This window comes from Roseibium marinum, assembly GCF_002906165.1.
Lineage (GTDB): Bacteria > Pseudomonadota > Alphaproteobacteria > Rhizobiales > Stappiaceae > Roseibium > Roseibium marinum.
Genome location: NZ_PPCN01000013.1, coordinates 115,344 through 173,014, shown reverse-complemented (window position 1 = coordinate 173,014; position 57,671 = coordinate 115,344). Strand labels below are relative to the sequence as shown.

General features: G+C 61.9%; 53 protein-coding genes (2 of these 53 cut by a window edge). 26 read left to right on the top strand and 27 right to left on the bottom strand.

The features are described 5' to 3' along the window. From CLV41_RS23585 to CLV41_RS23570, 4 genes are all read left to right on the top strand, one after another. Positions 1-179 carry the 3' end of a transglutaminase family protein gene (locus tag CLV41_RS23585; RefSeq protein WP_103224930.1) on the top strand. 3,154 nt of this gene lie to the left of the window's left edge, so only the last 179 of its 3,333 coding nucleotides appear in the window; the start codon falls outside the window, past its left edge; the stop codon is at positions 177-179. Between the two features lie 38 nt (positions 180-217). After that, positions 218-2,623, top strand: a complete 2,406-nt coding sequence (locus tag CLV41_RS23580) for a circularly permuted type 2 ATP-grasp protein (protein WP_103224929.1) — start codon at positions 218-220, stop codon at positions 2,621-2,623. Positions 2,624-2,699: 76 nt separating this feature from the next. Then, entirely contained in the window at positions 2,700-3,575 is an 876-nt protein-coding gene (locus CLV41_RS23575; RefSeq protein ID WP_103224928.1) for a transglutaminase family protein, read from the top strand. A 93-nt stretch (positions 3,576-3,668) separates the two neighbouring features. Continuing rightward, positions 3,669-5,108 carry a serine protease gene (locus CLV41_RS23570; protein WP_103224927.1) on the top strand — a complete coding sequence of 480 codons (1,440 nt, stop codon included), beginning with the start codon at positions 3,669-3,671 and terminating at the stop codon, positions 5,106-5,108. 284 nt (positions 5,109-5,392) lie between these two features. Here CLV41_RS23570 and CLV41_RS23565 read toward each other — a convergent pair whose 3' ends face one another. The 9 genes from CLV41_RS23565 to CLV41_RS23525 form a co-directional block, all read right to left on the bottom strand. After that, positions 5,393-7,183, bottom strand: coding sequence for a methyl-accepting chemotaxis protein (locus tag CLV41_RS23565; protein WP_103224926.1), 1,791 nt, complete (start codon positions 7,181-7,183; stop codon positions 5,393-5,395). A gap of 628 nt (positions 7,184-7,811) precedes the next feature. Next, positions 7,812-8,873, bottom strand: coding sequence for an ABC transporter ATP-binding protein (locus CLV41_RS23560; RefSeq protein WP_103224925.1), 1,062 nt, complete (start codon positions 8,871-8,873; stop codon positions 7,812-7,814). Between the two features lie 18 nt (positions 8,874-8,891). Beyond that, positions 8,892-10,193, bottom strand: coding sequence for an MGH1-like glycoside hydrolase domain-containing protein (locus tag CLV41_RS23555; protein WP_103224924.1), 1,302 nt, complete (start codon positions 10,191-10,193; stop codon positions 8,892-8,894). A gap of 36 nt (positions 10,194-10,229) precedes the next feature. Then, the gene (locus tag CLV41_RS23550) at positions 10,230-11,462 is read right to left on the bottom strand and encodes a carbohydrate ABC transporter permease (RefSeq protein WP_103224923.1); all 1,233 of its coding nucleotides are present in this window, start codon (positions 11,460-11,462) and stop codon (positions 10,230-10,232) included. After that, positions 11,459-12,763: a carbohydrate ABC transporter permease gene (locus CLV41_RS23545; protein ID WP_170107300.1), complete on the bottom strand. Its 1,305-nt coding sequence runs from the start codon at positions 12,761-12,763 to the stop codon at positions 11,459-11,461. The genes CLV41_RS23550 and CLV41_RS23545 overlap by 4 nt, the downstream gene beginning before the upstream one ends. Before the next feature lie 290 nt (positions 12,764-13,053). Next, the gene (locus tag CLV41_RS23540; RefSeq protein ID WP_103224921.1) at positions 13,054-14,403 is read right to left on the bottom strand and encodes an ABC transporter substrate-binding protein; all 1,350 of its coding nucleotides are present in this window, start codon (positions 14,401-14,403) and stop codon (positions 13,054-13,056) included. A gap of 1 nt (position 14,404) precedes the next feature. Then, on the bottom strand, positions 14,405-15,511 hold the full coding sequence (locus CLV41_RS23535) for a LacI family DNA-binding transcriptional regulator (RefSeq protein WP_103224920.1): 1,107 nt from the start codon (positions 15,509-15,511) through the stop codon (positions 14,405-14,407). Positions 15,512-15,907: 396 nt separating this feature from the next. Then, a complete protein-coding gene (locus CLV41_RS23530) occupies positions 15,908-17,089 on the bottom strand; it encodes a GAK system CofD-like protein (protein ID WP_103224947.1) in 1,182 nt (393 codons plus the stop codon). A gap of 116 nt (positions 17,090-17,205) precedes the next feature. Then, complete coding sequence (locus CLV41_RS23525; RefSeq protein ID WP_103224919.1) at positions 17,206-18,462, bottom strand: glycerate kinase type-2 family protein; 1,257 nt, start codon at positions 18,460-18,462, stop codon at positions 17,206-17,208. Positions 18,463-18,667: 205 nt separating this feature from the next. Here CLV41_RS23525 and CLV41_RS23520 point away from each other — a divergent pair, with 205 nt between their 5' ends. After that, a complete protein-coding gene (locus CLV41_RS23520; protein ID WP_103224918.1) occupies positions 18,668-19,057 on the top strand; it encodes a DUF427 domain-containing protein in 390 nt (129 codons plus the stop codon). A gap of 41 nt (positions 19,058-19,098) precedes the next feature. Here the strand turns inward: CLV41_RS23520 and CLV41_RS23515 are convergent, their stop codons facing one another. From CLV41_RS23515 to CLV41_RS23485, 7 genes are all read right to left on the bottom strand, one after another. Beyond that, positions 19,099-19,536, bottom strand: coding sequence for an SRPBCC family protein (locus tag CLV41_RS23515; RefSeq protein ID WP_103224917.1), 438 nt, complete (start codon positions 19,534-19,536; stop codon positions 19,099-19,101). Beyond that, entirely contained in the window at positions 19,529-19,864 is a 336-nt protein-coding gene (locus CLV41_RS23510; RefSeq protein WP_208987698.1) for an ArsR/SmtB family transcription factor, read from the bottom strand. Before CLV41_RS23510 ends, CLV41_RS23515 begins: the two co-directional genes overlap by 8 nt. A 98-nt stretch (positions 19,865-19,962) precedes the next feature. Then, entirely contained in the window at positions 19,963-20,334 is a 372-nt protein-coding gene (locus CLV41_RS23505; protein WP_103224915.1) for a hotdog family protein, read from the bottom strand. After that, positions 20,331-20,720, bottom strand: coding sequence for a MaoC family dehydratase (locus tag CLV41_RS23500; RefSeq protein ID WP_103224914.1), 390 nt, complete (start codon positions 20,718-20,720; stop codon positions 20,331-20,333). The genes CLV41_RS23505 and CLV41_RS23500 overlap by 4 nt, the downstream gene beginning before the upstream one ends. Positions 20,721-20,723: 3 nt before the next feature. Beyond that, a complete protein-coding gene (locus tag CLV41_RS23495; RefSeq protein ID WP_103224913.1) occupies positions 20,724-22,265 on the bottom strand; it encodes an AMP-binding protein in 1,542 nt (513 codons plus the stop codon). A 48-nt stretch (positions 22,266-22,313) separates the two neighbouring features. Further along, positions 22,314-23,087 (bottom strand): enoyl-CoA hydratase/isomerase family protein, encoded by a 774-nt coding sequence (locus CLV41_RS23490; RefSeq protein WP_103224912.1) that lies wholly within the window; start codon positions 23,085-23,087, stop codon positions 22,314-22,316. Between the two features lie 9 nt (positions 23,088-23,096). Then, complete coding sequence (locus CLV41_RS23485) at positions 23,097-23,723, bottom strand: TetR/AcrR family transcriptional regulator (RefSeq protein ID WP_235867230.1); 627 nt, start codon at positions 23,721-23,723, stop codon at positions 23,097-23,099. Positions 23,724-24,065: 342 nt separating this feature from the next. On the opposite strand from CLV41_RS23485, the gene hemA reads away from it, so the two are divergent. The 9 genes from hemA to CLV41_RS23445 all read left to right on the top strand — a co-directional run bounded on the left by hemA (position 24,066) and on the right by CLV41_RS23445 (position 31,781). Beyond that, positions 24,066-25,283 carry a 5-aminolevulinate synthase gene (gene hemA, locus CLV41_RS23480; RefSeq protein ID WP_103224910.1) on the top strand — a complete coding sequence of 406 codons (1,218 nt, stop codon included), beginning with the start codon at positions 24,066-24,068 and terminating at the stop codon, positions 25,281-25,283. Between the two features lie 250 nt (positions 25,284-25,533). Further along, positions 25,534-26,268: a DUF1194 domain-containing protein gene (locus tag CLV41_RS23475; RefSeq protein WP_103224909.1), complete on the top strand. Its 735-nt coding sequence runs from the start codon at positions 25,534-25,536 to the stop codon at positions 26,266-26,268. A 105-nt stretch (positions 26,269-26,373) separates the two neighbouring features. Further along, positions 26,374-27,627, top strand: a complete 1,254-nt coding sequence (locus tag CLV41_RS23470) for a cation:proton antiporter domain-containing protein (RefSeq protein WP_103224908.1) — start codon at positions 26,374-26,376, stop codon at positions 27,625-27,627. 47 nt (positions 27,628-27,674) lie between these two features. Further along, positions 27,675-29,285 (top strand): glutamate synthase-related protein, encoded by a 1,611-nt coding sequence (locus CLV41_RS23465; RefSeq protein WP_103224907.1) that lies wholly within the window; start codon positions 27,675-27,677, stop codon positions 29,283-29,285. A gap of 28 nt (positions 29,286-29,313) precedes the next feature. Continuing rightward, a complete protein-coding gene (locus tag CLV41_RS23460; protein ID WP_103224906.1) occupies positions 29,314-29,550 on the top strand; it encodes a hypothetical protein in 237 nt (78 codons plus the stop codon). Then, a complete protein-coding gene (locus CLV41_RS27875) occupies positions 29,547-29,717 on the top strand; it encodes a hypothetical protein (protein ID WP_170107299.1) in 171 nt (56 codons plus the stop codon). The genes CLV41_RS23460 and CLV41_RS27875 overlap by 4 nt, the downstream gene beginning before the upstream one ends. Next, the gene (locus tag CLV41_RS23455) at positions 29,714-30,781 is read left to right on the top strand and encodes a Rieske 2Fe-2S domain-containing protein (RefSeq protein WP_103224905.1); all 1,068 of its coding nucleotides are present in this window, start codon (positions 29,714-29,716) and stop codon (positions 30,779-30,781) included. The genes CLV41_RS27875 and CLV41_RS23455 overlap by 4 nt, the downstream gene beginning before the upstream one ends. Then, positions 30,778-31,539: a hypothetical protein gene (locus CLV41_RS23450; protein ID WP_103224904.1), complete on the top strand. Its 762-nt coding sequence runs from the start codon at positions 30,778-30,780 to the stop codon at positions 31,537-31,539. Before CLV41_RS23455 ends, CLV41_RS23450 begins: the two co-directional genes overlap by 4 nt. Next, positions 31,536-31,781, top strand: coding sequence for a hypothetical protein (locus CLV41_RS23445; protein ID WP_103224903.1), 246 nt, complete (start codon positions 31,536-31,538; stop codon positions 31,779-31,781). Before CLV41_RS23450 ends, CLV41_RS23445 begins: the two co-directional genes overlap by 4 nt. 28 nt (positions 31,782-31,809) lie before the next feature. Here CLV41_RS23445 and CLV41_RS23440 read toward each other — a convergent pair whose 3' ends face one another. From CLV41_RS23440 to CLV41_RS23405, 8 genes are all read right to left on the bottom strand, one after another. Beyond that, positions 31,810-32,604, bottom strand: a complete 795-nt coding sequence (locus CLV41_RS23440) for an alpha/beta fold hydrolase (protein ID WP_208987697.1) — start codon at positions 32,602-32,604, stop codon at positions 31,810-31,812. Then, the gene (locus CLV41_RS23435; RefSeq protein ID WP_103224901.1) at positions 32,601-33,662 is read right to left on the bottom strand and encodes a branched-chain amino acid ABC transporter permease; all 1,062 of its coding nucleotides are present in this window, start codon (positions 33,660-33,662) and stop codon (positions 32,601-32,603) included. The genes CLV41_RS23440 and CLV41_RS23435 overlap by 4 nt, the downstream gene beginning before the upstream one ends. A gap of 7 nt (positions 33,663-33,669) precedes the next feature. After that, a complete protein-coding gene (locus CLV41_RS23430) occupies positions 33,670-34,698 on the bottom strand; it encodes a branched-chain amino acid ABC transporter permease (protein ID WP_103224900.1) in 1,029 nt (342 codons plus the stop codon). Further along, entirely contained in the window at positions 34,695-35,420 is a 726-nt protein-coding gene (locus CLV41_RS23425) for an ABC transporter ATP-binding protein (protein ID WP_103224899.1), read from the bottom strand. Before CLV41_RS23425 ends, CLV41_RS23430 begins: the two co-directional genes overlap by 4 nt. Beyond that, positions 35,420-36,220, bottom strand: a complete 801-nt coding sequence (locus tag CLV41_RS23420) for an ABC transporter ATP-binding protein (RefSeq protein WP_103224946.1) — start codon at positions 36,218-36,220, stop codon at positions 35,420-35,422. Before CLV41_RS23420 ends, CLV41_RS23425 begins: the two co-directional genes overlap by 1 nt. Positions 36,221-37,052: 832 nt before the next feature. After that, positions 37,053-38,249, bottom strand: coding sequence for a substrate-binding domain-containing protein (locus CLV41_RS23415; RefSeq protein WP_103224898.1), 1,197 nt, complete (start codon positions 38,247-38,249; stop codon positions 37,053-37,055). 690 nt (positions 38,250-38,939) lie between these two features. Next, positions 38,940-40,001, bottom strand: coding sequence for an ABC transporter ATP-binding protein (locus CLV41_RS23410; RefSeq protein WP_103224897.1), 1,062 nt, complete (start codon positions 39,999-40,001; stop codon positions 38,940-38,942). A gap of 25 nt (positions 40,002-40,026) precedes the next feature. Then, the gene (locus CLV41_RS23405; RefSeq protein ID WP_208987695.1) at positions 40,027-40,839 is read right to left on the bottom strand and encodes an IclR family transcriptional regulator; all 813 of its coding nucleotides are present in this window, start codon (positions 40,837-40,839) and stop codon (positions 40,027-40,029) included. A gap of 118 nt (positions 40,840-40,957) precedes the next feature. Between CLV41_RS23405 and CLV41_RS23400 the strand changes: the two genes are divergently transcribed. From CLV41_RS23400 to CLV41_RS23360, 9 genes are all read left to right on the top strand, one after another. Beyond that, a complete protein-coding gene (locus CLV41_RS23400; RefSeq protein ID WP_103224895.1) occupies positions 40,958-42,217 on the top strand; it encodes an ABC transporter substrate-binding protein in 1,260 nt (419 codons plus the stop codon). 88 nt (positions 42,218-42,305) lie between these two features. Further along, positions 42,306-43,223 (top strand): carbohydrate ABC transporter permease, encoded by a 918-nt coding sequence (locus CLV41_RS23395; protein WP_103224894.1) that lies wholly within the window; start codon positions 42,306-42,308, stop codon positions 43,221-43,223. Between the two features lies 1 nt (position 43,224). Beyond that, positions 43,225-44,073, top strand: a complete 849-nt coding sequence (locus tag CLV41_RS23390; protein ID WP_103224893.1) for a carbohydrate ABC transporter permease — start codon at positions 43,225-43,227, stop codon at positions 44,071-44,073. A gap of 54 nt (positions 44,074-44,127) precedes the next feature. After that, positions 44,128-46,206: an alpha-galactosidase gene (locus CLV41_RS23385; protein WP_103224892.1), complete on the top strand. Its 2,079-nt coding sequence runs from the start codon at positions 44,128-44,130 to the stop codon at positions 46,204-46,206. Positions 46,207-46,258: 52 nt separating this feature from the next. Then, positions 46,259-47,023: an SDR family NAD(P)-dependent oxidoreductase gene (locus CLV41_RS23380; RefSeq protein WP_103224891.1), complete on the top strand. Its 765-nt coding sequence runs from the start codon at positions 46,259-46,261 to the stop codon at positions 47,021-47,023. A gap of 23 nt (positions 47,024-47,046) precedes the next feature. Further along, the gene (locus tag CLV41_RS23375; RefSeq protein WP_103224890.1) at positions 47,047-47,955 is read left to right on the top strand and encodes a 2-dehydro-3-deoxygalactonokinase; all 909 of its coding nucleotides are present in this window, start codon (positions 47,047-47,049) and stop codon (positions 47,953-47,955) included. Beyond that, positions 47,952-48,566: a 2-dehydro-3-deoxy-6-phosphogalactonate aldolase gene (locus CLV41_RS23370; protein WP_103224889.1), complete on the top strand. Its 615-nt coding sequence runs from the start codon at positions 47,952-47,954 to the stop codon at positions 48,564-48,566. The genes CLV41_RS23375 and CLV41_RS23370 overlap by 4 nt, the downstream gene beginning before the upstream one ends. A 4-nt stretch (positions 48,567-48,570) precedes the next feature. Further along, positions 48,571-49,410, top strand: coding sequence for an SMP-30/gluconolactonase/LRE family protein (locus tag CLV41_RS23365; protein ID WP_103224888.1), 840 nt, complete (start codon positions 48,571-48,573; stop codon positions 49,408-49,410). A 44-nt stretch (positions 49,411-49,454) separates the two neighbouring features. Next, positions 49,455-51,380, top strand: coding sequence for a beta-galactosidase (locus CLV41_RS23360; RefSeq protein WP_103224887.1), 1,926 nt, complete (start codon positions 49,455-49,457; stop codon positions 51,378-51,380). A gap of 81 nt (positions 51,381-51,461) precedes the next feature. Here CLV41_RS23360 and CLV41_RS23355 read toward each other — a convergent pair whose 3' ends face one another. The 3 genes from CLV41_RS23355 to iolG form a co-directional block, all read right to left on the bottom strand. Then, positions 51,462-52,136 (bottom strand): DsbA family oxidoreductase, encoded by a 675-nt coding sequence (locus tag CLV41_RS23355; protein ID WP_103224886.1) that lies wholly within the window; start codon positions 52,134-52,136, stop codon positions 51,462-51,464. 123 nt (positions 52,137-52,259) lie between these two features. Then, the gene (locus CLV41_RS23350) at positions 52,260-53,384 is read right to left on the bottom strand and encodes a Gfo/Idh/MocA family protein (protein WP_103224945.1); all 1,125 of its coding nucleotides are present in this window, start codon (positions 53,382-53,384) and stop codon (positions 52,260-52,262) included. A 310-nt stretch (positions 53,385-53,694) separates the two neighbouring features. Then, complete coding sequence (gene iolG / locus CLV41_RS23345; protein WP_103224944.1) at positions 53,695-54,693, bottom strand: inositol 2-dehydrogenase; 999 nt, start codon at positions 54,691-54,693, stop codon at positions 53,695-53,697. A gap of 116 nt (positions 54,694-54,809) precedes the next feature. On the opposite strand from iolG, the gene CLV41_RS23340 reads away from it, so the two are divergent. From CLV41_RS23340 to CLV41_RS23330, 3 genes are all read left to right on the top strand, one after another. After that, the gene (locus CLV41_RS23340) at positions 54,810-55,652 is read left to right on the top strand and encodes a MurR/RpiR family transcriptional regulator (RefSeq protein WP_103224885.1); all 843 of its coding nucleotides are present in this window, start codon (positions 54,810-54,812) and stop codon (positions 55,650-55,652) included. 142 nt (positions 55,653-55,794) lie between these two features. Beyond that, the gene (locus tag CLV41_RS23335; RefSeq protein ID WP_103224884.1) at positions 55,795-56,736 is read left to right on the top strand and encodes a sugar ABC transporter substrate-binding protein; all 942 of its coding nucleotides are present in this window, start codon (positions 55,795-55,797) and stop codon (positions 56,734-56,736) included. Positions 56,737-56,963: 227 nt separating this feature from the next. Further along, on the top strand, positions 56,964-57,671 hold the 5' portion of the coding sequence (locus CLV41_RS23330) for an ABC transporter permease (protein WP_103224943.1). Its footprint extends 420 nt past the window's final position; 708 of the gene's 1,128 nt are visible here — the first part of the coding sequence; it begins with the start codon at positions 56,964-56,966; its stop codon lies beyond the right edge, outside the window.

Below are 57,671 nucleotides of genomic sequence, written 5' to 3'. Positions count from 1 at the left end.
CCCATCCGGGCGGGCGCAGCTATGACACCTTTCCGGTCAACGGCAACGAGGCCGAGGCACGGCGGCTGGCGCGCTTCGAACCGCACGGCCACACGCCCGGCCTGTATACGCCGGAAGAGGAACACCCTCATCCGGAGTTTCCGTTGACCTTGGACCTGCGTCGGCCGCACTATGTCTGACGGTCAGGTGGCCGGTGGTCTTCGGGAGGACGTGATGCATGAGTTTGGACGAAGCGGCTATATCGGGTGATGTCGGGCGGGGATTGCTGAAATCCTACCGCCCGTATCCTGGCGTTTCGGACGAACTCCTCGATCCGGCCGGCCGGGTGCGGCCGGTCTGGCGCCCCTTTATCGATCACCTGTCCTCCCTGACACCGGAAGAAATCGGCAACCGCTTCGCGCGGGGCAACCAGTATCTCAACGATGCCGGTGTCTATTTCCGCCATTACGGCCAGAACGACGCGAACGAACGGGAATGGCCCCTGAGCCACATTCCGGTGATCATCAGCGAAGACGACTGGAAGGTCATCAGCGACGGTCTCATCCAGCGTGCCGGTCTTCTGGAACAGCTTGTGGCGGATCTTTACGGCCCCAACAAGCTGGTGAGCGAAGGTTACCTGCCCGCAAGCCTGATCGCCAGGAGCCCGGAATGGCAGCGGCCTCTCGTCGGCGTCACGCCGAAGTCAGGCAGCTTCCTGCATTTTCTGGCCTTTGAGATCGGACGGGGTCCAGACGGCACCTGGTGGGTCCTGTCGGACCGGGCACAGGCCCCTTCCGGAGCGGGCTTTGCCCTTGAAAACAGGGTCGCCACCGGCCGCGTCTTCAATGAATATTTCGCCAGGGCGAATGTCTACCGCCTCGCCGGTTTCTTTCGCCGCTTTCGCGACCATCTGGTCGAGCTGCGCGGCGAAACGGACAGCCGGGTTTCGATTCTGACGCCCGGCCCGATGAACGATACCTATTTCGAGCATGCCTATATCGCCCGCTATCTCGGCTTCATGCTGCTGGAGGGCGAGGACCTGACAGTGGAAAACGGACGGCTGATGGTGCGCACCGTCGCCGGCCTGAAACCGGTCAGCGTCCTGTGGCGCCGGCTGGACGCGGCCTGGTCCGATCCGCTGGAACTGGAGGAGGCGTCGCGTATTGGCACCGCCGGCCTGGTTCAGGCCGTGCGAGACGGCTCCGTCACCATGGTCAACGCGCTGGGAACCGGCATCCTGGAAACCCGGGCCCTGCTTGCCTTTCTTCCCCGTATCAGCAAGCGGCTTCTGGGAGAACGCCTCAAATTGCCGAATGTCGCCACGTGGTGGTGCGGCGACCCCACCCCGCGGGACTATGTGAAAAAACATGCGGAAAGGATGATGTTCAGCCCGGCGCTCTCGACGGCGCTTCCTTTCTCTTCGGCGCAGACGGATTTCATCGGGCGCGACTTCGAAAAATTTCACAAGGGCATTCTTGAAACCTGGATTGATAGCAAGAGCAGCGATCTTGTCGGTCAGGAAGCCGTGACCCTGTCGACCACGCCGGCCTACCACGAGGGCGGGCTTGTGCCGCGGCCGATGAGCCTGCGCGTCTTCCTGGCCCGTACGGCGAACGGCTGGGAGGTCATGGCCGGAGGGTTCGCCCGCATCGGCCGGACGGAAGATGCGAGCGCCATCGCGATGCAGGAAGGGGGATCGGCGGCGGACGTGTGGATCGTCGGCGGCCAGAAACCCGTCAAGGACTCACTGCTTCACCAGATGGAGTCGCCGTATTTCAAATCCCAGGCGGGCACCCTGCCCGCCCGCGCCGCCGACAACCTCTTCTGGCTGGGCCGCTATGTGGAACGCGCCGAGGGCGCTGTCCGCCTGCTGCGCGCCTACCATGCCCGTCTTCTGGAGACCGCCGACCCGGAGGCTCCTCTGGTCGCCATGACCGCGGACTATCTGGAGGACACCGGCGTTGCGCCGGATGAACCTGTTCCGCAAAGCCTTTGCGACATGCTGCAATCGGCGGTCACCAGCGCGGGCAAGGTCCGGGACCGGTTTTCGGTCGATGGCTGGCTGGCCCTGAACGATCTTGCCCAGACCGCCAACGGCGCGAGACTGGCGCTGCGCGAAAACGCCGACGTGCCGCGCGCCATGGGGCTGCTGCTGCGCAAGATCACCGGCTTTTCAGGATTGGTGCACGAAAACATGTACCGCTTCACCGGTTGGCGGTTCCTGAGCCTCGGCCGGGCCCTTGAACGGGCACACGCGATGGCGGACCTGCTGTCCGTCTTCACAAGCCCCGAAGCTCCGGAAGGCTCTCTGGAGCTGCTGCTGGAAGTCGGCGACAGCGCCATGTCCATGAGCCGTCGTTACGCGGTTTCGCTCAGCCAGGCGACGGTTCTCGACCTCCTGGCGATGGATACGAAAAACCCGCGCGCTGTGCTCTATCAGCTTACGGAAATGAAGGAGCACATCGGCGTCCTGCCGGGGGCGACGGAATTCGGCCATCTTTCGCACCTCGCCCGCTCGATCCTGCAGATACACACCGGTCTGGCGATCGCAACGCCGGAAACCCTGACCCCGGAAATGCTGGCGGATCTGAGGGACCGGATCGCACATCTCTCAGGTGAACTGACCGATACCTATGTCCGCTAGAGCGTGTCTCATGAATATGGATCCATATTCATGAGACACGCTCTAATTCTCCGCGACCACGCAGTGCGAGGCAGCCTTGCTCTACGACATAACTCTTGAAGTCACGCATGACTACGCCAGCCCGGCCAATTCCGGGCGCCACGCCCTGCGCCTGATGCCGGCAACGATCCCGCACGAGCAGACACTGCTTGCCGGAGAACTTTCTTTCCTGCCCGCGCCCTCGGAACGGCGGGAAAGAACGGATTTTTTCGGCAATGCCGTCACGGATATCGCCTACCGGAAGCCGCACAGCGACCTAAGCTTCAAATTGATCGCGCGGATCGACCGGACCGCGACCCCCGAGGCGTTCGACATCTCGCCGTCGTTGAAATCCCTTGCAAGGGAACTCGCCGGCATCCAGTCGCTCAGACCGGAGGAACCGGTGCATTTTCTCGTCGCCTCGCCGCGGCTGCCGCTCGATCCGGCATTCGCCGTTTATGCGCAGGAACGTGTGAATGCGGATATGAGCGCCATATCGGCCGTCGAGACAATCGGCAAGGCCCTTCACCAGGACATGCGTTTCGACGCGGACGCGACAACCGTGGACACCCCCGCCCTGGAAGCGTTCGAGCGCCGGCACGGTGTCTGCCAGGACTTCTCTCACATCATGATCGCCTGCCTCAGGAGCATCGGCGTTCCGGCCGGTTACGTCAGCGGCTTCCTGAGGACCAGCCCCCCCAAAGGCCAGCCGCGCCTGGAAGGCGCCGACGCCATGCATGCCTGGGTGCGGGCGTGGTGCGGCATTGAAATCGGCTGGATCGAGTATGATCCGACGAACGCGCTTCGTGTCGGCCAGGACCACATAGTCGTTGCCAGGGGCCGCGACTATGGCGACGCCGCCCCAGTCAAGGGCGTGCTGCGCACCGCCGGCGGCCAGACGACCGATCACAAGGTCGATGTCGTCCCCCGCTGACCTGCCTTCCAGCGCGGCAATCCTTGTCCTGTTCCGAAGCGACAACTTTTGATAGAATGCCGGCACGTTCTGAGGGTGGCCGGAGCAGGTGTGATGCGTTCAGTTGTCTATGCTTTCATTTTTCTCGTTATATCCGTCAGCACGAGCGTTGCCGACTACAACCGGTCCAAAGACTGGTTTTACGATCTGGAATGGCCCGAGCGTATCCGCGTCCAGCATCTTCTGGTTTTCACCGGAGATTATGTCGCCATCGTCGATGGCGCCTTTGGCAAGCATACCTACAACGCCCTGACCTCGTTTCAAAAGCATCGGGACTTCCAACAGGACGGCGTGCTCGCCAGCAACCAGATGCAGGTCCTGGAGCGCGACGGTCTCGATCTTGTCAATCGTCTCGGCTTCGAGATCCGCAAGGATGCGGCGGCCGGCCTGTCGCTCGGCATCCCGGTCAAGCTGTTCGAGCCGCCTTCTCCGACACGCCGGGGCAGCCGCTGGCGCGCCTACGACGGCAGCATTGAGCTGGAGACTCTCGCGGTCCCGCACGACGAGACGGCCTACGGGGACCTGTTCAAACGGCTGTCGAAATCACGGCAGGGACGCACCATCGACTACAAGAAACTGCGCAACGACTTTTTCGTCGTCTCCGGCGAGCAGGATGGCCGCGACTTCTATCTTCGGGTGATGAAGACTTCCGGCGACAGCCGCGGTTTTTCCCTCGCCTGGGAAAGCAAACACGCGGTTTTCATGGACAGGGTCGCCGTCGCCATGTCCAACAGCCTCGATTATTACGACGGCGGGACGGACGCACCGCTGGAGACCGTGACCTCCACCCCCGGCCTGCAGCCCCAATCGCTTGAGGAAAACGGCAACCTCCCGGCCGCATCCGGCCCGGATGTGACCACGCAAGAACCGGCGGAACTGTCTACCGGATCCGGGTATTTCGTCACCGCGCAGGGCCATATCGGTACCAATGCCCATGTCGCCGGGAATTGCGCGAGCCTGGAAGTGCCCGGGCACGGCCCGGCAAGGCTTGTGCGCGCCGATCCCGTCAATGACCTTGCGGTCATCCAGCTCGCCGGCGCGCACGCGGAAAGTTTCGCGCGGTTTCGGGCAAACCAGCCGATCGCCCGGGGTGAACAGGTCTTCGTGCTCGGTTACCCCTTCGCGCAGATCTTCGACAGCAATCTGAACTTCACCCTCGGCACCGTCTCCTCGCTGGCCGGCGTGAAGGGGGATATACGCCACTTCATGATCTCGGCACCGGTGCAGCCCGGAAATTCCGGCGGTCCGGTTCTCGACCGCACCGGCGCGCTGATCGGCACGGTCGTTTCCCGCCTCGACAAGATCAAGACCCTTCAGCTGGCGGGCGATTTTCCTGAAAACATCAATTTCGCCATCCGGGGCCAGCTGATGTCCACTTTCATGGAAAGCCTGGGCCTGGCGCCGTCCTACAACACCATCACAAGCATCAAGACCCCGACCCGCATCGACGAGGAAGCCGCCAGATACACGGTGCAGATCCTCTGCAGGAATTAATACATAGCGTAATTCCGGCGGCCACTCTCCCGCTTCAGCCCCTTGGGGCGTTCGTTGCGACCCCGCATCATAGGCTTGGGAGAGTGGCCGCCGGAATTACGCTATGTATAAGGTCTGTGGGTGATTTGGTGGCCTGCCAGGCGCGGTTGAGCGGAAAACCGTTCGGCTCTGGCGTTCCCCCCTCCGGCGAGCGGCAAGCAAGCGCAACGCCGCAGGCGGGCAAAATCGTCCGCCTCCGTACCCGGCCTGGAGGGTACGGAAGCGGTCAAGTCCCTGTCGAAGCTTCAGGCAGCCTGCAGCTTGGCAAGAAAGCCATCCACCTCGATCTTCAGCCTCGAGGCCTGACCGGACAATTCGCCGGCCGCCATGGTCACCTGGCTGGCCGCCACACCCGTTTCCTGCGAGGCCTGGGTGACGCTGGCTATGTTTTCGGAAACCGCCTGCGTACCGGCAGCCGCTTCCGTTACATTCTGGGCTATTTCCCTGGTCGCGGTGTCCTGCTGGCTCATCGCCGCCGCGATTTCGACTGAAGTTTCGTTTATCCGGGAGATGATGTTGCCGATCTCTCCTATCGACATCACAGACGCCTGGGTCTGTTCCTGAATTTCCTTGATCAGGCTGGAAATATTGTCTGTCGCCTTGGCCGTTTCACTGGCCAGCGCCTTGACCTCGCTGGCAACCACCGCGAACCCTTTGCCTGCCTCGCCGGCTCTGGCGGACTCGATCGTGGCGTTCAGGGCCAGAAGGTTGGTCTGCTCGGCGATGTCGGAGATCATTGAGATCACTTCACCGATCTTTTCAGCGGTTCCCGCGAGCTGTTCCATCTGTCCGCCGGTCTTTGCGACCTCTTCAACCGCTTGCTTGGAGATTGTCGAAGCCTGCGACACACGGGAATTGATCTCGCCGATGGAACTGGAGAGTTCCTCGGTCGCGGACGACACCGTCGCGACGTTGGTAGTGGCTTGTTCCGTTGCCGCGGCAACCGAGGTCGCCTGGCTGCTGGTTTCTTCCGCGATGCTGGACATGGACTGCGCCGTTGACTGCAACTCGGTGGAGGCGGATGAGACGGTCTCGACGATCGAGCCGATGCTGGACACAAACTGACTGGAGGCCTCTGCGAGGTTCTTCTGCCGTTCTTCTTCGATCCGGCGTTTTTCCCGCTGCTCTTCTTCAAGCTGCCTGGAGCGCACCATGGACTCGCGGAACGTCTGGTAAGCCGATGCGACAGCACCGATTTCATCCCGGGCGTAGACCCTGACCTCCGCCGTAAAGTCGCCCGTGGTCAGGGCATTGATACCTCTGACGACTTCGCCCAGAGGCCTGGTAATCGCCCGGCGGATCAGAAATCCCGCGAATCCGAGGGAGACCGCGAATATAAGCACCGAGATCACCAGAATGGACAGCAATGCGAACTGTTCCGCTTCAAGCGCGGACCGCGCCGCCGAGAGCGTGAACGTTTCAAGTTCCTGCACCAGGGCCTCAAACTCGTGGTTGAGGTTGTCCTCTTCCGCCTTGATGGCCGGCTCCAGTTCCATCGCCTTTTGCAACTGTCCGGCCTCGACCAGCTTGAACGCCTGCGATGCGTGTTCGTCAAAGCTCTTGTGCTCGTCGGCAATCGTCTCGAAGGCACGATGCACCTTCTGGAATTTGGTCTTCATTTCCGCGGAGCGGGCGATATCGCTGGAGTGCTTGGCAAGGTTTCGCGCGTTCTGAATTTCATGATCGACCTTCTCGGCGTATTCCATGAAGACATCTCGCGCCCGGTTGAACTCCGCGCTTGATTCACTGTGCAGTTCCATCATCGCGCCGGCCCGGAGCGCTCTTTCGAGACTGATCGATTGCTCGAGCTGGTGAATAGTGATCTCGCTGACCGCATTCGTCAGCGGAATATCCTCGTTCGCAATCCCATCGATAAGAGAACCAATTTTGTTCAACTGCCACAAACCGATCACTGCCACCAGGATCAGCCCGACGAGGCAGGTTCCAACGACCGCCATGATCTTGGTTCCGATGTTCACGGTGCGTTTCGATTTGGTCTCGCCGCTAAATTCATGTCCCTCGGTCACTTGCATCATTCCCTCCAGAAAAATAATTCAAAAAAAACACAACACGGCAATTCAGCTATGCGCCCGGGCACTGCCGTTCGAGCGGTGCCAGTTGCATGGCGGAACCTGAATTGCGGGTGAAGCGTGCCCCCGGCGAATGCGGCCGGTTCAATTTCTCCTCAGGACTCCGGCCTATCGCAAGGACGAGGAAAGCCCCCATAGTGTGAAAGTAAAATTAATAGAAAATGCAAGTAATAGTAGATTAAAAGAGGATTATGACGGCGAATGAAACCATTAAGAGAATATTGCAATCTTTAGTCACATTTGACAACCGGGAAGAGGGTCTACTTCGCTTTTTTGAGCCTTCTTTTCTTTCCCGGCGAACGATTTTTCCGATATTTTTGACAGTTTTCCAACTCGCTTCCGCATTCGTTATAGGTAATTATACCAATACAATGTGACCCAACGAAACATAAGACGAATCAAATATTCATGCTCACGACACAAGAAAACGAATGAATTTCCGGATTTCAAACGGCCGTCTACTATTCCAGAACCGCTTTCTTTCTGGCCCGGCAACACGTTGAGCATCCCGCAAAATGAGGCTCCCGCCCGTTCAGCATGGAGGACAGTGCTCGACAGGCAGCAGAGCGGATACTCAGCGTATCGCCTGGTCGTCGGCGTCGAAGAAATGCATGCGCGTCTCGTCGAATTTTAACCCGATGCGGGAACCTTCCTCGACGGTTTCGCTGCCGCTGATCCGCACCAGCACCGTCTCCAGACCGTCCAGCGCCACATAGAGGAACGTATCGGACCCCAGATATTCGGTGACCTCGACGGTGCCGGTGCAATGATGCCCCTCGTCGGGGCCGGTGACGCTGATATGTTCCGGGCGGACCCCCAGCCGGACCGGCTTTCGCGCCACGCCGGCATGCGGATACCGTCCGCCTCCGTGTCCCTGCAGCGAGAACCGGTCCCCTTCGATGGAACAGGGCAGCACATTCATCTTGGGCGAGCCGATGAACTGGGCGACGAACAGATTGTCCGGACGCTCGTACAGCTCTCGCGGGGAACCGGCCTGCTCGATCCGGCCGGCCTGCAGCACCACGATCTTGTCGGCCAGCGTCATGGCTTCCACCTGATCATGGGTCACATAGATCATGGTCGTGCCGAGGCTCTTGTGCAGGCGCGCGATCTCGAGGCGCATTTCCACGCGCAACGCGGCGTCCAGGTTCGACAGCGGTTCGTCGAACAGAAACGCACCCGGCTCGCGCACGATCGCCCGCCCGATGGCGACCCGCTGGCGCTGCCCGCCGGAGAGCGCCTTCGGCCGCCGGTCCATGTATTCGTCGAGTTTCAGGACATCGGCGGCCGCGTTCACTTTCCGGGCAATCTCCTCCTTCGGAACCCCGGCGGTCTTCAGCCCGAAGCCGACATTGTCGCGCACCGACATATGCGGATAGAGCGCATAGGACTGGAAGACCATGGACAGCCCGCGGCCCGACGGAGGCAGGGCGGTTACATCCTTGCCGTCGATGTCGATTGTGCCGCGGCTGGTTTCCTCAAGACCCGAGATCAGCCGGAGCAGGGTCGACTTTCCGCAACCCGACGGGCCGACGAAAATGACGAACTCACCATCCTCGACCTGAAGATCGATCCCCTTGATGACCTGCAGCGTGCCAAACCATTTTTCGACCTTGTTGAGCTGGATCGCACCCATGAAACTATCCCCCGGCGTTTATGCTGCGTGTTCAGCGTGTGTGGGCGATGCCCAGGAAAGCCAGATGGCGGAGGTCCAGGAAAACGTACCGCCACCGGCGGCCGCGCCCGTCTCCGGGCTGAAATATTCCGCAAATCCGCCGGTCTCGATCAGGTCTGCCGTATCCGCCCGCAGACGCTCGGCGCGTGTTGTGTCGCCTGCCTCGGCAAAACCGCGCGCGATCATGTAGTTGATCATCGCCCAGACCGGCCCGCGCCAATATCGCAGCGGCTCGTAACTGGCATGATCCGGGTCGTAAGACGGCATCAGGTAACGCACTTTCGATGCAATCCTGTCAAAATGCGCCTGCAGGGACGCCATCGTCGTCTCGTCCCGAATTCCCGCATAGAGCGCCAGGAACGAGGCGCTCGATATGCCGTCGGTCAGTTTTCCGGATCGCTCGTCAAACGCCACATGCGCCTTCAGTCCCTCGTGCCAGAGCGTTTTCGCCCCGGCTTCCATCTTCGCGATCCAACCCCGGATTTCCTCAGCCTCGGCGTCCCTTCCAAGCCGTTCGGCCAGCGAGAGGAGATCCCGGTTGGCACGCAGGAAGATGAAGGTGACGCCCGGATCGGCGACGAAGAACGGACAGGTCCTGGCAACTTCCGCCGGATCCCAATCCACCGCGCGGCAGGCGGCCATGATGCTCAGGTAGCGGTCATAGTCCGCCTTCTGCGGGCGCATCGACGGATCGACATGGGAGGTATCCTTGCGCTCGTACGGCCCGATGTCCGCGATCTCGACCGCCCGCAGGGCCTCATCCCAGTCCGGAAGGTTGTCCCGTCCCGATTCCCATGGATGGATCACGGCGATAACACCCAGGTCGTCGGGATCCCGGTAGGCGAGAAACCAGCGGTGCCACTGCATGAGTTTGGGAAACAATGCCCCCGCCCGGTAGAGCGCCCGGTCATGAGCCAGTCCGGTCACATCGGTATCGACAAGTTCCCGGATCACCGTTGCGGCGACCGGGGGCTGGGAATGGCCTGAACTGGGGATAGGTCCGCCGTTCGTGCCCCAGACGGACGGGCCCGGGAAGTAGCTTGGGTCGTCCTTGCGAAACAGGATATGCGGCACCATTCCGTCGCGCCACTGGCCCTCGAACAGCATCTCGATTTCCCGCCAGGCCCGGTCCTGGTCGAAAGTGGCGAAGCCGAGCGCGACGAACACCGAATCCCAGTTCCACTGGTAGGGATACAGCCCCTTGGTCGGCACTGTATAACCGCCCTGGTCGTTCTCGATCAGGATGGATTTCGCTTTTTGGTCTAAATCCGAATTGGACACAGGTAACTCCCATGGGCCTCTTGCGAGCCCTTTTGATTATCCCTTGACGCTGCCGGCCGTCAGGCCCTGCACAAGGAAGCGTTCGAACCACAGAAAGATGACGAGGACGGGCACCGTGGCGATCACCGCGCCGGCCATCAGGTGCTGACGTGGCACCTCGGAGGAATTAAGAGATACGACCCCCCGCGACAGAGTGAAGATGTCCGGATCGTCCAGGAACATGAAGGCGAACAGGAATTCGTTCCACGCGATCATGAAGACGTAGAGAGACACCGAGGCGAGTGCCGGAAGCGACAGCGGCAGCGTGATCTTCAGGATAACCCCGATGCGGCTGAGCCCGTCCATCAGGCCCGCCTCCTCCAGTTCCGCCGGCAGCCCGCGGAAATAGCCCTGCAGCATGTAAAGCGCGACGGGAATCGTGGTCGCCGGATAGACGATCAGCAGGCCGGTCAAGGTGTTGCGCAGACCGAGTTGCGAGAAGACGGCGTAGAGCGGGATCACAAGGACGATCGCCGGAACCATGTAGATCAGCAGGACGGAGCGGGCCAGCAGCGCCTGACCGGGGAACCTCAGCCGGGAGACCGCGTAGGCGCCGGGCACGGAAAGCAGCAGGGTCAGCACGACAGTTGCCACGGAGACAAAGGCGGACACCATCAGGTAGCGGCCGAAATTGAACTGGGTGAACAGTTCCACATAGGACCGCGTCAGGCCGCTCAGCCCTTGCGAGAAATCGATCGACAGATCGAGCGGATTGGCCAGAAGCGCCTGCTGGCTTTTCAGCGATGTCATCACCATCACATAGAAAGGCAGCGCCACGATGATGGTGAAGACGACGAAGCCGATGCCCTTGGCGATGCGGATATAGATCACTTCCCGCTCATAGCGGCTCATCGGCCCGAAACGGGCATCGCGCAGGCAGAGCCTGATAGCCGCCGTCACACCGGCGACGAAAACGATCAGCGCCAGACCCTGCCAGACAGGGACAACGGAGAGCGGCAGGGTAAAAGGTGCAGCAAAGCTGGCTATCATCAGCACGAGAAACACCACGACCGCGCTATAGGCCCATGCCGGTGCGCCGCCCGCGCCCGCCGCGGAACACCGCCAGACGAACACAAGCGCACCGAGCAGCCCGGCAAGGCCCGCGGCCGTCGCCTGCGGCAGCGCGACTTCACCGGTAATCAAGGTCAGCGTGACGCCGATAACCACCATCGCCATGACGCCCCAGAGGAGGCCGGTAACGGCGGTCAAAAGTATGCTGGCGGGTCTCATAGCCCTTCCTCCTTCGGCGAGAAGCGGATGAACAGGGTGGCGAAGGTGACCAGCACCACGAAGACAACCACCGCGACCGCGGCCCCGGCACCGAGATTGGAGAGGGCAAAGCCCTGTTCATAGACATCCACCGTCAGCGTTCGCGTGCCCGCGTTGCCGCCCGTGAGAAGGAAAATGTCGTCGAACTTGTTGAAGGTCCAGATGAACCGCAGCAGGAACAGCACCGACAGAATGCCCATGAGCTGCGGCAGGGACAGGTACCAGAACTGCTGCAGGGGCGTCGCACCGTCCATTTCCGCCGCTTCGTACATGTCCGTGTTGATCGACTGCATACGCGCCAGAATGAACAGGAAGGACAGGGGGAAATACCGCCAGGCCTCGAAGGCGATCACCGTCGTCAGCGCCAGCGGAAATTCAAACGGAATGCCGAAGACGGAAAACTCTATCGCCCGCTGGCCGAAGAAATTGATCGGGTCCGATACGACGCCCATCTTGGTCAGCAGCGCGTTCAGCGTGCCGGAGAACGGATCGAACAGCACGACCCAGGTGAACGCGACCGCGATCACGGGAGACACATAGGGGAACAGGAAGAGGCCGCGCAGAAAGCCCCGGCCCGGAAATGCGGTGTGCAGCAGTTGCGCCGCGAACAGGCCAAGGACGAGCGCGCCGCCGGTGCCGAAGATCGTATAATAGAATGTCACCCGCAGCACCGACCAGAATTCATCCGCGCTGAAGATCCTGGAAAAGTTTTCGAAGGTGAATTCGAAATTGGTGAGCACGTTGTTGGCGTCACCGGTGACCACCGGTTCGCTCGCCCGCTCCGGGCGGTTGGCGGCGAGAAACACGTCCGAGACGGTTCCTTCAAGTCCAAGCCGGTCGCGCCAGCCCGGTTCCACGGTTCCGATCGTGCAGGACAGCGCACTGCCGGTCAGCTCGCAGCCTTGCGGCAGCCCGGTGACTGTGAACCCCGCGGGGACCTCGTCCTTCAGAACCACATCGCGGATCTCTTCGTCCCGCGAGGAATTGCGCAGCCGGTATTCCAGCGTCGCGCTGTCGCCGGCCGCTTCCGGGTCTCCCCGAAGGCGTTCGTTGACGAGAACGGCGGGCGGGCGCAGATCGCCGAGCTGAACGGGTTTCACGCTGATCCAGAAATTGGCCAGCAGGGGTCCGGCGACGATCACCAGGATGATGATGAAGGTCGGCGCCAGCATCAGATAGGCCAGCCACATCTCGCGGCGCTGCATCGGCCCGATGCCTTTCGGCGGACCTTCGGAAACAGGCTGTCTGGTTTGTGCGCTCATTGGTTTGGCTCTGCTTTTCATGCCTTCGCCGCCGATGGGGCCACGGTCGGGCGTACTCTGTCCCGTCCGCCCGCGTCTGTGTCAGGCTGGGGCCGGGGATGGACCGGGCATTCTCCAGTCTTCTGGAACGCCCGGCCTGCTCTCGGAGGAAATGTTCATGCCGCTACTTCAGGCAAGGCAGGCGCGTCGGGTGGATAGGACCGGTTTTCTTCCCCCCATAAAGGGAAGAAGAAAACCGCTGCAGACCCTCGGTCAGTAACGCACCCCGCCTTGCGAGCGGGCAATTCCCCTTACTGGATCTTTGCCAGTTCCTCGTTCAGCTTCGTCACGGTAGCGGCCGCATCGCGCTCGTCGTCGATGTATTCACGCACCAGACGGTTGATCACCTGGCTGTTGATCATCTTGGAGGCAAGCGACAGCTGACCTTCCTTGACGCCCCAGCGGCTGGCGGTATCCAGACCGGAAACGATGGTCTTGATAGTGTCGGCGTCATAGAGATCCGTCAGCGCCGCCTTGCGGTCGACGCCGACCGGCAGCTCGGCCCAGCCATCGACGAATGCGGTGGCGTTGTCCTTGTTGCCGCGGCGGATCGGGAACTTGCCTTCCGGAGCGATCGACAAGGTCGAGAGGTAGCCTTCATCCATCGAGAATTCGACGAACTGCATGGCTGCTTCCGTGTCCGCATCGTTGGTGATGCCGAAATAGCGGATGTCCGCCCAGGCAGCGCCATCGGCATTGGACGGTCCGCTCAGCGTTGTCACGACGCCGGTCTTGGAGGCAAGCTCGGAGGAAGTCGGATCGTCGGTGATGGTCGGCGGGGCGCTGTCGCGCAGACCGGCCAGTTCGTCCAGAATGAACGGCGACCAGATGATCATCGCCGCCTTGCCGGCAAAATAAAGCTCGCGGGACTGTTTCCAGTAGAGATCCCCCGGAGGCGAAGCCTTCGAGATGGCCTTGTAGAAGTCCAGCGCCTCGATGGTTTTCTTCTCGTCGAGCGGCTTGAAGCCGTTTGCATCGACCGGGCTCACTCCGTTGGCCAGCAGCACATGCTCCAGCACCTGGCTCATGAAGTTCTCGTCGATCTTGGTCGCGGAAACGAAAGCGAACATTTCCGGCGGATTGTGCAGCTTTTCGACGGCGGCCAGAATGTTTTCGTAGCTGTCCGGCGCGGCAAGACCGTTTTCCTCGAAGAGGTCCTTGCGGTAGATCACCATCTGCGTCCAGCCATCGACCGGAACGGAGGCGACACCTCCGTCAACCGCCGCCATGGCGGCAGCCCCCGGCGCGAAAGTGCTAGCGCCCAGGTTTTCGAAAACTTCCGTCGCCGCTTCCGTGTCCAGGATCCCGGCTTCCGCCCAGGGCAGTGCGTATTGAAGGGTGTGATAGATCACATCCGGCAGATCGCCCGCGGCAAAAGCCGCCGTTGCCCGTGTGCCAAGGTCGGATTCGCTCACCGGAATGACGTTCACCTCAATGCCCGTCTTTTCCTTGAATGCTGCGGCCAATTCCTCTTGCTTGGCCAGCCGCTCCGGTTGCTCTTCCGTTGTCCAGAATCGCAATGTGTCCGCCTGTGCCACAGTCAGACCGAGCGCAAGCGCACCTGCGATGGTCGTGGCCAGGAATGTCGTCCTCCCAATCATTCTATTCTCCCTTGGTATCAGAATGTGGCTGGTGGTTCAGCCGATCCCGGAACAGCTTCGACAGCTTCTCCGGTGTCATGGATGGCGCGCCGTCGGAGGCGCGCCGGATCAGGACCGCTTTTGCAAGCGCCTGCAAACTCTTCGGATCCTTGCCGTCCAGAACGTCGATCAGTTTACGGGCGACCCTGCCGCCCGCATCCTGCGCGCTCTGGGAAAAGGTCGTCAGCGGCGGATCGAGATATTCCCCGACCGGCAGGCCGTCATAGCCGATGACGGTCACGTCGGATCCCACCTTCAGGCCGTATTTGCGGCAGAACTGCACGACGCCGATGGCCAGCGCATCGGTCACGCACAGCAGCGCGGTGGGCGGTTCGTCCAGGGACAGCAGCGCCTTGGCTCCCGCAAACCCGCCTTTTTCGCTCACGTCCTGCAGGCTTTCCAGGTCAGGGTCGTGCGGTACGCCGAGCGCCTCCAGCCCCTGCCGGTACCCGTGAAGGCGCTGCAGGGCGAAATTCAGTTCGAGCGAACCGCCAATGAAGCCGATCCGTTCGTGGCCGAGGCTGTAAAGATGGCGAACGCCATCGGCAAAGGCAGCTTCATTGTCGATATCGAACCAGGCATAGCCGGTCGGATCGCTCGTACGGCCATGGGCGACGAAGGGGAATTTCTTCTCGCTCAGATAGGCGATGCGCGGATCGTTGACCTCGGTGCGGGTGATGATGAAGCCGTCCACCTTCCGCCGGGCGACCAGCCGGTGCAACGTTTCGATCATGTGGTCGCGCGAATGGGCCGTCGTCACCAGAAGGTCGAGACCCATCTCATCCAGGGCGCGGGCGATGCCGTCGATGAACTCCGCCAGGAACGGGTCGGCTCCGCTGCCGTGCCCGACGGGGATCACGATGCCGAGCGTATCCTGCCGGCCGCGCTTCAGATTGCGGGCGGTTGCCGACGGCTGATAACCCAGTTCCTTGACCGCTTGCAGGATGCGTTTGCGGGTCGCATCGGAAATATCGGTGTAGTTGTTGAGAACGCGCGAAACGGTGCCCTTGGCGACACCGACATGGCGGGCCACGTCGTCGATCGTGACGGAACCGGGTATTCGCTGCATTCGTCCTCCCAAGGGCTTACCGCCCTCAAATTTCTTTTCGCAAATTCCCGACCTTTGATCCGGATTTGCGTTTTTTGTACGAAAAAGAGTTACAAAACCGATTTCGGAAGTCAACAAAATCGGTTTCGGTGCTTCGCGATATTTCTACCGCAGAGCGGCAAGCCGCTGTCTTTAAAACAAAACTTTCATGTGAATGGTTTCGGTTGGAAGGACCGGAGCCGCAGACAAAGTTCCCCACGTCACCTCAAGCCCCTCAAATCCGCACTATCGAAGACAAGACGGATTAAGATTGCTCGGCGCCGATTTGGTCCGGCTTTCAATTCCAGATAAAAGCAGGCCGGTCAGGGGTGCCCCTCGTCAGTCCTGGCCGCGACGCAGCAGGGCCCGGCCAGGCCTTCACGTCAGCGAGACCAACGCCTCGCAGAGCGGCACGGGGTCGTAATAGGGCGCCGAACTCTTGCTGACGAGATCCAGTTTCAGGACAGTGATGCCGCGTGCGCTGATCTCCGCGATCTCGTCATCGGGGACGCGCGCGTCGACGATTACCAGATTGAGCAGCCTGCTGACCGGACAATCGGCTCCGGCATCCCTGTGCAGGTAGGTCAACAGGGTATGCACCTTGTCCGGCAGGCTCATGGTACCGGTCTCCGGATCGGCGCCCAGGCTCGGCACATAGACCTTCGGCACCGTGCGCGCGGCGATCGACCGGCCGACTCCCGCCGGAAGCAGATTTGCGATCAGGCTTGTATAGAAGCTGCCGGGAGCATAGCAGATCAGGTCCGCCGACTGCATCAGGTTGTGGTTCCGCTCCGGGAATTCCGCCATTGCCGGCTCGAGCCGTTCCAGGCCCCGGTTCAAAAAGAAGTCCTTGATCGGCGAGGCCAGGGGCGGGTGCTCCTTGGCCGTCAGGAGATGCTGGCCGATAACCGTCTCGCCATTGGCCAGTTCCGCGGCAAGATGCAGATTGTCGTCGGTCACCGCCCGCACGGTCCCCTGAACGCCGACCAGTTTCGACACCAGAAAGATGATCGGTTCGAGCTGCTGGTTCTGATTGAGGTAACCGCCGGCGAGAATCAGGTTGCCGATGCTTGCCCCGCGCAGATCGAAGCTCTCCGGCCGGGCGGCCCGGAACGTGCCGAGCTGGTTCTGGATCAGCGTACGCATCGGCTGCTCGATGGCGTCCACCAGCGGATGCGTTCCGGAGATCATCGTATCGAGCTCCCCGCCCAGATCGGCGGGCCGTGCCGATCTGGCGAAACGGTGGGTGAACAGACGGAAGACATCCGGATGACCGAGAACCGTTTCGTCGGCGAGCGCCATCAACCGGCTTCTGAGATCGCCGATCGCCGGCATGTCGAAGGCGATCCGCAACCCTTGAGAGCTGCCGCCGCTGTCGAACGGCGTCACCAGGTGGATGGAGTTGTGCGTATAGCGTTTCAGCGATTGCGACACGCCATTGAGCGCTGACCCGCCGCTGAAGAACAGCAGCCGCGGACCGAGTTTCGGATTGGAGAGAAAGCGTTCGATCCGGAAAGGGTCGGGCATGCGCACGGCGCGCGTTATGGTGACTTCAGACACGTCCAACCCCTGACCCCGGCGCAACCGCGCCACTGCAAAACCACTTCCGGCCGTTTTTCACCTGTCGCCTGACCAGCTTTTCCAGCTTCGATCATTCCATAGAAATGCGCGGCGATCTATCCGATCCAGATCGCTCGGAAATCATTCACGTTGGTGAGTGTCGGTCCTGTGACGACCTGATCGCCAAGCACCCCGAAAAAGCTGTGCGCATCGTTGTTGTCCAGCGCCTTTTCCTGCGAAAGTCCCGCGGCCGCCGCTTTCGCGAGCGTCTCCGGCCCGATTACGGCGCCGGCAACCTCAGCCGCTCCGTCAACGCCATCGGTATCGCAGGCAATCGCATGAATGCCGCCACCCCCCTTCAGCGCCAGAGCCAGCGCCAGAGCATATTCGGCGTTCGGCCCGCCGATGCCGTCGCCGCGCCGCGTCACGGTCAGTTCGCCGCCGGACAGGAGGATCAGCGGGCGGCTGCCCGCCGGGCGTTCCCTCTGGCGGCGCAAGGCGAGTTCCGCGTGCTCATGGGCAACCTCGCGCGCCTCCCCTTCAATCGCATCGCCGAGAATTTCGACTTCGCAACCTTCCTCTTCCGCCAGTTCTTTAGCTGCGTCCAACGATTGGGAGGGTGCCGCGAAAACCGTGTTCGTAACCCGGCTAAGCTTCCGGTCTTCAGGCACCAGAACACCGGTTTGCCCGGACAGCACTTCTCTTACGGACGCCGGCACATCGATCTTCCACTGGTCCAGAATGGCTTTCACGTCTTCCGGGGTGCTGGCATCGCCGACGGTCGGGCCCGAGCCGATTTCCGCCGGATTGTCGCCCGGAACATCCGACATGAGCAGGGCCAGCATTTTCGCCGGATAGGCCGCGGCGGCAAGCTGCCCGCCCTTGACGCGGCTCAGATGCTTGCGCACCACATTCATCTGGCCGATAGCCGCGCCCGATACCAGGAGTTTCTGGTTGACCTCCTGCTTCTCGGCGAGCGTGATCTCTCCGGCAGGCGCCGTCAGCAGCGCCGATGCGCCGCCGGAAATCAGCGCCAGCACAAAATCCCCTTCCCCGACACCAGCCAGCAGGTCCAGCATCCGCTCCGTGGCGGAAAGGCCGATCTCGTCCGGTATGGGATGCGCCGCTTCGACGATCTCGATGCCCTCGCACGGGCGGGCATAGCCATAGCGGGTAATCACCAGACCTTCACACGGCCCCCATGACGCCTCGACCGCTTCCGCCATCCGGGCCGACGCTTTGCCGGCACCGATCACCACCACCCGTCCGGCCGGTTTTTCCGGCAGAAAGGCAGCAAGGCTTTTCATCGGATCCGCCACTTCGACCGCCTTTTCAAAAAGCCGCCGCAAAAGATCGTCAGCCACACTGTCCATGGGAAACCGCCTCGCGAAAACCTGACTAGTCCATTTGAGCGCAGTTTCAGCAGAATTTTCATGGCACTGCCAGCCCCTTGTCGGCGGAAACCGACCAAAACGGCATTTCACGGGCCAGAACGCCATTTCACGGCAATGTCAGAACTTTGCTTTTGCCATTTAGGGGCCGGCGCATCACCTTCTGACTGGAGAAGAGGAGAGTCCAATGACACTCGAAACAGGTCCTGCCTTTGAAAACGCCATCCGCAACCCGGACAATCCGGCCCACCTCATGGTGATCAAGGATATTTCGCGCCGCATCCGCATTTACGCGGGCGATACGCTGCTTGCGGACAGCACCGGTGCGATCCGGGTGATCGAGATCGGCAAATCGGTCTATGATCCGGTGGTCTATGTGCCGGAAACCGATCTGACCGCCGACTTCGGTGAGATGGACAGATCCACCCACTGCCCGATCAAGGGTGATGCGAGCTATGTGTCTTTCGGTGGGGAGGAAATCGGCTGGGTCTACAGAACTCCGATCCCAATGGCGGACCGGCTCGCCGCTCATTATGCCTTCTGGCCGAAAAAAGTACGATTGGTGGAAGGCGAATAACGCTCCGCATCACGATCAGGACGCGGAGCGTTGCGGCATGTTCATGCCGCCTTGCTTTCCGCAAGGGCCGGCATCAGTGCAGCCAGGATACCCGTCCAGCCGCTTTCATGACCGTCGCGGCTTTCTTCGGACGGAAATTTCACATGCGTCAGCGTCAGTTCAGTTCCGTCCGCAACGTCCTTGAAATCCAGCGTCACCACGCTATCCGGCAGGGAAAACGGGCTTTCCCATGTAAAGGCCAGCCGGGAATGGCGATTGATTTCCTTGTAGACGCCCCGGTGCGGTATCTCCTTGTCGTCGGCCCGCATGATGATCTCGAAATCGCCGCCCTCCACCGGATCGTTCGTCACGGTTGCCGGCGGTCCCCCTTCGCAAGGCTGCATGAAAAGGGCCAGTATCTGAGGATCGAGCCAGGCCTCGAAGACCTTCGTCCTGGGGGCTGAAAATGTGCGCGACACCACTACACTCAAGTCATTCATCTTCCGTCTCCCTTTTGAGAACATCGTCCAAAACGTCGAGCCTTCGATCCCAGACGGACCGCAGATCCTGGAACCAGCGGTCGATCTGACGGACGGGGTCCATGTCCGCCTCGATCAGATGTTCCCGCCATTCGGTCCGCCGCCGCACAAGTCCGGCGGCTTCCAGTATCTTGATGTGCTTCGACACTGCATTCAGGCTGACATCGAAATGCCTGGCGAGATCCGTCACCCGTGTCGGCCCGTGCTGGACCAGCAGGGTCAGCAGCTCCCGGCGGATCGGGTCGCTTGCCGCCTTGAGGATCGCGGTAAGCTTCTGTGTGTCAGACATTCGTTCAACCATTTGGTTGAATTACAGCACGCAAAAACTTTAGTCAACCATTTGGTTGATTAAATTGCATATGAAATGTTTGCTGTTATAACGCCCGGCTATCCCTTGCCGACATCCTCGACATAAACCAGCGCCCGCCCCTGGCAGATCCGCGAGCCGTCCGCGGTTTCACACACGGTCTCGAGATCGACCAGGTGCTTCTCCGGTCTGAGGCGGGTGATGGTGACGGATGCGGTCAGGGCCTCTCCGACGGGTGCTTCGGCCAGAAATTCCAGGCTCTGCTTGAGATAATTCGTCCCGCGCCCGGGAAGCTTCACACCGAGCAGATAGGAAAACAGACCTCCGATGAGCGGCCCTGGAACCGAACGCGGCACGTCCGTGTCGTCTCCCGCCAGCAGTGCGAAATCCTGCATGTCCCGCTCGGTGTAGGTCCGGGTCAGTTCCGCCCGCTGACCGAGTTCCAGCGTCATCGGCTTTCTCCCAGATCGCAGGTGCCCGAGAGCGTCACCGCTCCATCGGCGCTGCGGGCCACTTCGATGAGGATCTGGTCCGGCTGCTGCGGGTTTTCGGAAAACGAAAATGTCAGTTCCTCGTCCGCGTAGGCCGGGTTCGGAAACATCAGGGTCTGCACCGCATGTGCCCGGCCGGGATAAAGCGCCTGTAACCGGGCGAAGACCCGTGCATAAAGCAGCATGCCGTGCGAGACCGTGCGTCCGAAACGCGTGCGCGCGGAAAACTCCGGGTCGACATGTATCGGATTGTCATCGCCCGAAAGTCTGGCGAAAGCATCGAAATCGGCCTGGCGGGGAATCCAGGTACACGAGCCGCTCCGGTGCGCATCGTCGGCGTGTGTCATCGCTCAGGCGTCCTCCGGTGTCTTTTCGGCGAAAGTCATGTCCTTGAGAAGGTTTTTCCGGACCTTACCGGCCGCGGTGCGGGGCAGGTCTTCAACGATGAAAAAGCTTTTCGGAATTTTGTAAGGCGCAATCCGGCTCCGGCACCAGCCGGGCAATTCATGCGTATCGAGATCTTCTTCGGGCCTGAGGATCAAAAAGGCCGCTCCGGTTTCCCCCCATTTGTCGTCCGGCACACCGATGACAACGGCTTCCAGGATCGCCGGATGGTCGACCAGGACCTTTTCCACCTCGGCGGGATAGACGTTCTCGCCGCCGGAGATATACATGTCCTTGAGCCGGTCGACGATAAAGTAATAGCCGTCCTCATCCCGCCGGCCGACATCTCCCGACTTCAGCCAGCCGTCCACGGTGAAGGCTTCGGCGGTCGCCTGCGGATTGTCCATGTAGCCGGGCGTGATGTTGGGACCGCGGAACTGGACTTCCCCTTCTCCCGGCCCTTCCACGACACCTCCCTCACCGTCAACAAGCCTGACATCGGTCAGGATTTGCGGTTTTCCCACCGAGCCGATTTTCACGGCTGCATGGGACTTGTCCATCAGAAAGACGGTCGGCCCCGTCTCCGTCATTCCCATGCCGTTGCAGATGGTCACGCCGCGTTTCCGGAAGTCGGTCAGAAGGTGCCCGGGAACCGGTGCGCCGCCGCATCCCAGAAACCGGACGTTTGAAAAATCCGTCTTGCCGATCCCGGCCGAAAGCGCCAGCGCCTGATAGATGGCCGGAACCGCGAAGAAACTTGTCACGTCCCCCGCATCGATCAGATCCAGGACCGCATCGGCATCGAACTTGCGCAGGATGGCCGACGATCCGCCATTCAGGAAAACCGGCAGCGTCGGCAGGTTTATCCCGGCGGTATGGAACAGCGGCAGGAAATTGACGCTCTTTTCACCCGCCGTAAGTCCGGCCGCCTGCGAATAGTTGATCATGTTGGCATAAGCCATTCCGGCAGTCTGGATGACCGCCTTGGGAAGACCGGTGGTGCCTGATGTCAGCATCAGATACCAGGGTGTGTCCGCTTCGATCCTGCCGCAGCCGATGGCGGCCGGGCTGGCCTCTTTCAGCAAGTCGTCCAGCGCGCTGCCCGAAGTCCCCGTTGCCCCGAGCGGCAGCAGTCCGACCCCGGTTTCCGCGGCCAGTTCGCCCGCCGTCTCCGCGAAAGCCCCGTCGTGAAAAATCACCTTCACCCCTGTGGCTTCAAGAACCGGCTTCAGCTCCGCCACCGGCTGGCGCCAGTTGAGAGGCACCAGCAGCAGCCCGGTCTTCTGGGCAGCGAACAGGAGAACGAAGAAATCCGGATGGTTGAGGCACAGGACCGCGATGCGGTCGCCCTTCTCAAGTCCCCGATTGAGCAGAAGATTGCCCAGGCGGCTGGCGCGGCTGTTGACTTCGCAGAACGTGAAGCTGCGACTGGTATCATGGTCGATAAAGGCGACCGCGTCCGGTGTCAGTTCCGCCCGCTTGGCGGCCATATCCGTTAAAAACTCCATGTGTCCTCCCAGGCACCTTAAAGTTCTTGTCACTGTACCCGGTCCGCGTCAGGCACGCTCTTTTTTGAAGTCCCTCATGCCTTCAAGCGTTTCCGGCCGGGTGACGAGTTCCAGGAACCTGGCTTTCTCCTGATCGAGGCGGCTCCTGACCTCCGCGCGCCGCTGGTCGTCCCAGACCTTTTCTCTCGTCGCCCGATGCGTCTGGGCAAAGCCCTTTGCAATGTCCGTGGTCCAGTTCCTGATCTGGCTTTCCAGCTCCGCGGACGGACAGATGCTGGTGGCGAGCCCGAGAACCAGCGCCTCGGCCGCACCGATCCGCTCGTTCCGGTACTGGATCTGAAGCGCCTTGGCGGTGCCGATGCGGTCTGGCAAAAGCGCCGTCCAGCCGCCGTCCGGACCGAAGCCGACTTCGGAATAATAGGGCTGCACGAAGGCATCTTCCACCATAGCCACAAGATCGGCGGCCAGCATCAGGCCGGTCGACCCGCCCGTCACCGGACCGTTTATCGCCGCCAGGACAGGGGCTGGAAAGGCAAGCAGATCGAGGATCGCCGCATGCAGACCGCCAACCAGCCGTTCCGAATAATCCTTCAGCGCCTCGAGCGAACCGGAGTTCTCAAGGAACCCGGCAACGTCACCGCCCGTGGAAAAGCTGCGCCCCCTTGCCGCCAGCACAAGCGCCGGCGGATCCTGCGCGGCCGCGCGGGCGATGGCGGAGCGAAGGTCGGACACCATTGCCGGGACGAGGGCGTTGTGGCGTTCCGGCCGGTTCAGCCAGAGCCAGACCGCACCGTCCCTGATTTCGGTTTCAACGTAACTCACCGCACCGCCTCACGGTTTGATGCCGTTGGCGATCAGGTCGTAGCCGCTGGCCACGATCTCGGATATCGGCTTGTCCGACTTGAAGACGACAAGCTGCTCCCCCAGGGTACGTCCGATGCCCATGAGGGCCCAGGCGCGGGTCTCCGCGTCACCTTTGGAGATCTGACCGGCCTCCTGCGCGGCCTCAAGGCCCGCTCGGTAACCGGCCGCGAAGGTCTGATAATATTCCTGGTAGGCTTGCGGATCGACGAAAAGGGCTTCCTGAACGATCCGGTAAAGATCGGGATGAGCGCAGACGAATTCGAGAAACGCCGTCAGGCCCGCCTTTTCGGCCTCCAGCCGGTCTTCGATGCCTTGCGTCGCCTCCGCGATCGTGTGGCGGACGAGACGGCCCATTTCCAGCACCAGCTCGGAAAAGACCTGCTCCTTGGTGGTGAAATAAATATAGAACGTGCCTTGGGCGACACCCGCTTCGCTGGTAATATGGCCGATGGACGCGTCGTTGTATCCTTTTGCGCCGATGACCCGTTCCGCTGCGGAAAGAATTGCCTTTCGCGTGGCTTCCCCGCGCGCCGTTTTCGGTTGGTTGCCGGGTGCCTTTTGCGGCGCCTTAACCTCTCCGGCCGATTTCGTCACGTCCGGATCCTCCCAATTTCCATGAAACATGAACCAGTATTCATGTATAATGAATGAAAGCAAGAAACTTCTGCCGAACTCGCTCTATATCGAGATTCATTGGCGGATTTCGGGCGGAAACCGGATGCAAACCGGGCAATTCCCATCTTGAAGATGGACTATGGCGTTTGGACGCACCCGCGCCAATTGACCTTGATCAACGACACGACTCTGGTAATGCAGTTTTGAATAACTATAAGTTGGCTGTTATATATGAACAGCGGAGAGGCCGCGACGACGCCAGACGGCGCGGCAGGAGAGAGGCGCAGCGCTGAAGGCGCGGCGATAAAGAGGACCGGAAGCATGGACGTGAATGCGTATCTGGAAGAGCGCCTGAGCCAACTGCACGAAAATGGCAATTACAGGGTATTCGCCGATCTGGAACGCAAGTCCGGCGAATTCCCGCGCGCCACGCGGTACCGGGAAGACGGTTCGATCCAGGACGTGACCGTCTGGTGCTCCAACGATTATCTCGGCATGGGTCAGAACCCGAAGGTCGTCGGCGCCATGCAGGAGGTCATCGCCAAATGCGGCGCGGGCGCGGGCGGGACGCGCAACATTTCCGGAACCAATCATTATCACGTCCTGCTGGAGCAGGAACTTGCCGATCTTCATGCCAAGGAAGCGGCGCTGATCTTCACCTCCGGCTATGTGTCCAACTGGGCCGCTCTCGGCACCCTGGCCTCTCAGGTTCCGGGCATGATCGTTTATTCCGATGCCCTTAACCACGCATCGATGATCGAGGGCATCCGTCATGCCCGCTGCGAAAAACGCGTTTTCAAACACAATGACGTCGCCGACCTGGAACGCCTGATGGCGGCGGACGACCCGGATGCCCCGAAGCTGGTGGCCTTCGAGAGCGTCTATTCCATGGATGGGGACGTCGGACCGATCGGCGATATCTGCGACGTGGCCGAGAAGTTCGGTGCGATGACCTATCTCGACGAGGTCCATGCGGTCGGCATGTATGGCCCGCGCGGCGGCGGTGTCGCCGAACGCGAAGGCCTGATGGACCGGTTGACCGTTATCGAAGGCACCCTCGGCAAGGCGTTCGGCGTGATGGGCGGTTATATTACCGGCTCCCGGACGGTGGTCGATTTCATCCGTTCCTTCGCCTCCGGCTTCATCTTCACCACGGCCCTGCCGCCGGCTCTTGCCGCCGGGGCCGCCGCCTCCATCCGGCACCTGAAGGACAGCCCGTTCGAGCGCAAGGCGCACAAGGACCGGGTCGCCCAGGTGCGCGCCGCTCTGGACAAGCGCGGAATTCCGCACATGGACAATCCGAGCCACATCGTTCCGGTGATGGTGGGCGATGCCAAGAAGTGCAAATGGATTTCCGACATCCTGCTGGACACCTACGGCATCTACGTGCAGCCGATCAACTACCCGACCGTCCCGGTCGGCACCGAGCGCCTGCGCTTCACCCCGACACCGCTGCACACGGCCCAGGACATCGAACATCTTGCCGAGGCGATCAACGACCTGTGGTCGCAATGCGCCCTCGCCCGCGCCGTGGCGTAAGCGCTTCCGCACCGGACAGTTTTCGTCCAGCTTACGTCATCCCGGACAAGCGCAGTGAAAGCTGCGCGCCGGAAAATCCGTCTGAAACCGCCACACTTCCAGCGCCAAATTCCCTTGGTTTCCAGATCTGAATGCGGCCTTTGCCGGTTTTATCTGCAAAGACGGAACACAAAAGCACCTCCCGGCCTTTTCCTTTTCAAGCTTTCGGCTCAAGCTGCCCTTTGCGCCAACGTGCAGGGAGCCGATCGTGATGCGGAGTGTTTTTGCAGTTCTTGCCTGCCTGCTGGTTTTCGCAGCCCCGGCGCGTTGCGAGGAAGTAGACCTCGAACTCGTTCTGCTCGCGGACGCGACCGGCTCGATTGACGACGCCGAAATCAGCTTCCAGCGCTCCGGTTACGCCGAAGCCGTGACGAACCCGGCGGTCCTCAATGCCATTACCAGCAACATCCATGGCAGGATCGCGGTCACCTATGTCGAGTGGGCGGACATGTTCTCCCAGGATGTCGTCGTGGAGTGGACGGTGATTGACGGCAAGGCCTCTGCGGAGGAGTTCGCCGCGCGGCTGATGGAAGCCCCGCGCCGCGCCTATGGACGCAATGCCATTGGCGCCGCCCTCCTCAAGGGCAAGGAACTGATCGACAACAATACCCACAAGGGCCTGCGCCGTGTCATCGATCTATCCGCCGACAGCGCCAACAACTGGAACGGCCCGACAATCGCGGAAGCCCGGGAAACGGTCGTTTCCTCCGGCATCGTCATAAACGGGCTCGCGGTCCTCTGCCGCCACTGCTCTGGACGGCCGGTCGCCTATGATCTGGAAGAGCGTTTCTATCGCGAGATCATCGGCGGTCCGGCGGCCTTCGTGGTGACGGCTGACAGCGCTGAAACCTTTTCCGACGCCGTACGCAAGAAACTGATCCTGGAAATCGCAGCCCGTCCCGGTGACGCGGAGCAAATCCTGAAGCAGCTTGCCCGGCTCAAGTGACCCTAAGGAAATTCACGGTTGCCACACGTCACCGTCATCTGATTATGATTTGAGCTGGCGTCGCCGGCCTGACCTTATGTCGCCGAGGGCTTTGGGAGAGATTTGATGGCCACCGGTCTTTTGATGCTGGCGATATTCACGGTCTGTTACACGCTGATCGCCAGGACCCTGTCCAAAGGCATCCTGACCGCGCCCATCCTCTATATCGGCTTTGGATACCTGATGGCGCAGACCGGCTTGATGCCGCTCGGCGAAGCTGAACATCTTCTCAATATCGTCGCCGAAATCGCGCTCATCGTCCTGCTGTTTCTCGACGCCGCGCAGATCAACCTGCAAATTTTGCGCAAACGCCACCAATGGCCTGTGCGGATGCTCGCTTTCGGCCTGCCGCTTGCCATTGCGATAGGGACCCTGGCAGCCGCTCCGTTTCTGCCCGGTGAGCCGCTGATCGTCGCCGCGCTGGCCGCGGCGCTTCTGGCCCCGACCGACGCGGCCCTTGGCCTGGCCGTGGTCACCAACAAAGCCGTACCGGAGCGGGTCCGCCGCGCCCTGACGCTGGAAAGCGGGCTCAACGACGGCCTCGCCCTCCCCGTCATCCTGCTCTTTGCCAGCCTTGCCGGTGAGGTGATGCAGCCGGGCTCGGCCGACTGGCTGGTCTTCGGTGCGAAACAGCTTGTCTTCGGCCCCCTCGTCGGCGGCGTCATCGGCGCTGTCGGCGGCGTGCTTTTTCTGGCTGCCAAGCGGCGCGACATGACGACGGATACCATCGAAGGCATCGGCGCGATCGCCATGGCCGGAAGCGCCTATCTGGCCGCCGGCACGGTCGACGGCAACGGCTTCATCGCTTCCTTTGTCGCCGGGCTTTTCTTCGGAAATGTCATCAAGGGGCAATGCGCCTTCATTTACGAATTCACCGAAAGCGAAGGACAGATGCTTTCCTGGGGTGCCTTCTTTCTGATCGGGCTGGCGCTTGTCCCACAGGCTGTTCTCCATCTGGACGCCGCCAGTCTGGCGATCATTCTGATCAGCCTGTTCGTCGTGCGCCCGCTCGCCGTGTGGCTGTCGCTGACGGGAACGGACGCAGCGCCGCTCACCAGGCTGTTTTTCGGCTGGTTCGGTCCGCGCGGTCTGGCCACCGCGCTCTTCGCGCTGCTCGTGGTCGATCAGATCGATCAGAAAATCGGTGAACTTCTGTTGAACCTGGCTGTCAACGCGGTCTGGATCAGCGCGGTCCTTCACGGGGTTACCGCGGTGCCCCTGGCCAGATTATACGGCGCCCGCATGTCGGGGCGGGACGGCGCCGCGGAGATGGCCACCGTCCCGCCCATGCGTCCGGAAATTTCGACGGACCGATCCTGAAAGACAGCTTTTAGCCAGGGCGGAGACGCCGGTAGCCGGGGGAAGACATGAATAGACAGGTTATTACGAAACTGAGCGATTTACCGGACCGGGATCCGCAACATGCGCTTGTGGCGGATGTCGATCTGGTCGTCGTGCGCTTCGACGACGATATTTCCGTCTTTTACGGCCGTTGCCTACATCGCGGAGCGTTGATGTCCGACGGCTATGTGGATGGTCATAACCTGATTTGCGGCGTGCATTACTGGGACTACCGGCTGGACAGCGGCGTGTCCGAATACAACAATTCCGAAGCCCTGCCGAAATTCCACAGCTGGGTCGAGGGCGATGATATTCTCGTGGACGAAGACGAAATCGCCGCCTGGGCCAGGGACAATCCGCAACCTTTCGACCGCGAGCAGTATCTCGGTCTTTATGCCGACACCAGTCACGGGACCGAGGAAGAGCCCTATAACGGCCTCATCCGGCAATATGCCCGCGACGGCCTGTCCCGAACGGGCCACCACGGCAAGGTCGACGCGATGGGCGTGCCGCGCGCTCAACTGCCTGACTGGGACGACATCCAGATCCTGACCGCCCAGCTTCAGCGGTTTCCGTGTCTGGAAGAAGAGCCGGTCGGCACCGACATCGTCATCGGACCGAATGCGCAAAAGCCGCTGCGGCTGGACATTCCTCTGATGGTGTCCGACATGAGCTTCGGCGCCCTGTCCGAACCCGCCAAGATTGCCCTTGCGCGCGGCGCGGATCTCGCCGGCACGGGGATCTGTTCCGGCGAAGGCGGTATGCTGCCGGAAGAACAGAAAGCCAATGCCCGCTATTTCTATGAACTCGCCTCGGCCCGGTTCGGGTTCGGCTGGGACAAGGTTGCCAGGGTTCAGGCGTTCCACTTCAAGGGCGGCCAGGGCGCCAAGACGGGCACCGGCGGCCACCTGCCCGGCTCCAAGGTCCGGGGCAAGATCGCCGAAGTGCGCGGTCTCAAGGAAGGCGAGGACGCGATCTCGCCGCCGCGCTTTCCCGACTGGACGGATCTCGCGCAGATAAGGGATTTCGCCGATGAGGTGCGCGGCCGCACGGGCGGCATACCGATAGGCTACAAGCTCTCCGCCCAGCACATCGAAAAGGACATCGACGCGGCGCTGGAGGTCGGCGTCGATTACATCATCCTCGACGGCCGTGGCGGCGGCACAGGCGCCGCGCCCATCATCTTCCGCGACAACATCTCCGTGCCAACCATCCCGGCGCTCGCCCGCGCCCGGCGGCATCTGGACAGGCTCGACCGCTCCGACGTAACGCTGATCATCACCGGCGGCCTGCGCAAACCGGCCGATTTCGTCAAGGCGCTGGCGCTCGGGGCCGATGCGGTCGCCCTTTCCAATTCGGCCATGCAGGCCATCGGCTGCATCGCCATGCGCGCCTGCCACACCAACAACTGCCCGGTCGGCATCGCCACCCAGAAACCGCATCTGGTGAACCGACTGCAGATCGAAAAATCCGCGCGCCAGCTCACCAATTTCTTCCAGGCGTCGGTCGAGCTGATGCAGGTGATGGCCCGCGCCTGCGGCCATTCGCACCTCAACCAGTTCCATCCGGAGGATCTGACCACCTGGAAACGGGAAATGGCGGATCTCTCCGGTGTCGCTTATGGTGGTATGACGTGAGCGATCGCGCGGTTCAAGAGAGGTCACGATGCAGACGGCAGCCATTCTGATCGATATCGGCCGCACCTACCTGATGGCCGGCGGCGTTGCCGCCGCCCTGTTTCTGGTGATCGGCCTCGACCGGGTGGAGCCTTCCGCGCGCGGGTCCTATGCCTTCCGGCCGCTGCTCATTCCCGGGATCTGCCTGATCTGGCCGCTGGTGCTCTATCGCTGGTACGTGCTTGAAAAGCACGGGCCTGCGGACCCAGAGGAGAACGCCCGATGAAGCGCGCCCACCGCACCGCCCATGCCCGCATCTGGAGGGTGCTCGGCCTGCTCCTGCCGCTTGCATTCTTCGCCATCCTCGCCCTCCGCCAGACACCGCCGGCCGGCCGGCCGGCCGTGCTTATCGAAGCCCCGGCGGGCGGCACCCGCGCGGAGGTCCCTCAATGAGCGTCCAGTTCACACCGGTCATCTGGAACCGTAACAAGATCCTTTATGACGCCGTCCTGCTGATCGCGGTGGCGCTCTACCTCTATGTCTTCATCCGCGTCGCTCCGGCGTTCGAGGATGTCACGAAACCAGTCGATGGCGCGATCCTGCGGACGCGCGCCTTCGGCAGCTGCGCCTTTCTGATGCTGACCGTGATCCTGTGTATCGGGCCGCTGGCCCGTCGCGACCGGCGCTTTCTGCCGCTGCTCTACAACCGCCGCCACTTTGGCGTCATGACGGCGGGCATCGCGGCCGTTCACGCCAACTACGTGCTCGGCTGGTACTTCAACTTCTCGCCAACGGACAAATATGTCGCGCTGCTGTCCTCCAACACCAGCTACACGCAGTTGCTCGGATTTCCGTTCGAGGCCTTCGGCATCGCCGCGCTTCTCATCCTCTTCGTGCTGGCCGCAACCAGCCATGATTTCTGGCTGAGCTTTCTGGGTGCGCCGCTCTGGAAAGCGCTGCATATGCTCATCTACGCGGCCTACGTCTTCATCGTTCTGCATGTCGCCCTAGGGGCCTTGCAGGGACCGGGCGATCCGATATTCACCGCCGTCGTCGCGGCAAGCGTGGTTCTGGTCTGCGGCCTCCACTTTGCCACCGGCCGCATGGAAGTCGGGCGGGACCGCGGCGAAGAAACCGCAAAAGCGTCGCTGCAGGACGCTGGCTGGGTCGTTGCCGGCGAGGTCGGCGACATCGACAACAACTGCGCCAGGGTCGTGACGCTCGAGGGCGGCGAACGCGTCGCGATCTTCAAATATGACGGCAAGCTCTCCGCCGTCACCAATGTCTGCGCCCATCAGAACGGCCCGCTTGGCGAGGGCAAGGTGCTGTGGGGATGCATCACCTGCCCCTGGCACGGCTATCAGTACAATCTCGCCGATGGCCGCGCCCCGGCGCCCTTTACCGAAAAAATCCCGACCTACCGGCTGAAGCTGATCGGCACCACCGTTCTGCTTGACCCCAACGCCCTGCCGCCGGGAACCCATGTAGACCCCATCGTGATCGGAGCGGACGCATGAGCTGGAGACAGACAAAGGCCGCCCCTTTCTTCGTCGGCTATCTCAATGCGGTGCCGAAACCGCTCGTGGTTTTCCTTTCCGTCTTTGCGGTCTGCTTCATTGGCGGCCTGGGTCTTGCGGCCCTTGCCCTGTCCTCCACGCAGAACGACCCGGGCAATGGCGGCTTCCAGTGGGGAAACCGGTTCGAACAGGCCGGCCTCCTGGAACTGCGGCCCTATCCCGTCTTCCGGGTGCCTGCCGATGGCGACACACCGGCCCGCACCTACATGCTCGCCGGCCAGGGCAAACGCGGTGCCTTCGATGCGGCCGAAGCCAACAGGGAAAAGACAGTCAGCCTGCGCGGCGTGCCGGTCAACCGCGGCGACCTGACCATGATCCAGGTCGGAAAAGTGACGGCGGCTGACGGGGAGATGACTGGTTTCACCCCGTCCGGCCCGGTTCCCCTCGGCCGCTGGAAACTGACCGGCGAGATCTGCGACGGCAAATGTTATGCTGGCGCAATGCGTCCCGGACGGGGTCTCGCCCACAAGGCCTGCGCCGACCTCTGCCTGACCGGCGGCATTCCGCCGGTCTTCGTCTCCTCCGGTCCTGTCGAAGGACGCAACTTCTTCCTGATGGCGGACAGCGAGGGCAATCTTCTCGGCGACGAGATCGATCCCCTCCTGGCGCTCTATATCGAGGTGGAGGGCGACATCGAACGGCTGGACGACCTGATGGTCTTCAAGGCGGATCTGACAACAGCGAGGATTCTGAAATGAGCAAGCCACCAATCCAACGTGCCTGGCGGATCCTCCTCATTTCCCTGGTACTGACAGCGGCGTTCGCAGTGCTTGCCTGGTGCGTGTGGACCTATGCCAATATCGGCGCGGGAACATTCGCCGCCGGCACCCTGCTGACCGACATGCGGTTTTTCATCGGCCTGCTGGCGGTGTTTGTCGTGCTGTCGATCCTCGACCGGATCGTCGGGTTCGTAATGTCGAGGTTTGGTAAAAAGCGCTGAGGTCCGTGTCGCCGCGCAATAATTCAGCTCAGGCTGTCACAAGATCTGTCAGAAGCCGATTGAAGCGCTCCGGCTCCTCCAAATGCGGAGAATGACCGGAATTCGCGAATTCATGCAGATGGAGATCCGGGACGTTTTCCTCGTGCCAGCGGTACATGCCCGGACCGTAAAGCTGGCTGTGGAGGCCCACGGCGAGATGCAGCGGCACGGGAAAATCGCGCAGGAACGCGCGAAAGTCCTGATCGGTGAGCGATGCCCACATCGCTTTGAGCAGCACCGGGTTGCCCCTGGCGATCTCCGACTGCGCGAAGGCCATCAGATCCGGGTCCACCGGCCGCCCCGCGGCGAACATCTGCCTGGCGACCTGCTCGGGAAATGCGGCCCACTGGGCAATCATGTTATCCAGAACAAGCGCGTTGACCTCGGCGGTGAGACCGTTTTGCGACCCGTGCTGCCAGTCCGCGTCGTTCACGGCTTTCGGCGACATGTCGATCGCGACAACACTCGAAATCCGCTCCGCGCCATGGCGCTCAAGCAGGGAATAGACCACCAGCGCGCCCATTGACCATCCGCACAGGACGACATCCTTCAGATCGTGTTCGATGAGATACGCCTGGATCGCATCGCCGGCGGAGTCGATTGTCAGGGGAAGCCGGTCGGCGGTTTTTCCGTGGCCCGGAAGATCCGGAACGATGCAGCGCGCGCGGGATCTGAGGGCGTCAGTCTGGGCATGAAAGAAGTCGCCGGGACAGGCCCATCCGTGGACCATCACCAGGGGCCGTCCTGTTCCCTCGTCGCGTATATGCAGTCGTTGATCGCTCACGCGCGTCCCGCCCGAAGCCGTCCGACAATGCCGGAGGGAAAGAAGTAAACCGACAAGATAAACAGCACACCCAGCCAGAGCAGCCAGCGTTCCGGCGCGACAAGCGTCGAAAACAGCGGAACCGCGCTGGTGGCATCCGCCGCCACACCCATCAGCGTCTGCAGATAGGTCTGTGCCAGAATGAACAGGGTTGCCCCCAGAACCGCCCCGTAGAGCGTTCCCATTCCCCCTATCACGACCATCAGCAGAATGTCGATCATGATCTCCATGGAGAGGGTCGTCGCCGGGCCGGTATAGCGCAGCCAGATGGCCAGCAGCGAACCGGCCAGCGCCGCCATCACGGCGGACAATATGGTCGCCGTTGTCCGGTACCACACCACCCGGTAGCCGATGGCCTCCGCCCGGAAGGCATTGTCGCGCACCGCCTTCAGCGTTCGCCCGAAGGGCGAATTGACGATCCGCAGCATGACCAGGAACAGCATCGCGGACACGAAGAACACCAGATAATAGGCCAGCAGCTTGCCGTTGATGCGCACGTCGAGGATCTTCTCGTCGATCAGCTTGAAGGCGGGCGTCAGCTCGCGCGGTATCTTGTAGTTGAGCCCGTCCTCGCCCCCGGTCAGCCAGGACATCTGCGAGACGAATACCGCGAAGGCGCTCGCCACCGCCAGCGTCACCATGGCGAAAAAGATCGCCTTCACGCGCAGCGAGAACAGGCCGATGGCCAGCGCGAAGACGGCCGCCACAACGGCCCCCGCCGCCGTCCCCCAGATCAGCGACCAGTAGGACGGTCCCGTCGAGGCCAGCGCCAGCGCGGTGCCATAGGCGCCGATGCCGAAAAACATCGTATGGGCGAAGGAGACAATGCCCGCATAGCCGAGCAGCAGATCGTAGCTCGCCACCAGCACGATGAAGATGCAGATCCGCGCCGCCGTTTCCAGCGACCTGGTGCCCGGAAACAGAAACGGCGCGAAGGCCAGCGAGATCAGCACGATCAAAAGCAGTGCGGTCAAAAGCCCGCTGCGTGGCGTGTCGCCGGAAAGAAGCCTGGTCAGCATGGGTCCCTCACTTCGCCTTCACCACCGGATAAAGCCCCTGCGGCCGCCACATCAGGATCACCACCATCAGCGCGATCGTCGAGATCAGCGCAACTTTCGGAGCCAGGAAGGCCGTGTAATTGGCCAGCAGCCCGACCAGCATCGCTCCGATGAAACAGCCTTCCACGGACCCGAGCCCGCCGATGATCACCACGATGAACACCAGCACCATGATTTCCGAGCCCATATGCGCGGTGATCGTCTCCTGGTAGAGCCCCCACATGACACCGCCGAGACCGGCAAGCGCAGAGCCGGTCATGAACACGATCAGGAACAGGCGGCGGATGCGGTAACCCAGCGCCTCGACCATCTCGCCGTTTTCCACGCCGGCCCGCACCAGAAGGCCGATTTTGGTTTTCTTGAGAATATGGCGCATGGCCACAAACAGCACCAGGCCGATAGCGACCGCCACCAGCCGGTATTTCTCGATTGCCGCCTCGCCGATCACGAAGGACCCCTGCAGGGCTTGCGGGCGCGAAATATGCAGCTCGTCCGGCCCCCAGACAACGTAGATCATCTGCTGGGCGACGATCAGCCCGCCCATGGTCACCAGGATCTGCTTCAGATGTTCCCCATAGACCGGCATGACGATAACGCGCTCGAAGGCCAGCCCGAGCAGGCCGGTGATCAGCATGGCCGCCAGAATGGCGATCAAGACGGCGGCAAGGTTCAGCATCACGCTCGGCGACGCGGTCCAGCCCGCCAGCCAGGCCAGCACCGTGAAGCCGACAAAGGCACCGACGGCGACAAAGGCCCCGTGGCCGAAATTGATCACGTCCATCAGGCCGAAGACGACGGTCAGACCCGAGGCCATGATGAAGATCATCATTCCCATCGCCAGTCCCGCGACTGTCAGCGTCAGCCAGCTCGACGGATTGCCGATGGCAATCAGTCCGGCCAGTGCCAGCATCGGCACGAGAAACACCGGCAGCTTCTGGAAGATCTGTTCCTTCAGGGGGATCTTCTCGATCCGGGGTTTTATGGCCGCTTCACTCATTGATGTGCCTCCAGGCTCAGCCCCATCAGTTTTTCCTGCAGGGCGGCGTTTCCGGCCAGCTCCTTCATGGAGCCCGAATGGATGATGCGCCCGTCATCCATCACAGCGACCGTATCGCCGATGCTGGACGCCATGGCGAAATTCTGTTCCACCAGCAGGATGGTGGTGTCGGTTTCCTTCAGCTCCCGCAGCGCATCGGTCATCGCCTTGATGATCGCCGGGGCAAGACCCTTGGTCGGCTCGTCGATCAGGATCAGCCGGCGCGGCTCGATGATCGCCCGCGCCACCGACAGCATCTGCTTCTGCCCGCCTGAAAGCGTTCCGGCGGAGGAATTCCAGAAGGTGCCGATGGGCGGGAACAGCTCCTTGATCCAGCTGAGACGTTTGGCATCCATCGGCCCGGAGGCCGCCGCAAGGATCATGTTTTCCGCTACGGTCAGATCCGTGAAGATGCCCATGTCTTCCGGTACCAGGGCGATGCCGCGCCGGGAGATCTCCGGGGTGGCAAGCCGCGTGATGACGTGATCGTCGAAACGGATATCGCCCTTGCTGGCGGTCCACAGTCCCATGATGGTGCGCAAGGTGGTGGTCTTGCCGGCGCCGTTACGGCCCAGAAGCACCGTCACGCCGCCTTCGGGAACCTTCAGATCGACCCCCTGCAGGATGTGGTAGGGGCCGATATGGGTGTGAACGCCCGACAGGGAAAGAAGTGCATCCGCCATCATGCCGCCTCCGGAGCTTCTGGTGTTTCTGACGATTTTGGTGCCTTGCCGAGATAGGCTTCCTGCACAACGGGAAGCGCGATCACCTCGGCGGGTTCGCCATCGGCGACCAGCGCGCCGTTGTGCAGGACGATGATCCGGTCGGCCAGCGAGCGGATCACGTCCATCTTGTGTTCGACCAGCAGGATCGTCCGGTCCATATCGCTCTTCAGCTTGCGGATGAGATCGAGAATGACCGGCACCTCGTCGACGCTCATGCCCGCCGTCGGCTCGTCGAACATCAGCACCTGCGAGCCGAGGGCGATCAGCAGGGCCACTTCCAGCTTGCGCTGGTCGCCATGGGGCAGCGCGGCGACGGTCTGCTCCGCCTTGTCGATCAGCCGCACTTCCGCCAGCACATGATCGGCCCGCTCCAGCAGCTCAACATGACTTTCGGCGACTGAAAACAGATCGAACCCCTTGCGCGCCTTGGCCTGGGCCACGAGGCGGACATTCTCGCGCACGCTCAATGTCGGAAACAGGTTGGTGAGCTGGAAGGCGCGGCCGATGCCCTTGTCCGTTCGTTCGGGAACGGACATCCGCGTGATCGCCTCGCCGTTCAGCAGCACCGTTCCGGAGGTGGCCGTCAACTGGCCGGAGATCAGGTTGAAATAGGTGGTCTTCCCGGCGCCGTTCGGCCCGACGATGGCCGTCAGGCTGCCCCGCTCGAAAGACGCGGACACACCATCGACCGCCACATGCCCGCCGAAGCGGATCGTGAGGTCCTGCGTTTCCAGAATGGGATGTTCCTTGGCCACGATAGGCTTTCCAGGTTCAAGAGGGACGAAAGGCGCGGCGCTCGAGGAAACAGCGCTATCGCATTTGACCGGCAAAGCTGTCGCCCGTCGACAGGTGTTTCAGTGCAGACGCAACAAACGGCATGTCGTCAAGTGTGTCTAACGCATTTGCGACAATCACAATGCCTCCGTCCTTGCAAGGGTTCTCGCATGCGCTATGGGATGCGTTCAAAGGGGGCTCCAGACTCTCAGGCGTCATCCCCCTCGCCAGTGGCACCAAGTCTCCCCTCTTGAGGGAGAGATGTCAGCGCCGCTGACAGAGGGGGGTACCAGCCTCTCCGCACAACTCAGCTCCCCCGAATACGCCGCACCGCTTCCCCCCTCTGTCCGTTTCACGGACATCTCTCCCTCAAGGGGGGAGAAGGGAACAAGTCGCAAGGTACGGAGCCTTCCAAACCTCACGTCAGGCACCAGGTCTCCCCACAATGAGCGGACAGGGCTATCGCATTTGCCCGGGATGTCGCCGCACATACTGTTGTCACCCCGGGCGAGCGGAGCGAGACCCCGGGCCTACTCATTTCCAAAGAGCAGGCGGATTGAAGCCGCTCTGTATGAGCCGATCCCGCCCTGGAATGCAGCTGCACTGCAAGCGAGTGGTCGGATCTGCCTGTGGTCACCCCACCCTCACCTTGGTCATGCCATGGCTTGACCATGGCATCCATGCCGATACAGCGCCACGAACTCACGCCCGTTGATATACAAGGTATCGGCATGGATTGCAGGATCAGGTCCTGCAATGACGGAGCAGGTTGACAGGCGTCCCGCAAGCCTCTTGCCAGCCGCACCCGCCGAGCCCCTAGTTGCGGACCGGAATATCCATGTCCTCGATCTTCAGTTCGCGCACCAGTTCCGGAATGCCCCATTCGACCTTCGGATCGACGCGGATCTTGAAGTGATACATGGACTGCAGCGCCTGATGGTCCTCAGGCCGGAACACCATCTTGCCCTTCGGCGTTTCGAATTCCATGCCCTCCATCGCCGCGATCAGCTCCTCGGTGTCCGTCGAACCGGCCTTGCGGATCGCCTCCACGATGGCGATGCCCGCGGCCATGCCGCCAGCGGTGAAGAAATCGGGCGGCGCGTCGAACCGTTTCTGATGCTCGGACACCAGCCAATCGTTCACCGGGTTTTTCGGGATCTCGTAATAGTAATACGTCGCCCCTTCCATGCCCGGCAGCTCCTTGTAGGCCTTCATGGCCGCCAGGATGTTGCCGCCGGTGGCGATCTCCACTCCGAAACGCTCCGGCTCCATCGCCTTGATCTTGCTGATCGGATTGCCGCCGCCGGCCCAGATCACGAACAGGAACTTGCGGCCCGGCTCATCCTTCAGGGCATCGAAGATACGCTGTGCGTTGGCGGTGAAATCCTTGGTGTCCGTCGGCGCGTATTCCTCGAACACCAGCTTGGCGCCGGTGCCTTCCAGCGCTTCCTTGAAGGCGGCGACGCCGTCCCGGCCGAAGGCATAGTCCTGCGCCAGGGTCGCGATCGACACGCCTTCCTGACCGAGCGCCACCGCATTGGAGATGGCGTCCTGGGAAGAATTGCGCGAGGTCCGGAAGACATAGCGGTTCCAGTTTTCGCCGGTGATCGAGTCGGCCACCGCCGGTTCCACGATCAGCAGCTTCTCGTATTCCTCGGCCACCGGCAGCATGGCCAGCGCCACGCCGGAGGACACCGGCCCGACGGCGATATCGACCTCATCGTCGCCATAGGCTTCGGCCAGCACGGCCTTGCCGATATCCGGCTTCAGCTGCGTGTCCTTCTCGATGACCACGATCCTGCGGCCGTCCACTTCCATCGTCCCGTCGGTTGCATATTCCAGCCCCATCATCAGCCCGGTATGCGACTGCTTGGCGTAGGCCTCCAGCGCGCCGGTCTGGCCGTAAACATGGGCGATCTTGATATCTTCAGCCAGGGCACCCGCAGCGCCTGCGGCCGTCAGGCCAACGGCAGCCATCAACGGCACTGCCCGGCGTATAACGCATTTCATCATGATTTTTCCTCCCGATGGGCGCGAGACCCGGCCCACAGTATCAGGCTACTCCCACAGCCTGACAAGAGCCGCCACATTGCCTGGCGCCGGGCTATATATGAAACCTGAATCAGTATTCATGTCAAGAGAGGAAAGAATACCGCCACGCCGGGTTTTCGGAACTTACCGGCCGCTGCGGACAAGCGCCGGCGACCGACTCCCGGGCATCGCCGGATGGCCCGTCTACGCCGATACTACCATCAACGCCCTCCTTGAGCATCCCCGAAGGCAGCGCTTCTCCCCTCGGCGGTCATCCCCGGCAAGCGCAGCGCGACCGGGGATCCAATCATTTCCAGAGAGACCGGCAAGAGGCATGGCATTGCCGAAACGGCGGCGCCCCATTCGGCTCAACGGCAAGCGGCAAGGTGGAATGGATCCCCGGTCAAGCCGGGGATGACCGCCTCGGGAGTGGCGCGTCCGCAACCCATTCCACCGCCTGCCCCTCCACAGCGCCGTCCCGGACAAGTGCAGCGAACGCTGCACGCCGATCCGGGATCCAGCGCATCAGCGTGAGCGAAGCGAACTCATTCTGTAGAAAAGGCCGCGCCTTCAGCGCGAAATATGTCTGGATTCCGGATCAGCGCTCGGCTGCGCCTCACTTGTCCGGAATGAGGGACACGGGGGTACTTTCAGACCAGTGCAGCATCCCCCTCACCGCAACCTTCCCTCCGTCTCCGCATCGAAAAACAACGCCGCCGCCGGATCGAAGCTGACGGCAACCGTGCCTTCCGAAACCGGAGTCTCCTCGCCCTTGGTCTCGACGATCACCCGCTCTCCCGTCGGGCAGACGAGATAGGAATACGCAACACCGCCGAGTTGTTCGCACAGGTCAACGCGGGCGCCGTCTGCGGCCGGGGTGATGTTGAGGTGCTGGGGACGGAGGCCGACGAGGACTTTTTTGCCCTTTGCGGGCAGGGCGACGGAGACCGGGACGGTGATGCCGCCGAAGGCGGCGATGGTGACCGCGCCATCGCCGGCGATGCCTTCGACGAAATTCATGCTGGGCGAGCCGATGAAGCCGGCGACGAAGCGGTTGTCCGGGTCGGAATAGAGCCGCATCGGCGAGCCGACCTGTTCGATCCGGCCACCGCGCAGCACGACGATCTTGTCGGCCAGCGTCATCGCCTCGACCTGGTCGTGGGTGACGTAGATCATCGTCGCGCCGATATCCTTGTGCAGGCGGGCGATCTCCACGCGCATGTCAACGCGCAGCTCGGCGTCCAGGTTGGAGAGCGGCTCGTCGAAGAGGAACACTTCCGGGCCGCGCACGATGGCGCGGCCGATGGCAACGCGCTGGCGCTGGCCGCCGGACAGCGCCTTCGGCTTACGCTTCAGGTAGGGGTCGAGCTGCAGGATACGGCTGGCCTCGGCGACCTTGGCGGCGATCTCCGCCTTGGGAACACCGTTCATCTTCAGGCCGAAGCCCATGTTTTCTTCCACGCTCATATGCGGGTAAAGCGCGTAGGTCTGGAACACCATGGCGATGCCGCGCTCCGCCGGGTCCATTTTTGTTACGTCCCGGCCGCCGATGCCGATCTCTCCCGAAGTGGTTTCCTCAAGACCGGCGATCATGCGCAGCAGCGTCGACTTTCCGCAGCCCGACGGCCCGACGAAGACGCAGAACTCGCCGTCGTCGATCTCAAGATCCACCCCGTGGATGACCTGCATGTCGCCGTATTTCTTGACGGCCTTGTTCAGTGTGACGCCGGACATGAATGTCTATCTCCCTGGGAAATGTTCAGGCGGGGAACTGCCAGTCCTCGACAGCCTTCGCGATGCTGGACGCGGTTTCCAGAAGCGCCGGGCGCATCGCCGTCAGCTCCTCCAGAGTTTTCCGCCCTGTGGTCGTTGTGATGGACAGCGCCCCAACCGGCCGCCCGCCGGCGGAAAGGATAGGCGCGGCGATGCAGACGATGCCGGGTTCGTGCTCCTCCCGGTCGAAGGCCACACCCGCCCGCCGGATTTCCGCAAGCTCCGCCCGCAGCTCGGCCTCGTTGCCCAGCGTCGCGGGGGTGTAACGGTAGAAGGACTGCTTGCGGATGACATGATCCAGCTCGGCCGGATCGATGAAGGCCATCAGCGCCTTGCCGACGCCGGTGCAATAGGCCGGACCGACCTTGCCGGCCTGCGAAAACATGTCGATGGGGCTGGCGGCATTGCGCTTGTCGACATAAAGCACCTGCCCGCTGTCCAGCTGCGCCAGGTGAACGGTTTCACCGGCCTGTTCGGCCAGGGCATTCAGGAAAGGACGGGCAATCGGCGCGATCGAACTCTGCCGCCAGGCGACATGCGCGAGCCGCACCAGGCGCATGCCGAGCGTATAGGTCTGGTGCCGGTCGTCATAGGCCAGCATGGCCTGGCTCACCAGGGTTTGAAGCAGGCGGTAAAGCGTTGCCTTGGGATGCGGACTGTCCGCCAGCAGTTCGGAAAACCGCACAGGCCGGCCCACGGACGCGACCTTGTCCAGCACCTCGAGTGCCTTGCCGACCGTTCCGTCCGCGCCTGCACTTCCGCTTCGGCTTCCACTCGCGGGACTTGCCTGCTTGTTCACGCATTCCTCCATTCGTCCGTTTCTTTGCGCCGGACCGGTTGACAACCTAACCCGCCCGCAGCAAAGTATCAATATACAAAACTAAGTTTCAAATAATGGAACAACTAGGGAGGACATCATGCGTTCCATACTGAAGACCTCCGCGGCGGCGATTGCCGTTCTGGCCGCGACACTGGGCGGAGCATCCGCCGACGGACTGACAGGCAATCTGAAGATCTTTCTGGACACATCCAATCCGGCGCCGCGCGCGACCATGGAAGAGATGATCGCCCAATTTGGCGAAAAGAACCCGGATCTCACCATTGAAACGACGGTGATCGACCGGGAAGCCTACAAGACCCAGATCCGCAACTTCCTGACGGCAAACGCGCCGGATGTGGCCAACTGGTACGCGGCCAACCGCATGCGTCCCTATGTGGAAGCGGGTCTCTTCGAGGACGTTTCAGATCTGTGGGCGGAACCGGCAATCGCCGAAAATCTCGCCTCCACCAAAGGCGCGCTGACCATCGACGGCAAGCAGTGGGGCGTGCCCTACACCTACTATCAGTGGGGCGTCTATTACCGGAAGGATATCTTCGACGAGCTGGGCCTGAGCGAACCCGCCACCTGGGAAGAGGAAAAGGCCAACTGCCAGAAGATCCTCGACGCCGGCAAGAAGTGCTACACCATCGGCACCAAGTTCCTGTGGACCGCCGGCGGCTGGTTCGACTACCTGAACATGCGCACCAACGGCTTCGACTTTCACATGGACCTGCTGACCGGCAAGGCCTCCTGGCAGTCCGACGAAGTCCGCAAGACCTTCGCCAACTGGCGTGAACTCATCGACATGGGCGCCTTCATCGACAACCACCAGACCTACAGCTGGCAGGAAGCCCTGCCGTTCATGGTCAAGGGCGATGCCGCCGCCTACCTGATGGGCAACTTCGCCGTCGCGCCGCTGCGCGATGCGGGTCTTACCGACGACCAGATCGATTTCTACCAGTTTGTCGAAATCACGCCGGGCGTCGAGAAGGCGGAAGACGCCCCGACGGATACGTTCCACATTCCGTCCAAGGCGCAGAACAAGGAAGCGGCCCGCGAATTCCTGAAATTCGTGGTCTCCCCGGAGGTCCAGACCTGGATCAACGACGGCAAGCATCTCGGCCAGCTGCCGGTGAACGCCAAGTCGTCGGTCGACAATGACAAGTTCCTCGAGCAGGGCTTCGAGATGCTGTCCACCAACTCCCCGGGCGGCGTCGCCCAGTTCTTCGACCGCGACGCGCCGGCCGAAATGGCCAAGATCGCCATGGAAGGCCTGCAGGAATTCATGGTCAAGCCGGACAACCTGGACAAGATCCTGGCCCGTCTGGACCGTGCCCGCGAGCGCATCAACAAATAGGGCTCGTCCGACCCGGAGCCGGACAGGGTGCGACCGCACCCTGTCCGGCTTTCGAAGCCTCCGTCCGCCCCTCACGAAGAGCCCCGACATGGCCCAAGCGTCCGTCGCCGCATCGCGGCAGAACTCCTGGTGGCACCGGAACCAGCAACGGCTCACCCCCTGGCTGTTCCTGGCTCCGGGAATTCTGTTTTTCCTGTTTTACGTGATCTTTCCGATCTTCCAGTCCTTCAACCTCTCGCTCTACGAGTGGGACGGGCTGGGTCAGGCGGAATTTGTCGGCACCTACAATTACGAAGAGCTCTACTGGGACGAGGCCTTCTACACCTCGCTGAAGAACAACGTCATTTGGCTGGTTCTGTATCTCGCCGCCATTCCCGCGGGGCTTTTCATCGCGCTGTTCCTGAATCAGACCGTGACCGGCATCCGGCTCTACAAGTCGCTTTTCTTTTTCCCCTTCGTGATTTCCCAGGTCGTCGTCGGCCTGGTGTTCACCTGGTTCTACGATCCGACCTTCGGCATTCTCAACGTGCTGCTGGGCGCGGTCGGCCTGCCGCCGATGAACGTGCTCGGCGACGAGAACTGGGTCACCGTCGGCATCATCGTCGCCGGCCTGTGGCCGCAGACCGCCTATTGCATGATCCTCTATCTCACCGGCCTCAATGCCGTCGATCCGGAGCAGATCGAAGCCGGACGCCTCGACGGCGCGAAGGGCTGGCGCATGCTGTGGTACATCATCGTGCCGCAACTCCGCCCCGCCACCTTCATCGCCTTCGTGGTGACCATCATCGGCGCGCTGCGCTCCTTCGACCTGATCTCGGTCATGACCAACGGCGGCCCCTTCGGCGCCAGCCGGGTTCTCAGCTTCTACATGTTCGAGGTGGCGCTGTCCGAATACGGCTTCCGCATGGGCTACGGCGCGGCCATCGCGGTGGTGCTGTTCATGATCATGCTGGCCTTCATCGCCTATTTCCTGTGGTCGATGTACAAGGAAGAAAGGGCGCGCTGAGATGTTTCCCACACCGATAGAACGCACCTCGCGCACCTGGCGGATCAGCTACCAGACCCTGCTGCCGCTGGCGCTGATCCTGTGGCTGCTGCCGCTGATCGCGGTGGCGATCTTCTCCGTCAAACCGGACAGCGATTTCGCCAACGCCAACTACTGGGGCTGGCCGTCGTCCTTCGAGGGCTTCACCAACTACGCGCTGGTGTTCACCGGATCGGACATGCCGCAATATCTGCTGAACTCGTTCAAGATCACCATTCCCACGGTGATCGGCGCGGTGACACTGTCCTGCATGACCGGCTTCGCCCTCGGCGTCTACAAGTTCAAGGCCAACATCTGGATCTTCTTCATGTTCGTGGCCGGCAACTTCGTGCCGTTCCAGATCCTGATGGTGCCCGTGCGCGATCTCACCCTGCAGATGGGCCTCTACAACACCATCACCGGCCTGGTGCTGTTCCACATCGCCTTCCAGACGGGCTTCTGCACGCTGTTCATGCGCAATTTCATCCGCGCGCTTCCCTTTGAGCTGATCGAGGCCGCCCGCGTGGAGGGCGTCGCTGAATGGCGGATCTTCTGGTATGTCGTCCTGCCGCTGATGAAACCGGCCATCGCCGCGCTTTCCGTGCTGATCTTCACCTTCATCTGGAACGACTATTTCTGGGCGATTGTTCTGACCCAGGGTGTCGAGAGCCAGCCGGTGACGGCGGGCATCACCTCCTTCAATTCCCAGTACCGCGCCGCCTACCACCTGATGAGCGCCGGCTCCATCGTCGCCGCCCTGCCGCCGGTCGCGATGTTCTTCCTGATGCAGCGCCACTTCATCGCCGGCCTGACCCTCGGAGCCGTCAAATGACCTGCCCGCAACCAGTTCGCCAACACACGACGCAGGGCGCGGGGAGCGAGAGAAATGCGGGCTAGGACCTGGCATCTAAGCGACACCCGTCAGAGCCTGGTTCTCGCAAGCTTCGAGGACCGCCTGCCGGAAGTCGTCTACTGGGGCCCGGCCCTGCCGGAAAGCGAGAATATCGGCACCCTGGCCGCGGCCTCCGTCATGGACGTCACCGGCGGCATGATCGACGCCAACGCTCCCGTCAGCCTGAACCCGGAAGCCTCCCGCACCTTCCCCGGCCAGACGGGTCTGACCGCCCGCAGCGCCGCCGGACAGCCGCTCGCGCCGTCCTTCCGCTTTGAAAGCGAAGAGGAGACGGAACACGGACATACGCTTGTCTTCACCGACAGCAGCCTTGGCCTCAGCCTGAGCTTCGATCTGGCGCTGACACCGGAAACCTCACTCCTGAAGTTGCGGACACGGCTTGACAGCGTGGACGAGATCCAAGTGGACTGGCTGGCGGCGCCGGTGCTGCCCACTCCCGCGCATCTGGATGAAATGATCGAGTTTTCCGGCCGCTGGTGCGCCGAATTTCTGACCCGCCGCCTTGCCTTCGCGCCGGGTGCGCGCCTGCGCGACAACCGGACCGGCCGCACGGACCACGCTCATTTCCCCGGGTTGATCGTCTGCAATGCCGCGACGACGAACACTCAGGGCGAGGCCTATGCCTTCCACTACGGCTGGTCCGGCGGACACAGAATGGTGACGGAAGAACTGGCGGACGGACGGCGGCAGGTCCAGTTCGGCCACGCTTCCGCAAGCATGGCGAAGGGGCGGTTTTTTCAGACCGCCCCGCTCTATGCCGCCTGGTCGCCGAAAGGCCTCAACGGCGCGGCGGTCCTCTTCCAGCGGCACGTCCGCGATCACATCGTCAAGGGCGCCCGCGCGTCGCGCCCGGTGCACTACAACTGCTGGGAAGCGGTCTATTTCGATCACAAGCTCGACGAGCTCAAATCCATCGCCTCGCAGGCGGCGAACCTGGGGGCCGAGCGCTTTGTGCTGGACGACGGCTGGTTCGGACGCCGCGACGACGACACCTCGTCTCTGGGAGACTGGACCGTCGACCGCCGCAAGTACCCCGACGGCCTGACCCCGCTTATAGATCATATCAAGGCCCTCGGCCTGGAATTCGGCATCTGGTTCGAACCGGAGATGATCAACGAGGACAGCGACCTCCAGCGCGCCCATCCCGACTGGGTGCTTGGACCGGCGGATCAGATCCGCGGCCGCCAGCAGCTTGTCCTCGACATGTCCCGGAAGGATGTGCGCACCTACCTTTATGACCACATCGCCGACATCCTCTCAAACAACGATGTCGGCTACATCAAGTGGGACCACAACAGGGTTCTTCCGGTCATCGACAGCGCCCAGACCGAGGGCGTCTACGCGCTGTTGGACCGGCTGCGGGCGGATTTTCCGAATGTCGAGATCGAAAGCTGCTCGTCGGGCGGCGGGCGTATCGACTTCGGCATTCTGGAGCGCACCCAGCGGGTCTGGCTCTCCGATAGCAACGACGCGCTGGAGCGCCAGCGCATCCAGCACGACGCGGCGCTGTTCCTGCCGGCATCCGTTACCGGATCCCATGTCGGACCGCGCCGCTGCCATACGTCCGGACGGATGCTCGACATCGGCATTCGCGCCTGGACGGCCGCCCAGCGGCACATGGGGTTCGAGATGGACCCGCGTGAATTGACGGACACCGAGGCGGACACCCTGCGCCAGGTGACAAGTTGGTGGAAGGCCAACCGCGACTGGATGATGCGGGCGGACATCCTGCGTCTGGACAGCGCCGACCCGGCCGTGATCGCGGAACAGCAACTCTCGGAAGAAGGTGACCGCTTCGTGGTTTTCGCGGCGCAGATCCGCACCTCCGACCAGATCCTGCCGTATCCGCTTCGCCTCACCGGCCTGAACCCGGAGACGACATACAGGATAACCCTGACCAATCGGGACGATGCTTCGCGCTTGTCACGCGGCGCGCCACTGCTTAAGCAAACAGATCTTGATGCCAGCGGACAATATCTCATGTCCCACGGCCTGACACTCCCCTGGCGGTTCCCGCAGACGATCTGGGTGCTGGAAGGAAGGCGGCTCTGAGCCGTCTCCAGGCACCCGGTTCAAGCCGCAAGCATGAACGAAGGAAACTCAAATGTACGCCAACTTTCCGGATCTCAAGGATGCATCGGTCTTCATCACCGGCGGCGGGTCCGGCATCGGCGCGGCGCTCACCGACGGTTTTCTTGCCCAGGGTGCCAAGGTCGCTTTCGTCCAGCGTTCGGATGCATCCGCCTTTTGCGACGAGATGCAGGAAAAACACGGACAGCGCCCTCTCTTTCTACCCTGCGACATCACGGATATTGCCGCGCTGAAACGCGCGATGACAGAAGCGGCGGAAGCCCAGGGCGCCATCACCGTGCTGGTCAACAATGCCGCCAACGACAAACGCCACAAGACCGAAGAGGTCGACGAGGCGTTCTGGGACTGGTCCCAGGCCATCAACCTGAAATCCTATTTCTTCGCCTGCCAGCAGGTGATCGCCGGCATGCGCGCCGCCGGAGGCGGCTCGATCGTCAACTTCTCCTCCATTTCCTACATGATGGGAGGGGACGGTTTCCCGTCCTACACGACGGCCAATTCCGGCATCAACGGCATGACCCGCAGCCTGGCGCGCGAATTCGGGCCGGACAACATCCGCGTCAACGCCATGGCGCCGGGTTGGGTGCTGACCCAAAGGCAGAAGGACCTTTGGGTAACGCCGGAAGGGCTGGCGGCCCATATCGACCGTCAGTGCCTCAAGGTGGAGCTTGTGCCAGAAGACATGGTCGACCCGGTGCTGTTCCTGGCCTCCCGCGCCAGCAAGGCGATGACCGGCCAGTCCCTCGTGGTCGATGGCGGAGTTGTGGTGACCGGATGACACCCCAGGAAAACCCAGGACCGATGACGGCAGACTGGATCGCGGTGGATTGGGGAACAACCAATCTGCGTATCTGGGCTATCGACGGTTCCGGGAAGACAATCGCCCACCGCAGCTCCGCGAAGGGCATGGGCAAACTCGCCCCGCATGAATTCGAACCCGCGCTTCTCGATCTGACCGAAGACCTTTTGAGCGAGGGCCGCGGGACAGCGGTAATCGTCTGCGGCATGGCCGGCTCCCGCCAGGGCTGGGCCGAGGCGCCGTACAAGACGACGCCCTGCCCGCCGCCCACCATCGGGGACGCCACGATCGTCGCCACCCGGGACGCCCGTCTCGATGTGCGCATCCTGCCCGGCATCAAGCAGCTTGAGCCCGCCGATGTCATGCGCGGCGAGGAAACGCAGATCGCCGGGTTTCTTGCCGGAGATCCCGAATTCAAGGGGCTGCTGTGCCTGCCGGGAACGCACACGAAATGGGTGTTTCTGGATGGCGGCCGGATAACGGCTTTCACAACTTTCATGACGGGCGAATTGTTTGCGCTGCTGTCCGGCCAATCGGTCCTGCGTCACGGCCTCTCGCAGCAAGACATGGACATGGATGCCTTCAGGAAAGCCGTTGGGGACATGGATAAGGAACCGGCGCGGCTCGCGGCGGAACTCTTCGGCGTCAGGGCGGCGGGTCTGATCGCGGGCCTCGGTCCGGAGCAGGCCCGCGGACGCCTGTCCGGACTGCTCATCGGTGTGGAACTGGCGGCGGTGCGCCAGGACATTGCTAACCTGCCGATTGCGATCCTGGGCAGCGACACCCTGGCAAGAACCTACCGGACCGCCCTGGAAAGCCTCGGCCACAGTGCCGGACTGCTGGATGCGGACACCATCACGCTGAAAGGCCTCACCCTCGCCTATTCTTCCTGTTCAAAGGTATCCTCATGAGCCGCAACCTTATCGCGATTTTGCGCGGGCTGACCCCGGACGAAGCTCTGCCCGTGACCGAATGCCTGATTAAAGCCGGCATCACCCGGATAGAAGTCCCGCTCAATTCCCCGGACCCGCTGAAAAGCATTGGCGCCATGGCCGGAAAGTTTTCCGATGTGGCGGAAATCGGCGCGGGAACCGTTCTGGAACCCGCACAGGTCCGGGACGTCAAGGCCGCCGGAGGAACCCTGATCGTTTCGCCGGACTGCAATCCGGAAGTGATCGCGGCGACAAAAGCGGAAGGCATGTCCTCCTTTCCGGGCGTCATGACACCGAGCGAATGTTTCACCGCCCTGCGTGGCGGAGCCGACGGCCTGAAGTTCTTCCCGGCATCGCTCATCGGCCCCGACGGTCTGAAGGCCATGCTCGCGGTCCTGCCGAAGGGAACCGTGACCTATGCGGTCGGCGGCGCGGGACCGGATAATTTCAGCAACTGGATCAGGGCCGGTGCAACCGGTTTCGGCATCGGCACCGCGCTCTTCAAGCCGGGCTTCACGGTCGCTGAAATCCGGCAGCGCGCGGAGAAGATCGTTGCCGCCTACGATGCGGCGGTTTCAACCGAGGAGTAGATCCATGATAGAAATCTTTGACGACCGCCGCTGTGAGGTGGGTGAAGGCCCGCTCTGGCATCCGGAGCGCAGGCAGCTGTTCTGGCTCGATATCCTCAACAAGCGGCTGATGAGCAATGAAGACGGAGCGCCTAAATCCTGGCAGTTCGATGAGTATGTTTCGGCCGCGGGCTGGGTCAGCGAAACGGAACTGCTCATCGCAAGCGCCAGCATGCTGTTCCTGTTCGATCTGGATGCCGAGACATCGCGCAAACTTGTCGACCTGGAGGCGGACAACCCGGTAACCCGCTCAAACGACGGCCGCGCCGACCCGAAGGGCGGGTTCTGGATCGGCACCATGGGCTTCAACGCCGAGCCGGGTGCCGGATCGATCTATCGCTATTACAAGGGCGAGCTGCGCAAGCTGTTCGGTGACATTACCGTCACCAACGCCATCTGCTTCTCCCCCGACGGCAGGACCGCCTATTTTGCCGATACGGACAAACAACTGCTTCAGCAGATCGCCCTGGACGAGGAAGGATGGCCAACGGGAACACCGGCGCTGTTCAGGGATTTCTCCGAAGAAGGCCTTTTTCCCGACGGCGCGGTTGTCGACAGCGAGGGCTTTTTATGGAATGCCCAATGGCAAGCGGGCCGCGTTGCCCGCTACGCGCCGGACGGCGGTTTTGCCGGGGAAGTCTCCTTTCCTGCCAGCCAGACCACCTGCCCGGCCTTCGGCGGTCCGGACATGCAGACGCTGTTTGTGACCTCGGCGGCGCTCGACCTGTCCGGGGAATCCGATGGCAAGACCTGGACCACAAGGGTTGGCGTTCGCGGCCAGACGGAACATCGCGTAATTCTCTAGAGCCTCCTGCGTTGATATGACCGCGGGCCGATCAAGGTGATCACATGAAACGTACTCTTGGCACGTGTTATTATCCCGAACATTGGCCGGAAGAGATCTGGGAGGCCGACGCGCGCCGCATGGCGGAAACCGGCCTCACCTGGGTCCGGGTCGGCGAATTCGCCTGGTCGCGCATCGAGCCCTGTGAAGGCAAGCTGGAATTCGACTGGCTCGACCGGGCCATCGAAACGCTTGGTCAGGCGGGGCTGAAGGTGGTGCTCGGCACGCCGACGGCAACTCCACCCCGCTGGGTGGTTGAAAAACATCCCGACATGATCGCCGTCGATGCCGACGGCAAACCGCGCGGCTTCGGCTCCCGCCGCCACTACTGCTTTTCCCATGAGGGCTTCCGGCGGGAAAGCGACCGCATCGTCGCTCTGGTCGCCGGGCGCTACGGCAAAAACCCGTATATCGCCGCCTGGCAGACCGACAACGAGTATGGCTGCCACGACACCATCCTGTCCTACTCGGAGGCCGCGCTGAAAGCCTTCCGCCTCTGGCTCGAAACCCGCTACGGCAGCATCGAGGCGCTGAACCGCGCCTGGGGAAACGTCTTCTGGTCGATGGAATATGCCTCCTTCGACGAGATCGGCCTGCCAAACCTGACCGTCACGGAGCCCAACCCGTCGCATACGCTGGCTTTCCGGCGCTTTTCATCCGATCAGGTTGTCGGTTTCAACAGGCGGCAGGTGGAGATCATTCGCAAGGTCTCCGACGCGCCGATCAGCCACAATTACATGGGCCGGTTCACCGATTTCGACCACTTCAAGGTCGGCGACGACCTGGAGATCGCAACCTGGGACAGCTATCCGCTCGGGTTCCTGGAAGACCGGGTCGGTGCCGACGACGCCTGGCAGCGGGCCTTCGCCCGTCAGGGAGACCCGGATTTTCAGGCCTTCCACCACGATCTCTACCGCGCCGTCGGCAAGGGGCGCTGGTGGGTGATGGAACAGCAGCCCGGCCCGGTGAACTGGGCCCCGCACAATCCGGCGCCGCTGCCGGGCATGATGCGGCTGTGGGCCTGGGAAGCCTATGCCCATGGCGCCGAGGCGGTCTGTTATTTCCGCTGGAGACAGGCCCCCTTCGCGCAGGAACAGATGCATGCGGGCATGCTGCGCCCGGACAACGCCGATGCCCCGGCCTTGCTGGAAGCCCGCAGGGTCGCCGACGAATTGCGGCAAGCCCCGGATGTCTCGGCCCCCCGGGCTCCGGTGGCGCTGATCTTCGATTACGACGCCGACTTCGCCTGGACCACCCAGCCGCACGGCGCGGGTCTCAGCTATTTCCAGCTGGTTTTCGAAACCTACAAGGCCCTGCGCAAGCTCGGCCTGTCCGTCGACATTCTCCGCGGTGAAACCCGGGATTTTTCCGGCTACAAGATCGTTGCGGCGCCCGGGCTGATCTATATGCCCCAGGATCTGAAGAAGGTCCTTGCCGACGCGGATGCGAAAGTGGTTCTGGGACCGCGCACGGCGGCCCGCAATGCCGACATGGTGATCCCGGTTCCGCTCCCCCCGGACATGCCGGGGCTGGACGTGACCGTCTCGCGCGTCGAAACGATGCGGCCCGACATGCCTATGCCGCTCAGGGGCGGCGGCTGTTTCACCGGATACCGGGAAGAACTCGAAGGGGCCGCGGATACCGTTTTTGAACTGGAGGACGGCCAGCCAGCGATCCTGCGCTCAGGCCATCTGACCTATGTCGGCGGATGGTGCGATGAAGCCGCCCTCAAGCGGCTCTATTCGGAACTTTGCCGGGACGCCGGCATCGAGACGATGGACCTTGAAGGCGGCGTACGCTGCCGGGACACGGACGGGTTCCGGATATGGACCAACTACGGTGCCGAGTCCGCGGACACACCCGCCGGACGCATGGAGGCCGCCGGGGTGTTGCTTGAGCGGAAGCGGGAACCGGTTCGCAGCGGGATTTAACCGGTACCGGCCTCATCCTGAGGAGCGCCCCCGCGCGCGTCTCCAAGGATGAGGATGAGACTGGTTTAATAGCCCCAAACCTCAGGCCGCTTCGTTGTCCACGAGCTGCCTTATGATCGAGGCATAGTTCTCGGCTCCCTGCGCGCCGGAGATCATGTGCCGGCGTTCGAAGATGACGGCGGGGACTCCCTCTATGCCGTTCTGTCTCCAGAAACTTTCTTCTTCGCGCACCACGTCGGCAAAACGTCCGTCCTCGAGAACCCGAACCGCCTCGTTCCGATCAAGGCCCTGACCAGCCGCGATATCCGCCAGGGTTTCCGTGTCGCTGACATCCTTGCCATCTTTGAAATAGGCTTCGAACAGCGCCATCTTCAGCGGATGTTCCTTGCCTTCCGGTCCGGCCCAGTGAATCAGCTGGTGGGCCTTGAAGGTGTTCACCATCCGCATGTCGTCCGTGAAACTGAAATCAAATCCGAGCCCGGCGCCAAGCCCGGTCAGCCGGTCGCGTGTTTCCTGGGACTGCTCCGCGGTGGTCCCGTATTTGCGCATGATATGCGCGCGCAGGTTCTCGCCTTCCTGCGGCATGTCCGGATTGAGCTCGAAAGGATGCCACTTGATCGCCGCCGAGGCACCGGTATTCTCGATCGCCTGTTCCAGCTGCTTGAAACCGACGATGCACCAGGGGCAGACAACGTCGGAAACGATGTCGATCTGCAGGATGTTCTCAAGGTCGTCCGCGTCCAAACCCGTCGTCATGAAGTGTTCCTTCCCGAAGGTCTGCCTGCGCCAGGCGGGTCTTCGACGCGCCTCGGAGCAGCCTGCCGTTATTCTTCTCCGATTCCCATATAGAGAACAATTCGCGGCGCGGAAAGGTTGTGATTATTTCAGGAAAACCCGTTTCTCCTCCGCCGCCGCCTCAGCGATAGCATGAATGACGGCTTCGAAATGCAGGGCCTCCCTGAAGGACGGCACCGCCGGACGGTCTTCGCAGATCGCGCGCAGAAATTCATGCACCTCGATAACCTTCAGATCGTTGAAGCCGAGCTGATGCCCGGGAGCCGGCACGAAGTGTCCGTAGGGCGGGTGTTCCGGACCGCTCAAAAGCGTCTTGAAGCCCTGTTCGGCCATCGGTCCGCGGTTCTGGTAGAGCCTCAGTTCGTTCATGCGCTCCTGGTCGAAGGTGATCATGCCTTCCGTGCCGTGCACCTCGAAGGCGATATAACTCTTGCGGCCCCAGGCGCTGCGCGAGGTGGAAATCACGCCATGAACGCCGTTTTCGAATGTCAGCAGCGCCGAGGCGATGTCCTCGTTTTCAACCGGCCTGTGCTCGCCGGAACCCTCGCCCACCGGCCGTGTGGCATGAACGGTTCTGGTTTCGGCGACAAGGCTTTCGACCGGTCCGACCAGGGCCGCGGCCAGGGACACAAGATGACAGCCGAGATCGCCCAGGGTACCGAGCCCGGCATCGGCCCTCGTCGCCCGCCAGGTCCAGGTAAGGTCGGGGTCGGCCTGATAGTCCTCGTCGACCATGCCGCGAAAATGCACGATCCGGCCGATGGCCCCCTCGGCGATCAGCCCGCGCGCATGGGCGATGGCCGGATTGTGCAGATAGTTGTAGCCGACAATGGTCTTGCCGAGGCTCTTGTCCGCCAGAGACCGCATGGTTCGCGCATCCTCCAGCGTCAGCGCCATCGGCTTTTCCAGATGCACATGCTTGCCGGCCGCGAGTGCGGCCAGCGCCATGTCCTTGTGCACCTTGTTCGGTGTCGTGATGCAGACGATATCGACCTTCGGATCGGCGATCAGCTCCCGCCAGTCGCTCGTCGAGCGGGCGAAACCGAACTGGTCCGCGAAACCCGCCGCCTTGTCGGCCGGCACGTCGCACAGCACTTCCAGCCGGGGGGCCGGCACGTCGCCGAATACGGCTTTCACCGAACCATAAGCCAGCGCATGGCACTTGCCCATGAAGCCGGTACCGATCAATCCAATGCCGAGACTTTTCATATTGCTGATCCTCATGTCGAGCCGGCTGTGTTCCCTCGCACCTCATCCTGATGAAGCGCGGAGTGCTGTCTCGAAGATCGGCGGCATACTCTTAAAGCAAGCTGCCCATATTCGAGACAAACCTGCCGTTCCTCCTCACGATGAGGGTTTTGACCGGCAGATCATTTTTCTCTCACACTTCGTCGTCCCATGGCTTGACCACGGGACCCATGCCGTTGCGTTTCCAGTCGCACGGCCTGACCTGCGGCACCGCAACGGTATGGAGTACCGGGTCAAGCCCGGTAATGACGATGAATTAAGTGACCCCACCTCAGATCTCGTCCATGCCGACTGCGCGGCGTTCGGCGATCGACTTCAGGGCGGCCTCCGCCAGCGCCAGCGCCTTCAGGCCGTCCTCGCCGCTCGGAGACGGCGCCTTGCCGCTGCCGATGGTCTCGACAAAAGCGGAGATCTCCGCCGCATAGGCGTCCAGATAGCGGGTCATGAAGAAATCGTGCAGCGGAGGCCGGGTATAGCCTTCCCGCGTTGCCAGTTCGATCGACACCGGCCGCACGTTTTCCGCGGAGACGGCACCCATGGAACCGTGGACCTCGATACGCTGGTCGTATCCATAAGTCGCGCGACGCGAGTTGGAAATGGAACACTGCTTGCCGGAGGCGGTGGTCATCACCACCATGGCGCTGTCATAGTCGCCGAGCTTGCCGATTTCCGGGTCGATCAGTACGGAGCCGGTCGCGTAGACGGTCGCAACCTCTTCACCGAGCAGAAACCGCGCCATATCGAAATCATGGATGGTCATATCCCTGAAAATGCCGCCGGAGGTCTGGACGTAAGATGGCGGCGGCGCGCCCGGGTCGCGGGAGGTGATCTGTACCATTTCGACATCGCCGATCCGGCCTGCGTCGATAGCATCGCGCACCGCCTTGAAATGCGGGTCGAACCGCCGGTTGAAACCGATCATCAGCGTCGCGCCAAGCTCCTCGACCGTCTTGAGACAGGACTTCACCCGGTCAAGCGACAGGTCGATGGGTTTTTCGCAGAACACCGCCTTGCCGGCACGGGCGAACTGCTCGATCAGGTCCGCATGTGTCGTCGTCGGTGTACAGATCACCACGGCGTCGACATCATCGGCCGCCGCGATCTCATCGATTGTCCGCACGCTGGCGCCGTAGCCCGCGGCGAGAGTTTCAGCAGCCTCCGCAAAGGCGTCCGCAACGGCGACAAGCCTAGCCCCGTCAGCGGCGGAAACCGCCTTGGCGTGCACCTTGCCGATACGTCCGGCGCCGAGCAGCGCGATCCTGATAACCATGTTGTCCTCCCACGGGGTAAAGCCGAACATCGCCAGTGATCGCGGCTTGCAAAATTAGAATAAAAATTCCAAAATCACTTTAAACGGAATGTGTCAAGCTGGAAAAGAAGAAACAGATGACGGATACAGACTCGGGCCAGCCTCTCCCGACCTCACCGCCCGAAACCATTGACGCCTTTTTCGAGCGCCTGGGCGCCACAGCGGAGCACCTTCCCAAACGGCTGAAACAATTCGCCGATTTCATCGCGGCCAACCCGGATCGCGTCCCCGTTTCGACGGTGGCCGAACTCGCCGAAGGCGCCGATGTGCAGCCCTCCGCGGTCATGCGCTTCTGCCAGGAAATGGGATTTTCCGGATATTCCCAGATGCAGAAACTGTTCCGGTCCGATTATTCCCAGAAATGGCCCGACTATGCCACCCGGCTGGCAAAACTGCGCGACCACGGCACGGAATCCCCTTCCGCATTGCTTGCGGAATTCGTCGAGGTCGGACGTTCTTCGCTGGAAAACCTGCTGACAACCGTGGATCCGATTGCCCTGCAACAGGCGGTCGATGTTCTCGCGCGGGCCGAAACCATTCACATGATCGGCTTCCGCCGCGCCTTTCCCGTCACCTCCTATCTTGCCTATGCCTTTGAGAAAATGAACGTGCCGGCAGTCCTTCATTCCGGCATCGCCAATATCAACATGGAGCACCTGATCCGCCCCAACGACGCAGTGATCGCGGTGACCTTCGCACCCTATACGCAGATGACCATAGACATGGCCACACAGGCGCGCTCCAACGGCGCGGACATTGTCGCCATCACGGATGTGGTCACAAGCCCTCTGGCCCGGCTGAAAGCCATTCAGCTTCTGGTCTCCGAACTGGATGTCGGTGCCTTCAGAGCTCTGTCGGCAAGCCTGTCACTTGCCATCTCTCTGGCTGTATCAGTAGGCGCGCAACGCAACCGGATTTGACGTTTTTGAAAAAAATCTGTTGCACAAATTCAAAAATAGAATTTAAATTCCAAAAGTGGCCCTGAGACCTCGCGGCCACCGACGACTTCTGAAGACGTGGGCAGCTACATTTGGCCCGCGGCATCTGTTCTGGGAGGAACACATGAAAAAGACATTTATCGCGATGGCCGCCGCGGCCGTTGCCTTCACCGGTCTGTCAACGCCGGCATCGGCGGAGGGCGAGCGCTTCGTTCTGGTCAGCCATGCGCCGGACAGCGACAGCTGGTGGAACACCATCAAGAACGCTATTGCCGTCGCCGGCGACCAGATGGACGTCGAGGTGGAATACCGCAATCCGCCAACCGGCGACCTGGCCGATATGGCCCGCATCATCGAGCAGGCCTCCGCCTCCAATCCGGACGGCATAATCGTCACCATCGCCGACTTCGACGTCCTGTCCGGCCCGGTCTCCAACGCGGTCGCCAAGGGCATTCCGGTAATCACCATCAATTCCGGCACCGAGGAACAGTCCAAGAAGCTCGGAGCGCTGATGCATGTCGGCCAGCCGGAACTCGACGCGGGCAAGGGCGCAGGCGAAAAGGCCAAGGCAGCCGGCGTCACAAGCTTCCTGTGTGTCAACCACTACATCACCAACCCGGCCTCCGTTGAGCGGTGCCAGGGTTACGCCGACGCGCTCGGTGTCGAGCTTGGCGGCCAGATGATCGACAGCGGCCAGGACCCGGCGGAAATCAAGTCCAAGGTCATGGCCTACCTGCAGAGCAACCCGGATACCAACGGCATCCTGACCCTCGGCCCGACCTCCGCTCATCCGACCCTCGCGGCTCTCGAGGAATCGGGTAAATCCGGAACCATCCATTTCGGCACATTCGACCTTTCCGGTGAAATTGCCGAAGGCATCAAGTCCGGTGTGATTGCCTTCGCCATCGACCAGCAGCCTTATCTTCAGGGCTACCTGCCGGTGGTGATCCTGACCAATCTGGCTCGCTACGGTGTGGTCCCCGGCAATTCCATCAACTCCGGCCCGGGCTTCGTCACCAAAGACAACATTGCCCTGGTGGAAAAATACGCCGGCGAGTACCGCTAGCTCAAAAGACCTCCAATCTGAACAGATTGGAGGTCCAAAAGTTGATCGAGTTTAAACTGGCATCTCGTCCGCAGTCAGCGTGAGAGGCGGTCCGCCGTCTCTCACTTCTGAAAGACCATTTCCGGAACAAGATTATGCGGCCGGACCGCATGCGAACGGGAAAGGCCCCGGCCTGGATTGTTTCGCTCAGGAAGCGGCCGGCTGTTCCGGTACGCAGGAGGACCTTCATGGCGGAGACACAAACCGCAGCCACTCCCGACCAAGACGAACGCATCCGGGAGATGTCGACTTTTCGCAAGGCGCTGATCCGTCCCGAACTCGGCGCAATCTGCGGCACGATTCTCGTCTTTGTATTCTTCATCGCCATTGCCGGCGACAGCGGCATGTTCGCTCCCGAAGGCATCATCAACTGGGGTACGGTGTCGGCTCAGTTCGCCATTATCGCCGTCGGCGCATGCCTTTTGATGATCGCGGGCGAATTCGACCTCTCGGTCGGCTCCATGATCGGGTTCTCCGGCATCGTCATGGCCTTGATGACCGTGCATTGGGGATTGCCCGCCTGGTTCGCCATCCTGGCCGCGTTCGCGCTGACGCTCACCATCGGTGCGCTGAACGGCTTTCTGGTGATCAGGACCGGCCTGCCGTCCTTCATCGTCACACTTGCCTCTCTTTACATTCTGCGCGGTCTCACGATCTTCATTTCCATTACGACGACCCGCAAGACCATCATCGGCGGCGTGCGCGAGGCGGCCGAGGGCGATCCGATCGCCTGGCTGTTCGGAGGCAAGGTATTTTCCGGCCTGTTCGTGTGGCTCGCCGATCTGGGCGTGGTCGGCAAGTTCGTCGCCGGCCCCCGGGCGGGACAACCGGTTGTCGAGGGCATTCCGATGCTCATGATCTGGGCGCTTGTCCTGATCGTCTTCGGCCACATTCTT

What these genes read in the sequence shown, in the direction of transcription:
- CLV41_RS23580 (WP_103224929.1), top strand. Translation starts at nt 218, where the DNA reads ATGAGTTTGGACGAAGCGGCTATATCGGGTGATGTCGGGCGGGGATTG.
- CLV41_RS23570 (WP_103224927.1), top strand. Translation starts at nt 3,669, where the DNA reads ATGCGTTCAGTTGTCTATGCTTTCATTTTTCTCGTTATATCCGTCAGC.
- CLV41_RS23565 (WP_103224926.1), bottom strand. Translation starts at nt 7,183, where the DNA reads ATGATGCAAGTGACCGAGGGACATGAATTTAGCGGCGAGACCAAATCG.
- CLV41_RS23560 (WP_103224925.1), bottom strand. Translation starts at nt 8,873, where the DNA reads ATGGGTGCGATCCAGCTCAACAAGGTCGAAAAATGGTTTGGCACGCTG.
- CLV41_RS23550 (WP_103224923.1), bottom strand. Translation starts at nt 11,462, where the DNA reads ATGAGACCCGCCAGCATACTTTTGACCGCCGTTACCGGCCTCCTCTGG.
- CLV41_RS23545 (WP_170107300.1), bottom strand. Translation starts at nt 12,763, where the DNA reads ATGAGCGCACAAACCAGACAGCCTGTTTCCGAAGGTCCGCCGAAAGGC.
- CLV41_RS23540 (WP_103224921.1), bottom strand. Translation starts at nt 14,403, where the DNA reads ATGATTGGGAGGACGACATTCCTGGCCACGACCATCGCAGGTGCGCTT.
- CLV41_RS23535 (WP_103224920.1), bottom strand. Translation starts at nt 15,511, where the DNA reads ATGCAGCGAATACCCGGTTCCGTCACGATCGACGACGTGGCCCGCCAT.
- CLV41_RS23525 (WP_103224919.1), bottom strand. Translation starts at nt 18,462, where the DNA reads ATGGACAGTGTGGCTGACGATCTTTTGCGGCGGCTTTTTGAAAAGGCG.
- CLV41_RS23520 (WP_103224918.1), top strand. Translation starts at nt 18,668, where the DNA reads ATGACACTCGAAACAGGTCCTGCCTTTGAAAACGCCATCCGCAACCCG.
- CLV41_RS23515 (WP_103224917.1), bottom strand. Translation starts at nt 19,536, where the DNA reads ATGAATGACTTGAGTGTAGTGGTGTCGCGCACATTTTCAGCCCCCAGG.
- CLV41_RS23510 (WP_208987698.1), bottom strand. Translation starts at nt 19,864, where the DNA reads ATGTCTGACACACAGAAGCTTACCGCGATCCTCAAGGCGGCAAGCGAC.
- CLV41_RS23505 (WP_103224915.1), bottom strand. Translation starts at nt 20,334, where the DNA reads ATGACGCTGGAACTCGGTCAGCGGGCGGAACTGACCCGGACCTACACC.
- CLV41_RS23500 (WP_103224914.1), bottom strand. Translation starts at nt 20,720, where the DNA reads ATGACACACGCCGACGATGCGCACCGGAGCGGCTCGTGTACCTGGATT.
- CLV41_RS23495 (WP_103224913.1), bottom strand. Translation starts at nt 22,265, where the DNA reads ATGGAGTTTTTAACGGATATGGCCGCCAAGCGGGCGGAACTGACACCG.
- hemA (WP_103224910.1), top strand. Translation starts at nt 24,066, where the DNA reads ATGGACGTGAATGCGTATCTGGAAGAGCGCCTGAGCCAACTGCACGAA.
- CLV41_RS23475 (WP_103224909.1), top strand. Translation starts at nt 25,534, where the DNA reads ATGCGGAGTGTTTTTGCAGTTCTTGCCTGCCTGCTGGTTTTCGCAGCC.
- CLV41_RS23470 (WP_103224908.1), top strand. Translation starts at nt 26,374, where the DNA reads ATGGCCACCGGTCTTTTGATGCTGGCGATATTCACGGTCTGTTACACG.
- CLV41_RS23465 (WP_103224907.1), top strand. Translation starts at nt 27,675, where the DNA reads ATGAATAGACAGGTTATTACGAAACTGAGCGATTTACCGGACCGGGAT.
- CLV41_RS23460 (WP_103224906.1), top strand. Translation starts at nt 29,314, where the DNA reads ATGCAGACGGCAGCCATTCTGATCGATATCGGCCGCACCTACCTGATG.
- CLV41_RS27875 (WP_170107299.1), top strand. Translation starts at nt 29,547, where the DNA reads ATGAAGCGCGCCCACCGCACCGCCCATGCCCGCATCTGGAGGGTGCTC.
- CLV41_RS23455 (WP_103224905.1), top strand. Translation starts at nt 29,714, where the DNA reads ATGAGCGTCCAGTTCACACCGGTCATCTGGAACCGTAACAAGATCCTT.
- CLV41_RS23450 (WP_103224904.1), top strand. Translation starts at nt 30,778, where the DNA reads ATGAGCTGGAGACAGACAAAGGCCGCCCCTTTCTTCGTCGGCTATCTC.
- CLV41_RS23445 (WP_103224903.1), top strand. Translation starts at nt 31,536, where the DNA reads ATGAGCAAGCCACCAATCCAACGTGCCTGGCGGATCCTCCTCATTTCC.
- CLV41_RS23435 (WP_103224901.1), bottom strand. Translation starts at nt 33,662, where the DNA reads ATGCTGACCAGGCTTCTTTCCGGCGACACGCCACGCAGCGGGCTTTTG.
- CLV41_RS23430 (WP_103224900.1), bottom strand. Translation starts at nt 34,698, where the DNA reads ATGAGTGAAGCGGCCATAAAACCCCGGATCGAGAAGATCCCCCTGAAG.
- CLV41_RS23425 (WP_103224899.1), bottom strand. Translation starts at nt 35,420, where the DNA reads ATGGCGGATGCACTTCTTTCCCTGTCGGGCGTTCACACCCATATCGGC.
- CLV41_RS23415 (WP_103224898.1), bottom strand. Translation starts at nt 38,249, where the DNA reads ATGATGAAATGCGTTATACGCCGGGCAGTGCCGTTGATGGCTGCCGTT.
- CLV41_RS23410 (WP_103224897.1), bottom strand. Translation starts at nt 40,001, where the DNA reads ATGTCCGGCGTCACACTGAACAAGGCCGTCAAGAAATACGGCGACATG.
- CLV41_RS23400 (WP_103224895.1), top strand. Translation starts at nt 40,958, where the DNA reads ATGCGTTCCATACTGAAGACCTCCGCGGCGGCGATTGCCGTTCTGGCC.
- CLV41_RS23395 (WP_103224894.1), top strand. Translation starts at nt 42,306, where the DNA reads ATGGCCCAAGCGTCCGTCGCCGCATCGCGGCAGAACTCCTGGTGGCAC.
- CLV41_RS23390 (WP_103224893.1), top strand. Translation starts at nt 43,225, where the DNA reads ATGTTTCCCACACCGATAGAACGCACCTCGCGCACCTGGCGGATCAGC.
- CLV41_RS23385 (WP_103224892.1), top strand. Translation starts at nt 44,128, where the DNA reads ATGCGGGCTAGGACCTGGCATCTAAGCGACACCCGTCAGAGCCTGGTT.
- CLV41_RS23380 (WP_103224891.1), top strand. Translation starts at nt 46,259, where the DNA reads ATGTACGCCAACTTTCCGGATCTCAAGGATGCATCGGTCTTCATCACC.
- CLV41_RS23375 (WP_103224890.1), top strand. Translation starts at nt 47,047, where the DNA reads ATGACGGCAGACTGGATCGCGGTGGATTGGGGAACAACCAATCTGCGT.
- CLV41_RS23370 (WP_103224889.1), top strand. Translation starts at nt 47,952, where the DNA reads ATGAGCCGCAACCTTATCGCGATTTTGCGCGGGCTGACCCCGGACGAA.
- CLV41_RS23365 (WP_103224888.1), top strand. Translation starts at nt 48,571, where the DNA reads ATGATAGAAATCTTTGACGACCGCCGCTGTGAGGTGGGTGAAGGCCCG.
- CLV41_RS23360 (WP_103224887.1), top strand. Translation starts at nt 49,455, where the DNA reads ATGAAACGTACTCTTGGCACGTGTTATTATCCCGAACATTGGCCGGAA.
- CLV41_RS23355 (WP_103224886.1), bottom strand. Translation starts at nt 52,136, where the DNA reads ATGACGACGGGTTTGGACGCGGACGACCTTGAGAACATCCTGCAGATC.
- CLV41_RS23350 (WP_103224945.1), bottom strand. Translation starts at nt 53,384, where the DNA reads ATGAAAAGTCTCGGCATTGGATTGATCGGTACCGGCTTCATGGGCAAG.
- iolG (WP_103224944.1), bottom strand. Translation starts at nt 54,693, where the DNA reads ATGGTTATCAGGATCGCGCTGCTCGGCGCCGGACGTATCGGCAAGGTG.
- CLV41_RS23340 (WP_103224885.1), top strand. Translation starts at nt 54,810, where the DNA reads ATGACGGATACAGACTCGGGCCAGCCTCTCCCGACCTCACCGCCCGAA.
- CLV41_RS23335 (WP_103224884.1), top strand. Translation starts at nt 55,795, where the DNA reads ATGAAAAAGACATTTATCGCGATGGCCGCCGCGGCCGTTGCCTTCACC.